The sequence below is a fragment of the Phreatobacter aquiterrae genome, from assembly GCF_053471285.1.
Window position 1 is genome coordinate 1 of sequence record NZ_JBJPHW010000016.1, and the last position, 54,597, is coordinate 54,597.

The window sequence follows — 54,597 nt, forward strand, 5'->3', positions numbered from 1 at the left end:
CAGTCGTGCGACCCGGTTCGGACAGCAGTTCTCGCCCATGTCCACGAGGTCGTCGTGGAGCTTCCGGTAGCCGTAGACTTTGCTGCTGTCGCGCCAGGCCGTGCGGATCAGTTCGATCTGGCGGCGGGCGTCCGACACGTCCATCCCGCCGAACTTCGCCTTGAACTTGTAGAAGGTCGCAGCCGAGATGCCGTGCTTGCGACAGACCTCCGACGTCTTCGCACCGGCCTCCTGCTCCTTCAGCATCCCGATGATCTGCTCTTCCGCGAACCGCGAGGGTCGCATCGTCCATCTCCATGGTCGACGGATTCTACCCAAATCTGGAGGAGGTTCAGGGTCTCAGGCCATCGACGATCTCGGCTATCCCTATTGGGAAGAGACCGAAAGCCCCCGCCTACAGGGCCCTTCTTGCTGATCTTGGCTGAGCCCTCGCGCGCTCAGCGTACCACGGGCAGCCCGGCCCTCTGCCAGGCCGAAATCCCGCCCGCAATATGGCTCTCGATCGGCAGGCCGGCCTTAGCGCATTCGCCAAGCGCGCGGCCGGACCGTCCACCGGACAGGCAGTAGAGGATGACCTTCTTGTCGCGTGGCAGGCGGCCAACGCCCTGCGCGAACTGCGAGAGGGGCAGATGGATGGCGCCGGGGACGTGCCCCGACCGCCACTCGGAGTCCTCGCGCACGTCGACAAGCACGGCCTCGCCTTCGGCAACAAGGGCCTGCGCCTCGGCAGGTGTCAGGTCGCAGCCCGCCGGCCGCCGGTTCAACCAGCCAAACATGATCGTCTCCTTATGCGATGGGGGAACGCGACCGGCTCACGCGGCCGGCCGCCGGGCGCCGCCCCAGTCCAGGTAGGCCAGCGCCACATAGGCGAGGATCGCCGAGCCGATGGCCCCGACGGTCCAGATGACGGCCACCAGCACCCAGTCGATCGGTCCACCGACGTCATAGAGGTTGGAATCGGTGACGAACCACATGATGAACAGGGCGAGGACACCGCCAAAAACGCCGAGAACTTCAGCACCGATCAGCCGGCGGCTGAACAGCCCGCGATCCCTCACGAGCAGGAACAGGAAGGCAAGGATGCCCAAGATTGCGATGGCGACCAGGAGCCAGAGGGCGGGTCCCAGCATCTCCTGGAAGACCGCGATGAAAACCGAAATGTCGAGATCCTTCATCGTCCCCTCCTCAGGCCAGGCCGCGCAGCATGGCGGTATAGGTCGGCTTCAGCGCCATCTCTTTCATGATCCAGGTGATCCACAGTTCCTCCAGCGGCGCGATGATGCCGGGGAAGGAGGGCACGAGGTTGTCGTTGTAGTCGAACTCCACCAGCATGGCCCGGCCGATGCGGGTGATCAGCGGGCAGGAGGTGTAGCCGTTGTAGGCCGCCTCGCTCTTGCCGCCCTGGATGGCGGCGACGAGATGGTCGACAGCCACGGGCACCTGCCATTTGACGCTGGCCGCGGTCTTGCCCTTCGGCACGCCGGCGACGTCGCCGACGGCGAAGACGTTGGGAAAGCGCTTGTGGCGCAGGTTCGCCCGATCGACCTCGATCCAGCCGTCGGCGGCCCAGGGACCGGACTGCCAGGGCAGGGGTGAGTTGCGGACCGCCGTCGGTGCGCGCATCGGCGGCACCACGTTGATGAAATCAAACTTGATTTCCGTCGATCCGCTCGGCGTGCGGAAGGTGGCGGTCTTCTTCCCCGGATCGATGGCGGTCATGACGTGGTCATAGACCGTCTTCACGCCGCGCTCGCCGAAAAGCATGCGTACCTTCTCGGAGACGATTGGCACGCCGAAGTGGGTCTTGTTCTGCGCGGCGTAGATGAGCTCGGCCTTGCCGCGGTTACCGCGGCGGCGAAGGATGTCGTCGGTGATGAAGGTGTACTTGAGCGGCGCGCCGGCGCATTTCATCTCGGTGGCCGGGCGGCCGAAGAGGCCGACGCCGCCCTTGTCGGCGAAGCGCGACATCTCGCGATAGGTCGCTGCCGCGCCCTCGGGGCTGATATAGACGCTGCCGATGCCGTCGCGGCCGATCAGCGCCGTGTCCATGCCCTCGATGGCCGAATAGGCGAGCTCAAGGCCGGTCGCCACGATCAGATAGTCATAGGGCACGGCCCGCCCGGACTCGGTGACGACCTTGTTGCCGACGGGGTCGAACTCGCGGACCGGCTCCTCGATCATGTTCACGCCCTGCGGCACGTAGTCCCTCGTGGCGGAGATCGAATAACCGGGCGGCTTCAGGCCGGCCGCCACGAGGGTGAAGCCGGGCTGGTAGTAATGTTCCTTTCGCTTGTCGATCAGCGTGATCGTGGCGCCCTCGAGACGGGCGGCGAGGCGCGAGGCTGTGGCAAGGCCTGCTGCACCCGCTCCGGCGATGACGATCCGTGCGGCCGTGCGCACCTTCGGTTCCGCCGATGCGGCAAACGCCGGAAATGCCGGAAGCGCCCCGGCAGCCCCGAGCATCAGCAGCTTGCGGCGATCGATCTGCATTCCCCGAGACGCGGCGGTCCCCCCTGGGTCGCTCATGGCAAACCTCCCTGATGTGTCAGGCGACCAGATGTGGAGCCCTGGCCTTCGGCTTCTTGCAAGTCCCCCCGCTCCCCGCCGCCGCTGAAACAGCTGCTGCGGAATAGGGAAAACACCTCTTGATATTCCGATGTTTGAATATATTATCTGGCCCAGATAGCTGGCGGCACCAGGCTCGTCAAGTTCCTAGTTCACCGCCCAGGCCATCCGCAGTGATCCATCTCAAACGGGAGACACCCAAATGACGTTAGACAATGCCGTTCTCAGCTTCGCCGGCGTGATGATCCTGGTCTCGCTCGCCCTCGCCTATGCCGTCTCGCCGTGGTTCCATGCCTTCACGGCCTTCATCGGTCTCAATCTGCTTCAGGCCGGTTTCACCGGCTTCTGCCCGGCGGCCATGATCTTCAAGGCCATGGGTATCAAGGCCGGCTGCGCCTTCAAGTGAGGTTTGCCACCATGCGTGCAGCACGGACGACATCGCGCGCGGCGCTCGCCGCGCTGGCCCTTGCGGCAAGCGCCGCCACGGGGATCGCGGCGGAAGAGGTCATCCGCCCCGTCGCGGTGGTCGACAGCAAGGCGGTTTTTGGACGGATCGAGAGCCGCTTCGTGGTACCGGCGCGCTCGCGCATCGGCGGCACGCTGGTGGAACTCTCCGTCACCGAAGGCTCGGTCGTCGAGGCGGGGCGCCCCATTGCCCGCGTCGTCGACGAGAAGCTCGCCCTGCAGCTCAACGCCGCGGATGCCCGCATCCGCGCCGTCACGTCCCAGCTCGAGAATGCCAGGGTCGAATTCGATCGCACGTCGGCCCTTCTCGCCCGCGGTGCCGCCACCCAGCAGCGCGTCGACCAGATGCGCACGCAGGTCGAGGTTCTCACCAACCAGGTGAACCAGGGCGAGGCCGAGCGTTCGGTCGTCCTCCAGCAGGCGACGGAAGGCTCCGTCGTCGCGCCGGCCGCCGGGCGCATCCTGACCGTACCGATCCGCCGCGGTTCAGTGGTGCTGCCCGGCGAGCAGGTGGCGACCATCGCCGCCGGCGGGCTGTTCCTGCGCCTCGCCATTCCCGAGCGCCACGCCCCTCTCCTGACCGTCGGGTCCGAGGTCGCCATCGGCGAGCGCGGCTCCGCCGAGATTGGTGGAGCAACACGCGGGCGGATCGAGAAGGTCTATCCGCAGATCGAGAACGGGCGCGTCACCGCGGATGTCGCTGTGGAAGGTCTCTCCGACACCTTCGTCGGCGAGCGGGTCCTCGTGCGCGTGCCCGTGGCGACACGTCAGGCCATCGCCGTTCCCGAGGCTACCGTCACGACGCGCTCGGGCATCGATCTCGTGCGCATCACGACCGGAGAAGGTCCGCGCGACATCGCCGTCGTCATCGGCGCGATGGTCGACACGCCGGCCGGCCCGCGCCGCGAAATTCTCACCGGGCTGCGTCCCGGCGACCGGGTGATCCTGCCGTGACCGAGAAGACCTCCCTGGGGATCGCGGGCAACCTGACGCGCGCCTTCATCACCTCGCCGCTGACGCCGCTGTTCCTGCTGGCCTCTCTGGTGCTCGGCATCGTCGCCCTGATGACGCTGCCCCGCGAGGAGGAGCCGCAGATCTCCGTGCCGATGGTCGATATCCATGTGCGCGCCGACGGCCTGAAGGCCGAGGACGCGGTCAAGCTCGTCACCGAGCCGCTGGAGACGCTGGTCAAGTCGATCAACGGAGTCGAACACGTCTATTCACAGACCCGCGACGACGGCACTCTCATCACCGCCCGCTTCCTTGTCGGCACCTCGGCCGATGCGGCCATCCTGCGCGTCCACGAAAAGGTGCGCGCCAATCTCGACCGCCTGCCGACCGGCATTCCCGAACCGCTCATCGTCGGCCGCGGCATCGACGACGTCGCCATCATGGTGCTGACGCTGGCGCCGAAGCCGGGCACCGCCGACCGCTGGAGCGCCAACGACCTCACCCGCGTCGCGCGCGAGGTGCAGGTCGCCGTCTCGCAGCTCGACAATATCGGCCTGACCTATCTCGTGGGACAGCAGCCGGAGGAGATCCGCGTCGAGCCCGATCCCGAGTTGCTCGCCCGCGCCGGGCTGACGCTGCAGGCGCTGGCCGGCAAGGTGGAATCGGCAAACCGTGCCTTCGCGGCCGCCACCGTGCGCGACCAGAACCGCCAGATCGGCCTCGTCGCCGGCCAGACCCTGACCGGCCTCTCCGAGATCGGCAACCTGCTGGTCACGACCCGCGACGGACGGCCGGTCTATGTCCGCGACGTCGCCCGCGTGGTCCTGGCAACGGAGACCGCCGAGGCGCGTGTCTCCCACCTGTCGCGCAATGGCCAGGGCGGCTTCGACCGCGCGCCGGCCGTCTCGCTCGCCATCGCCAAGCGCGCCGGCGCCAATGCGGTCACCGTCGCCCACGATGTCTTCGCCGCCGTGAAGCGCCTCGAGGGCACGGTGGTGCCGGCCGAGGTGGCCGTCCACGTGACCCGCGACTATGGCGAGACCGCCAACGAGAAGGCCAACGAGCTCCTCTTCCACCTGGCGCTGGCGACGATCTCCATCGTGCTGCTGGTCTGGCTGGCGATTGGCTGGCGCGAGGCGCTGGTGGTGGCCATCGTCATTCCGGTGACGATCCTGCTGACGCTCTTTGCCGCGCGGATCATGGGCTACACGCTGAACCGCGTCAGCCTCTTCGCCCTCATCTTCTCCATCGGCATCCTCGTCGACGACGCCATCGTGGTCATCGAGAACATCGCCCGCCACTGGGCGATGAAGGATGGCCGCTCGCGGACGCAGGCCGCCATCGATGCGGTCGGCGAGGTCGGCAATCCGACCATCGTCGCGACGCTGACCGTGGTCGCCGCCCTCCTGCCCATGCTCTTCGTGTCGGGCATGATGGGGCCCTATATGAGCCCGATCCCGGCCAACGCCTCGGCGGCCATGATCTTCTCCTTCTTCGTCGCGGTCATGGTCACGCCCTGGCTGATGCTGAAGTTCGGCAAGGCCCACGAAGGTGGCCACGACGCGGCTCATGGCGGCGGCCATGGCGAGGGCGACGGCGGCATCCTCGGCCGCGGCTATCGGTGGGCGGCCGCCCCGATCCTCGCCTCGAAGGGCCGTGCCTGGATGTTCCTCATCCTCGTCGGCATCGCAACGCTCGGTTCGATGGCGCTGTTCTATACCCAGCACGTCACGGTGAAGCTGCTGCCCTTCGACAACAAGTCGGAGCTCGGCGTGGTCCTCGACCTGCCGCGCGGCGCCTCGGTCGAGGAGACCGACCGGCTGCTGCAGGAGATGGCGGGGCGCCTTGCCGGCATCGCCGAGATCGAGTCCATCCAGAGCCACGCGGGAACTGCTGCACCCTTCAACTTCAACGGCCTGGTACGGCACGCCTACCTGCGCAGCGAGCCGCAGATGGGCGACCTGCAGCTCAATCTCGTCCCGAAGGACAAGCGCAAGCGCGCCAGCCACGACATCGCCCTCGAGGTCCGCGAGCGGCTGCGGGCGGTGCCGATTCCCGCACGCACGGCTGTGAAGGTGGTCGAGCCGCCGCCCGGTCCACCGGTCATGGCGACGTTGCTCGCCGAGATCTACGGACCCGACGCCGAGACCCGCCGGCAGGTGGCGACGAAGGTCCGTGAGGCCTTCGCCTCGGTCCCATTCATCGTCGACGTCGACGACAGTTTCGGCACGTCCGCCGAGCGCCTGCGACTGACGGTGGCCGACGATTCACTCGAATTCCACCGCGTTGAGCAGAGTGACGTCTTCTCCACCATCCGCATGCTCTACGGCGGCACGACCGTCGGATATTCGCATCGCGGCGGCGGGCGCCAGCCGATTCCGATCCGCCTTGCGCCGTCGAAGAGCAGCCTCGTCGTCGACGAGCGGGCTCTGTCGACGCCCGTGCCGGCCAATATCCTTCCCGGAGACCGTTCGGTCGTCGAACTCGGCGACGTCGTGCGGCTGACCCGCGAGACCACGTCGCTACCGGTCTTCCGCCGCAACGGCCGCGCCGCCGAAATGGTGACGGCGGAACTCGCCGGGGCCTTCGAGGCGCCGCTCTACGGCATGATCGCTGTGCAGCGCGCCATGGATGCCGCCGACTGGGGCGCTGTGCCGAAACCTGTCATCGCGCTCAACGGCCAGCCCGTCGATACGACCAAGCCGGTTCTCCTCTGGGACGGCGAATGGGAGGTGACCTGGGTGACGTTCCGCGACATGGGTGCTGCCTTCATGGTGGCCCTGCTCGGCATCTACATCCTGGTCGTCATGCAGTTCGGCTCGTTCAAGCTGCCGCTGGTGATCCTGACGCCGATCCCGCTGACCTTCATCGGCATCCTCATCGGGCACTGGCTGTTCGGCGCGCCCTTCTCGGCGACGTCGATGATCGGCTTCATCGCCCTCGCCGGCATCATCGTGCGCAACTCGATCCTGCTGGTCGATTTCATCCGACACGCCCGCGCACCGGGCCGATCGCTGAACGACGTGCTGCTGGAGGCGGGGGCGATCCGATTCAAGCCGATCCTGCTGACGGCGCTTGCCGCCATGATCGGCGCTGTGACGATCCTCACCGACCCGATCTTCCAGGGTCTCGCCATCTCGCTGCTGTTCGGGCTCGCCTCATCGACCCTGCTGACCGTGCTGGTCATCCCGGCGATCTATGTGGTGCTGCGCGGAGAGAAGCCGGTCGGGGCGGAGGTCGACATGGCCACCGGGTGAGGTTCGCCCGAGCGATCGTCGCCTTTCAGATGCTCTGCCCAATAGACGGCACGACGATCATCGATGAGAGGTTTTCAGGCTCTGGTCGGACGGCTCTCACCCGTCGATCCGCCCGTCCCTGAGCGACACCAGCCTGTCGAAGCGCGAGAAGATCTTCTCGTCGTGGGTCACGGTGATGATGGACGCCTCGTTCTCGACGGCGACGCGGCGCAGGAGGTCCATGACGATGCGGGCGCGGTCGGAATCGAGAGCCGCGGTCGGCTCGTCGGCGAGGATGATGCGCGGACGGTTGGCGAGGGCCCGGGCGATGGCGACGCGCTGGGCCTCGCCGCCGGAGAGCTGCGCCGGCATGGCGTTGCGGCGGTGGGACACCTCGAGATAGGCGAGGAGCTCATCGGCCCGGGCCACCGCCGCCTGCTCGCCCTGGCCGGCGAGCCGCAGCACCAGGGCGACGTTCTCCACCACCGACAGGAAAGGCAGGAGATTGTGCGACTGGAAAATGAAGCCGATGCGCTCAAGCCGCATGCGGCGGAGGTCGCGCATCAGCCATCTGCCGTCGAAGACGGTCTCGCCGTTCAGGATCAACTGTCCTGCGGAAGGCTCCAGGATGCAGCCGATGACGTTGAGAAGCGTCGTCTTGCCCGAACCGCTCGGCCCCTTGAGGCCGATGACCTCGCCCGCCATGACATCGAGGGAGACGTCGGTCAGCGCGTCCACCCGGGCCTCGCCCTCGCCGAAATGCTTGGAGACGTTGCGGACGCTCACCAGGGGCGTTGCCATGTCAGCCTCCCAGCGCCTTGGCCGGGTCGACCTTGAGCGCGAGGCGCACGCCGAGGCCGCTGGCCAGAATGCAGACCGCGAGGATGACGAGAGCGAGAATGCCGACGTCGGAGGGCTCGATCACCACCCGGCGTGGAAAGCGGTCCTTGATGGTGAGGATCAGCGCCAGCCCGAAACCGAAACCGATCACGCCCATGGCCACCGCCTGCTGCACGATGAGGCCGACGATCACGCTGTCCGGCGCACCGATGAGTTTCAGCGTGGCGATCTCGCGCAGCTTGTCGATGGTCAGCGTGTAGATGATCAGGGCGATGATGACGGCCGAGACGGTCAGAAGCAGGGAGGTGAAGAGCCCGATCTGGCGGCGTGCCATCTCCACGACGGAACGGGTGAGAATCGTCTCCTGTTCATCCTGGCTGAGGGCGTTGAGATGTTTCCAGCGCCGGATCGTGTCGGCGACGAGCCCGGTCGAGGCGTTGGGAATGAGGGTCGTCACCACGGCATTGACGATGTCCGAGGACCCGCCGGACGCGCCGCGCGCCTGCTCCCGCCGCTGCGCGGACGGGGTGAGGTCGAACTGCAGCCGCTGCGAGTCCTTCAGCGTCACATAGACGACGGGATCGCCGCCGGAGGCGACCTGACCCGTCGTGGTCCCGACCACATGAAACTGGCTGCGCCCCATCGTCACCACGTCGCCGATGGTCAGGCCGCCGCGTGCATCCGCGATCATCTCGAAACGCGTCCGGGTGATCGGGCGGCCTTCCGTCAGCACGCGCGGCCCGCCCGGCCGACCAGGCTCGAAACCGATGACATAGAGGCGCAGGGGGCGGCCGCGGAAGCCCGCCTCCACCGACTGGTAGGTGACGGAACCGGCATCCTGGACCCCGGCGATGCGGGCGATCGCCTCGCGCGTGTCGCCCGGGATGCGGGAGGCCTCGGCGAAGGGACCGCGGCTCTTGGCCTCCACCACCCAGATCTGGGCTGCCGGCGCGCGGGCGATGCCGAGCGCATCGGCCACCAGTCCCCGATAGATGCCGATCATCGACATGACGACGCCGAGGAGAAGGCTGAGTCCGAGGCAGGTCAGCAGGAAGCGCCCGAGATTGTGCCGGATGTCGCGCAGCGCGAGGTTCATGGCGCGGCTCGCGCCGTGGCGGTCCGGCCCTCATAAGCTCGCGCATGGCGCTGGATCACGATGGTTTCGCCGGCGGCGATGCCCGTCGCTTCGTGCCGTCCGTCCAGCGTCCGCTGGCCGAAGGTCAGGATGCGGCGGGCGAGGCGCCCGTCCCGGATCACCCACACGCTCCCCTGGCCGTGGCTGAGGCCGTCGATCACCGCTTCGGGAACCAGCACGGCCCGCGGCAGGTCGCCGGTCCGGATGGTCACCTCGGCCTGCTCGCCGAGCACGTAACCGCCGGCCGGACAGTCCTCGCAGGCGACATAGACCCGGCGTTCCTCGTTCACCCGATCGGCCTCGAGTCCCATCCTGACGACACGGCCAGTATAGGCCTGGCCAGGACGCGACCTGAGCCTGATCGTCGCTCGCTGTCCGAGCGCGATGGCGCCAGTCCGGGCCTCGTCAAGATAGGCGAGCACCCAGTAGGTCGCTGGGTCGACCAGCGTGAAGATGGCCTCTCCTGCACCGGCGACGGCCCCGAGTTCCTTGGTCCTGGCGATGACCACGCCGGAAAACGGCGCCCGCAGCTCGTGCTGGGCGAGGATGGCGCCCTCGAAGGCATATTGCGCCTTCGCGTCTCCGAGCCTCGCCTTTGCCGCTACCACCTCGGCCTGGGCGACGGTCATGTCGGCCCTCGCGGTGGTCTCGGCGAGTTGCGCCTCTTCCGCCTGCTCGATGGAGATCGTGCCGCGCGCCAGAAGCGCCTGCCGCCGCTGGTTGGTCTGCTGGCGCTGCGCATAGACGACGGTGCTGCGGTTCGCGACCGCCTCCGTGACCATCACCGCCGCTTCCGCATTGGCGACCCCGGAACGCGCCTTGGCAGCGCGCGCATTCTGCTCCTGGCTGTCGATGTGCGCCAGAAGGCGCCCGGTCGCGACCACGTCGCCATGGTCGGCCGCCAGTTCCACCAACGTTCCGGACTGCTTGAAGCCGACCCGTGCGACGACCTGCGCCTCCACCGTGCCAAGCCCGAAGACCTCGACCGGGATCTTCTCCTCGGCCCGCACGACCGCCAGCGAGAGCGGCTGGTAGCGCATCGTCCAGACGACGGCGCCGGTGAAACAGCCGAGCAGGAGGACCAGGGCAAGCCATTTGCCTCTGCGGAGCATGAGGACAATTCCCTTCAAAATGCATTCTGCATTTAGAATGTGATCCTTTCCACGATGGGAAGGTCAAGGCTCTTGAATGCCCCCGTCGGGGCCGACGAGGCCGAGCCGGGCTTATGACGTTCTCCCACCTGACCGCGACGGAACGCCGCCACAGCCTGCCCTTCGGGAACCGGGCGGTCCCGCGGATGTTGTATTGGGGTCGCATTCGCCGCGCGCTGAGCCTTTTGCGTCCGGCCGGAACTGCCTTCATTCCTTAAGGGCACTCTCGATCCGAAGGGATAGCCATGGCGTCGCCCGCCTCCGCCGACTCCAGCCCATGGCGCCTTGCGCTTGCCGCGACCGTCCTTGCTTCCGTGGTGCTCGGATCCATCGCCGTGCTGAGGCCAGCCTGGATCGGCCTCGGGTCCGAGGACGCGGCACGCGCTGGTCGACCCGCCACCGCGCAGGCAGGCACCCCGGTTGAGGTGGTGAAGGCCGCGACCGAGCGGGTCGCCGATCAGGTCGAGGCTCTCGGGACACTGGCGGCGAACGAGCAGGTGCCGATCGCCTCGGAGGTCGCGGGCCGCATCGTCGCCTTCCACTTCCGCGAGGGACGGGAGGTCGAGGCCGGAGCGAAGCTGGTCGATCTCGATCCGGTCATCGCCCGCGCCGAACTGCAGCAGGCGCAGGCCAACCTGTCGCTTGCGCAGGACGTCTATGACCGCAGCCAGACGCTGGTGCAGCGCGGCGCGGGAACGCAGGTCGCACTGGAGCAAGCCACGGCCCAGCTCGCGGTCGCACGCGCCAACGTCGCCGCCGCCGAAACCAAACTCGGCCAGCTCACCCTCTCAGCCCCGTTCAAGGGGATCGTCGGTCTGCGCAGCACGAGCGTCGGCACGATCATCCCGGCTGGCCAGGCCATCACGACGCTGACCGGGCTCGACCCCATCAAGGTCGACTTCTCGATTCCGGAACTGTTCCTGTCATCGGTCCAAACCGGACAGGCGGTCGATGTCCGGGTCGATGCCTTTCCCGAGCGCCGCTTCGTCGGCGAGGTCTACGCGATCGATCCCGTCGTGGACGCCGCTGGCCGGGCAGTGCGGCTTCGGGCAACCATCGGCAACAGCGACAGGACGCTCCGCCCGGGCCTCTTCGCCCGCGTGGCGCTGACGACCGCGGTGCGCGACGACGCCATCGTCGTGCCGGAGGCGGCTCTCGTCGCCTCGGCGACCGGGCAGGAATCCGCGATCTATGTCGTTTCAGAGGGCCGTGCTGCCATGAAGGTGGTTGCCACCGGCCGCCGCTTCGACGGCAAGGTGGAGATCACTGAAGGGGTGAAGGCGGGCGACCAGGTCGTGGTTGCGGGTCAGGTCCGCCTGCGCGACGGGGCGCGCGTCACCGTGACCGAACCTCCACCCCGGCCCGCGCCGACGCCTCCGGCGGGACAAGCTGCGGCCGGACCCGCGCAGACTCCGGCCAGGACCTCGCCATGAACCCGTTCGAGGTCTTCGTCCGCCGCCCGGTCCTCTCGACCGTGCTGAGCATTCTCGTCGTCCTGATCGGTGCCGTGTCCTACACGCGGCTGGCGGTCCGCCAGTATCCGAACATCGACGAGCCCGTGGTCTCCGTGCGGACCACCTACCAGGGCGCCAGCGCCGAGATCATGGAGACGCAGGTCACGCAGGTGCTGGAGGATTCGATCGCCGGGATCGAGGGCATCGAGATCCTCACGTCGCAGAGCCGCCAGCAGACCAGCAACATTTCCGTCCGCTTCCGGCCCGAGATCAATCCGGATGTCGCGGCCTCGGACGTGCGCGACCGCGTCTCGCGCGTGCGCGGGCGCCTGCCCGACGAGATCGCCGAGCCGATCATCGCAAAGGTGGAGGCCGACGCGCAGCCGGTCATGTACCTGTCGCTGACGGGCGAGGGCCTCAGCTCCCTCGAGCTCACCGACTTCGCCAGCCGCTTCATCGTCGACCGGATCCAGACGGTCACCGGCGTCTCCGAGGTGCGCATCCAGGGGCAGCGCACCTACGCGATGCGCATCTGGATCGATCGTGCGCGGCTCGCCGCCTATCAGCTGACCGTGCAGGAGGTGGAAGCGGCGCTGCGGTCGCAGAACGTCGACATCCCCGCCGGCCTGGTGGAGAGCCAGAGCCGCGAGTTCACCGTTCTGTCGCAGACCGGCCTCACCACGCCCCAGCAGTTCCGCCAGATCGTGCTGCGCGATTCCAACGGTTTCGTCGTCCGTCTCGGCGATGTCGCCAGGGTCGAGATCGGTCCGCGCGACCGCCGCAGCTCCGCCTGGTTCGGCGGCGTACCCTCGGTGACGCTGGGGGTCGTCAAGCAGGCGACAGCCAATCCGCTCGACGTGTCGTCCGGCGTCACCCGCGCGCTGCCCGCCATCACCGAGGATCTGCCCACCGGCATGCGCCTCGCGGTGTCATATGACAGCTCGATCTTCATCCAGCGCTCGATCTCCGCCGTCTATGTGACGATCGCGGAGGCGATCGGTCTGGTGGTGCTGATCATCATCCTGTTCCTCCGCTCGTTCCGCGCCACCCTCATCCCGCTAGTGACCATCCCGATCTCGCTGATCGGCGCCTTCGCGCTCATGCTGATGTTCGGCTTCACGGTGAACACGCTGACGCTTCTGTCGCTGGTTCTGGCGATCGGTCTCGTTGTCGACGACGCCATCGTCGTGCTGGAGAACATCTATCGCCACATCGAGGACGGCATGGAGCCGCTGGCCGCCGCCATCCGCGGCATCCGCGAAATCGCCTTCGCCGTCATCGCCATGACCCTGACCCTCGTCGCGGTCTATGCGCCCATGGCCTTCGCCACCGGGCGCATCGGCAAGCTGTTCATCGAGTTCGCCCTGACCCTGGCCGGAGCGGTCGTCGTCTCCGGCTTCGTGGCGCTGACGCTGACGCCGGTGATGTGCGCCAAGCTGCTGCGCCGCCAGGAAAGCCACGGCCGCATCTACAACTTTCTGGAACGTGGCTTCGATGCCATCACCAGCGGTTACCGGCGCTCGCTGGGCACGGCGCTCGCCGCACGCTGGGTGGTGGTGGTCATCGCGCTCGCCACCGCGGCCGCCGGCGGCCTTGCCTTCTCGACCCTGCGCTCGGAACTGGCGCCTGTCGAGGACCAGGGCACGGTGCGGGCCGGCGGCACGGCGCCGGAGGGTGCGACGCTCGCTTTCACCGCCGAGTACGCCCGCCGGATCGAGCCCGTCCTCGCGGCCAACCCGGACGTGCAGGCCTATTTCACCATCGTGGGCTTTCCGGATGTGACCCGCGCCATTGTGATCGCGCGGCTGAAGCCGTGGGAGGAGCGCAGCCGAACGCAGCAGCAGATCGTCGCCGAGCTCAACCGCGAACTGCAGAAGATTGCGGGCATCCGCATCTTCGCCGCCAATCCGCCTTCGTTGGGTGGTGGCGGCCGCGGCAATACACCGGTCGAGTTCGTCATCCGCACGTCCGAGCCCTATGCGACGCTGAAGACCTACTCGGACCGGGTGCTGGAGGCCGCCGCGGCGTTTCCGGCGCTCGCCAATCTCGACAGCGATCTCGTGCTCAACAAGCCGCAGATCCGGGTGAGTATCGATCGGCAGCGCGTCGCGGACCTCGGCCTGTCCGTCGACGTCATTGGCCGCACGCTCGAATCCCTTCTCGGGGGACGGCAGGTGACGCGCTTCACCATGAACGGCCAACAATACGACGTGGTGGTTCAGGTGGCGGATGCCGAGCGTGCGACGCCTGACGTGCTGAGCACCATCTACGTCCGCTCCTCGCGGGGCGAGATCGTCCAGCTTTCCAGCGTTGTGACGACGATCGAGACCATAGCGCCACGTGAACTCAACCGCTTCAACCAGTTGCGCGCGGCCACGATCACCGCGACGCCGGCGCCCGGCTATTCGCTCGGCGACGCCCTGACGGCGCTCGAGACGGCCGCGCGCGAGGTGCTGCCGCCCACCGTGCAGATCGACTATGGCGGCCAGAGCCGCGAGTTCCGCCAATCCGGGGCCAGCATATTCCTGGTCTTCCTCCTGGCCCTCGGCTTCATCTATCTGGTCCTTGCGGCGCAGTTCGAGAGCTTCGTCGATCCCTTCGTCATCATGGTGTCGGTGCCGCTGTCCATCACCGGAGCGCTGATGGCCCTGGCGCTCACCGGGGGCACGCTCAACGTCTATAGCCAGATCGGCCTGGTGACCCTCATCGGGCTCATCACCAAGCACGGCATCCTGATCGTCGAGTTCGCCAACCAGCTTCGCGAGGAGGGTCGCGAACAGGCGGAGGCGCTGGTCGAAGCGGCCGTCCTTCGCCTGCGGCCCATCCTGATGACCGCTGGCACCATGGTGCTCGGCGCCCTGCCGTTGGCCTTCGCCACGGGGGCCGGTGCGGAAAGCCGCTCGCAGATCGGTTGGGTCATCGTCGGAGGCATGAGCTTCGGGACATTGCTGACCCTCTATGTCGTGCCTGTCGCCTACAGCATCCTGTCCCGGCATGCCGCAGCAGCGGTCGAACCAGGACACATCGTCGGTTCGGACGATCGGGCCTTGGGACCCGGAACAAACTGAACCCTGCCGCTCCGGCCTCCACTGGCTGATCGTCGGCACGCGGCAGTCGATCGCGACCCCGGCGCGCTCCTGACGCTGCGATCGCCTGCCGCGAGGATGTCACGTCTTGCGGCAACGGAACATTGACCGGAGCGTCCCGTTTCCTTTGGGGGGCGGGGCCATGGAGGACACGACATGAACAATCGCTTCGACAATAGCCCGCTCAACAAGGACATGCCCGGCCCGGCCCCGAAGCAACAGGAGCAGGCTGCCGGCGACGGCAAGCGGCAGGGTGGCTTGCCGCACGAGGTCGGCGGCCGGGGTCAGGCAGAGCAGCAACAGTCGCGTGACGACGACGCATACATCGAGAGTCAGCCCGGCGGGCAGCGCGACGATCTGATGGACAAGGCGAACCAGCGGAACCCGCGCTCAACCGACATCTGAGGCGTCTGTCAGGCCACCGGTTCGACGACCATCGCGCGGCCTGCGGTTGCAGACCGACGGCCATCTGCCAAATGACCACCCTCAGAGGCGGTCGGCCGCCAATCGTCACACCGTCGGCTACAGAGCCAGCCGGTCGACGGGAAGCCGGATTGCCACCCTGACGCCGTCTGGCAGCCATTCATGGACGACCGTTGCCTTCATCTGCGAGGTAAAGATCCGGTCCAGCATCTCGAAGCCGAAGCCGGACTTGAGCGGCTTGCCGGTCAGGGCCGGACCGCCCGTTTCGCTCCACAGCACGTCGACATGCCCCTCAAGACGGGCCACCACGACCGACAGGTGTCCTCTCTCCCGGCTCAGCGCGCCGTACTTCACGGCATTGGTCGCCAGTTCATGAAGGCCAAGGGCGAGCGCCGTCGAGGCCCGCGGTCCCACCGGCACGTCGGCGCCGTCGATCGCGATGAGGTTTTCCGCTCCGGCATAGGGAGCAAGGAGCGTGCGGACGAGATCCAGAATCGTATGGCTGACGGTGTGATCGTGGCGTGAGGGCTGGACCAGTTCCTTGGCGCGGAAGAGCGCATCGATCCGGCCGATCACCTTCTCGGCGAACGGTGCTGCCTCGGGATGACTGCGTGCCGACATCGCCACCAGCGAGCGGACAACGGACCCAAGATTCTTCACCCTGTGCGCGAACTCGCGGGCGATGGTCTCCGTTTGCTGCTCAAGCTGCCTGCGTTCGGTGATGTCGAGATGGGCGCCGACGAAGCGGATGGGCTCGCCGGCCGGGTCCCGCTCGATCACGCCCTTCGCGAAGATCCATCGGACTTCCCTGTCTGACGGACGGATGATCCGGTACTCGGCGCTGTAGTCCGTTTCCCTCCCGCTCACCTCGGTGAGGAAGTGGTTCTCCATACGGCTCCGGTCATCCGGATGGATGCGCGCGAGCCATTGCGCGTGGGTCTCATTGGCCGCATCGGGCGGCAGGCCGTGGATCACCAGGTATTCGGGGGAACGGAAGTTGCGAAACGCGCGTCGCCGGAGATCGACCTCGACGCTGCCGATCAACCCGATGCTCTGGACCCGCTGAAGTGTCTCGCGAAGGTCGGCATTCTCGGCTTCGAGCGCTGAAATGCGGCCTGCCGGATCGTTCCTATCCGTCATGCCACACCGTCAGGTGCGCGTTCGCAGGAAGATCAAGGGGCTGAGCCGCCGTTCGTCCACGCACAGTTTCTGCCCCTCGAAAAACGGGAAATCGGGAAACAACGTATCAGGGGGCATCGGGTTCCCAACAAACGTGACGGCCTCGTCTGGGCTATGATATCGCGCGCCCGGCTCAACTTGGGCGCGCTCTGATCGGGGGTTGCGCCGGGGAAGCGCCCGGTCGCTCCCCGAGCATTCAGGCCGCCTTCCTGGGCCTGGATTTGCTGTCCCCTTTCGCGGCGACACCGGTTAGACCCGCGCTTTCGCGCAGCGCCGCCATCAGGTCGACGACCTTGGAAGCACGCTTCTCCTTCCGCCGCTTCGGGGTCTTGCCCGCCAGCTTGTCCTTGACCAGGGTGGCGACAGCCTCCTCGTAGCGATCGTCGAAGGTGGCCGGATCGAAGGTGCCGGCCTTGGTCGAGACGATGTGCCGGGCGAGTTCGAGCATGTCCTTCTTGATCTTCAGGTCGGGCAGATCGGAAAAGGCCTCGGCGGCCGAGCGGACCTCGTAGTCATAGTTCAGGGTGTGTGCGACGAGTCCCTGCTCGTCGGCCCGTATCATCAGGCTGCGGACCCGCCGGAAGAGCACCGCCTGTGCGAGCGCCGCCACGGAGGCGCTTCTCATGGCCTCACGAATGACGGCGAAGGCCTCCTGACCCGCTTTGCTCGAGGGCGCGATGAAGTACGGGCGATCGAAATAGAGCGTGTCGATATCATCGCAGGCGACAAAGGCCTCCACCGACAAGGTCTTGTCGCTGTCCGGCACAGCCTTGGCGATCTCGTCAGGCTCGATCATGACGATACGGTCATTGTCGAGCACATAGCCCTTGACCTGATCGTCACGCGCAACAGGCTCGCCGGTCGCACCGTCGATGAACTCGCGGCGAACGCGATTGCCGGTCTTTCGATTGATTGTATGGAATGCAATGCGGGAGGTGGTGGAGGCCGCGGTATAGAGCGCAACAGGGCAGGACAGTTCGCCGATCTTGAGGAAGCCCTTCCAGTTGGCCCTGACGCTCGCCATGCCCGTTCTCCTTGCCTGCACCAGAGAACGTCAGGGAACCATCGGAGTTCCGGAACCGGCAGCAGCCCCCGGGCATTGATGTGCGTGGGGGGACGACATGGCCGATCGCGCGTTCTGGAAGGGCTATCTGAAGTTGTCGCTCGTGACCTGTCCGGTCGCCATGGCGCCGGCAACGACCGAGAGCGAGAAGGTTCGCTTCCATACCCTCAGCCGCAAGACGGGCAACAGGGTCGAGAGCCGTTATGTCGATTCCGAAACCGGAACTCCGGTGGAGAACGACGATCAGTCGCGAGGCTATGCCTCGGGCGAGGACGAGTTCGTCATTCTCGAGGACGAGGACCTCGAGGCGATCACCCTGGAAACCACGCGCACGATCGACATCGAGCAGTTTGTTCCCCGTCACACCATTCCCTGGATCTATCTCGACAAGCCGCACTTTCTCATGCCCAACGACCCGGTCGGCGAGGAAGCCTTCACCGTCATTCGCGAGGCGATGGCCACGTCCCGCGTGGTGGGGATCGCGCGGCTTGTCCTCTATCGCCGGGAACGTGCGGTGATGCTGGAGCCGCGAGGCAAGGGGATCATTGTCTGGACGCTCCGTTACGGCGACGAGGTCCGCGACAAGGACGCATATTTTGAAGCGGCGGCAGACGATGCTCCTCCATCGAAGGCGATGGTTCTCGCCCGAAGCCTCATCAAGGAGCGCACCCGGAAATGGAGTCCGACGATGGTCGAGGACCCGGTGCAGGACGCGCTGCTGAGCCTGATCAAGTCAAAGAAGGCCTTGCGGCCCCCTCGCAAGGGCGCGGCCAAGGCGCAGGATGGCGACAACGTCGTGGACCTCTTTGCAGCCTTGCGGAAGAGCCTCGGCGCCTCGGGGAAAAAGCCGCCAGCCTCCCGCGGAAAGCGCAGCTAATCCGTCTTCAGGCGCTCGGCCGCCTTGCGGAAATCCCGCCACGGATCCGCCGGGGGCAAGGCCGCGCCGACCCGCACGGCATTCGGCTCCAGCCCACCTTCGACTTCGCTCCAGGTCACCGGTACTGCCACGGGCGCCCCCGCGCGTGCCCGGGTCGAATAGGGCGCCACTGCCGTTGCCCCGCGACCGTTGCGCAGAAAATCGATGAAGATCTTGCCGTGCCTCGCCTTCTTGGCCAGCGTCGCGGTGTAGCGATCGGGCGCGGCCTTTGTCATGGCCTCGGCGAAGCCGCGGGCGAAGGCCTTCGTCTCCTTCCAGTCCGCCTTGGGGATGAGGGGGACGGTGACGTGAAAGCCCTTGCCCCCCGACAGCTTCACGAAGCTGTCGAGCCCGATGCTCTTCAACCGGTCGCGCACTTCCAGCGCGCCCTCGCGCACCGCGTCGAGATCTACTCCGGGTCCCGGATCGAGATCGAAGATGACCTGGTCCGGCCGCTCGAGATCATCGACTGTCGAGCCCCACAGATGAATCTCCACGACGCCCAGTTGCACGAGCGATGCGATGCCGTCGAAATCCTCCACATAGAGCAGCGCGTCCCCCCCCGAGCCGGGCTTGAGGCTTCGGACAGCCGTCCCCATTCCGGGAGAGGCATGCTTCTGGAAGAAGGTCTGCTGCCCGATGCCGTCGGGCGCGCGCACAAGGCTGAGAGGTCGCCGCACGACCAGCGGCTCCATTCGATGCCAGACGGCCTGATAGTGCTCCATCAGTCCCGCCTTCGTCAGTGCGGCATCGGGCCAGAGAACCTTGTCGGGGCTGGACAGGACGACCGTGGTCGACACGGTCGGAGCCGCTGCGCGAACACCAGATTTTCGCCTTCCGCCGCGCTCCTCGGGCACCGGCGCGTCCTCTGCCCCCTCGCGCACGATCTCGCCCACCGGCTTGTCCTCGCGCAGTCCCTTGAACGCAGCCTGCCGCAGCAATCCGTCTCCGGTCCAGCCGCGAAACTCGACTTCGGCCGCGAGCTCGGGCTCGACCCAGACAACGCCCCTCGACTGCGCCGCCCTGGCCTCGACGGGAGCGCGATCGCGGCGCAGGGGGTCAAGGCGCCGTTTCAGATCGATGGCGACGGCCCCGCGGTAGCCGGTGCCGACCCTGCCGGCGAGACGCAGCGTGCCCTGGTCATGATAGCCGACGACCAGGGAGCCGATCCGGTTGCGACCGGCGTTCGACGGCACATAGCCGACGATGACGAATTCCTGCGCATGGGTGCACTTGGATTTGATCCAGTCGCCTCGGCGGCCACTGTGATAGGGCGCGTCGAGTCGCTTGGAGACGACACCCTCGAGACCCATGCGGCAGGCATGGTCGAGCATGACCTCGCCGGCATCCCCGAAATGCTCGCTGAGGCGCAGGGGGCCTGTTTTGGTGCCTTGGAGCAGATGCGCCAGCTGATCCTTCCGGGCGAGGAAAGGCTCATCCTTGATGTCGCGACCGTCGAGATGCAGCAGGTCGAAGGCATAATAAGCCATGCCCTCGCGGCGACCTTCTGAGAGGGCCGCCTGCAGTTCCTTGAAGGCCGACACTCCCGAGTCGTTGAGCACCACGATCTCGCCGTCGACGACGGCGCTGTCGCAGGGAAGGCTGTCGAATGCCCGGGCGAAATCGCGCCCGAACCTTGCCGTCCAGTCGAGCCCGGTGCGGGTCAGCAGCCGGACTCGGCCGCCGGACAGGACCGCTTGAACGCGGTAGCCATCGAACTTGACCTCATGCACCCAGCCCTCGCCTGTTGGCGGCCGGTCCTTGAGGCTCGCGAGGCAGGGAGGCACGAAGGCCGGTACAGTGGCGGCGCGGGATTGCGCGCGCGGAACGACGCCCGATTTCTGCGTCTCCGACGTTCGAGAGGTCTTGCGGGGCGCCTTGCCGGCTGCGACGTCCTCGACGGTGAGGCCCGAGACCAGCGAAGTCGGCTCGCCGATCAGGATGTCGCGCCTGGAGGCGGCATCGTCCTGCGCCTTCATCAGGAGCCAGTTGTCGCGGGTCTCGCCCTTGCGCGGCTTCAGGCGGACGAGGTGCCATCCCCCCGCCAGGCGCTCACCCTCGAGCGTGAAAGAAAGATGTCCCTTGGCCATCCCGGCTTCCGGATCGCCCTCAGGTATCCAGCGCCCGCGATCCCAGACGATGACCGCTCCGGCGCCATACTGGCCTTTCGGGATCGTGCCCTCGAACGTGCCGTAGTCCAGAGGGTGATCCTCGACATGGACCGCGAGGCGCTTGTCGTCCGGATCGAGGCTTGGTCCGCGCGTGACCGCCCAGCTCCACAGGACGCCGTCATGCTCGAGCCGCAGATCGTAATGGAGCCGACGCGCCGCGTGCTTGTGCACGACGAAGCTCCCGCCCACCGATTTAGTCGGGCGCGGGGGAATCCTGCCCGAGGGCTCAGCCGTGGTTCGGAAGTCGCGCTTGGAGCGATAGGTCCCCAGCTTGGTGGCCGCGCGAGCCCTGCCCATCAGGCGGCCCTGAAGCGGGACTGCATGCTGGCGGCGGCGGCATCTGCCGCCATGAGATCCAGTTGCGTGATGGCCGGGACGGGATCTTCCAGCATGGCCACCATGACCTCCCGGCCCAGGCCGCCCCGCACCGCCTCGGCGAAAGCCTGCCGCGTATCCCTTTCGGCTCGCAGTTGCGCCGCAAGCGCCAGTATCAGCCTGTCGCGGATGTCCATGGCGGTCCTCATTGTCGCGTGCTGATGGAAAACGCCGCCGCCCCCGCCGTGTTCCGGCGCGACACCGCGGGCCCAGGTTGCGGCCCTGGCCGGATCCTGAATGGGCAGTCCGACGCAATCCCGAAACGCTCGGAGACCGTGGTCCAAAGATGAATTCACGGCGCGGGGATTGGTCGGGCCCATGCTGGGCGGAATGGCCTTGCTTCCCGCAAGTCCCGGTGTGTGGCGGCCAATGGTCCCCTCCGATACCGCGGCATTCTGTCACTCCGCCGGAAACGCGCAGTCGCGCGTTGACCTATGCGGTAATCGGCGAAAAGCGCGGGGGCGGACGTGGCGAATGACCAGACTCTTGCGCGCGGAGTGAGTTTTTGACCGGGGATGTGCGTATGCCCTATTGCGGGGTCGCGCCGGTGCCAGCCGATCTCTGGGGACGGTGGAACTTTGATCCGGTCCTTCTGGTGGCGCTGCTTGTCCTGCTCGGGCTGTGGCTGCGGTTCGGCCGCAACGATCGCAATCCCCTTTTCTTCGGCGCCGCCTATCTCGGTCTCATCCTCGCGTTCGTCTCTCCGCTCTGCGCCCTGACGTCGGCGCTGTTTGCCGCGCGCTCCCTTCATCACGTCCTGCTGGTTGCGCTCGTGGCGCCACTGATGGCCCTGGCGATGCCGCGCAGGTTCGGGTCCGGCGGTATCGGTGCCGCGCTCGCGGTCTCGTCGGTCGTCCTCTGGGTCTGGCATGTTCCAGCGGCTTACGAGGCGGCCCTGTCGAGCAGTCTGCTCTACTGGGCCCTGCAACTCGCGCTGCTCGGGTCTTTCGTCTGGTTCTGGCATGCCGTCCTGCGAGGCGAGGGGCACCCGGTGGGCGCGCTGCTGGCGGTTGGCGCCAGCGCAGGACAGATGGGCCTGCTCGCGGCCGTCCTCACCCTCGCACCCGAGCCGCTCTATGCGGCCCATTTCGTCGCGCCCTTCGCCTGGGGCCTCAATGCGTTGTCGGACCAGCAACTCGGTGGGCTGATCATGTGGGTCCCCGCCTTTTTCCTCTACGGCCTGTTCTCCATGACAGCAGCGCGCCGCGCCGTGCGGGGGGTAGAGGCTTGATCGCGCTCATGAAATTTATCCACATCGCCGCGCTCGCCATCTGGTGCGCGGGTCTTCTGGTCCTGCCGTTGCTGCTCACGGAATCGCAGGCCCACGCGACGGAGGGAAAGGCGGCGCGGATGCGCATCTTCGCCCACAACGCCTATATCTTCTGCGTCAGTCCCGCCGCAGTCGTCGCCACCATCGCCGGCGGCTTCCTGATTTTCGCGCGCGACCTCTTCACCCCCTGGCTGTTCGTCAAGCTCGGCCTCGTCGGGGCGCTCGTGGTGATCCACACCTATCTCGGCCATTGCGTCGCGGTTCTCGGGGAGGAGGGGCGGATCAGGCGTCTCGTCCATCCTGCGGTCGTGTTGGCGGCCGCCTGCCTCGTGATGACGTCGATCCTCGTCCTCGTCCTCGCCAAGCCCGTCCTGGCGCCCGAATTGGCGCCGGACTGGCTGCGCTCCCCGCTGAATCGTCAGTTGCCCTTGCCCACCGTTCCCAATTGATAGTCGAAAACGAGTTTGCCCCCATGCCAGCCCGTCAGCCCTGTAAAGGCCACGCACAGGAACGACAGCAGGATGCCGTAGGGCAGGACGGCCTGTTCGTAGCCGGACAGGCGCATGCCGAAATTGGCGCCCAGCATCGACAGCAGCGCGACCGCGATGGTGAAATGGGTCCAGCTTGCCGCACGCGCGCGGATGCCCGGTACCAGCAGGAGTTCGACCGTGCCGGAAATTCCGGCGAGCAGCCCCATGAAGAAGCCGATCCCGATGGCCCAGAGGCCAGTCCGCGCCCAGAAGGCGTCTCCCGACCACCAATAGAACACGTCGGCGCCGAAGGTGCAGACCGTCAGCGCGATAGGGAAGGCGACGAGCATGGCGTGGATCGGATGGCCTGCAATGGCGATCCGCGTCTCGGTGTCGTCGAGCGTCTGGCGCGTGTGGAGCGGATCGAGATCGGTCGCCCCGATATTCCGGTTGCGGCTGTCCGTCACGTTGTCCTCGGGGTTGGCGTTGCAGGTATCGGCGGCTGTGCCGGGCCGCTGTCCGCTCTCGATCCGGCGAGCCCTGCAGCGGGCGGCATCCTGCAGATCTTCGTGGTGCTGATGATCATCGCCGTTCCGACCTTCGTGTTCATCATGGGGCTTTTCGCCCTCTCCTTCAAAGGCGCCCGGAGCCGTCAGGTTCCCGTCCGCCTGTTTCTGATCGGCGGTGGCCTTGTTTTTCCCATCGTCGCGCTGACCGTCGTCATCGTCTACGGGGTGGTGCTCGGCGAGAAGATCACGGCCGCCGGCACCACACCCACCGTGCGGATCGAGGCGCGCGCCGAGCAATGGCGGTGGCAGTTCACCCGCGAGGCTCCCGCCGGTTTGGTCAGCCGCATCGACGTCCTCGACATTCCCGCGGGCGAGCCCGTTGAACTGACACTCGTCAGTGGCGATGTCATCCACAGTTTCTGGGTGCCACGTCTGGGCGGCAAGATGGATGCGATTCCCGGCACGCGGAACCGGCTGATCCTGCGTGCCGACGCGGCTGGCATCTATCGCGGCGTGTGCGCCGAGTTCTGCGGCACCGGCCACACCGCCATGACCTTCGTCGTCGAGGCGCACGATCCTGCGGCCTGGACCGCCCTGAATGCGGGACGGACACAATGACCGCGCTGCAACGCCATCAGGCGCTCGACGCAATCTGGCGCACCCCTGCCGGGATCCGCGGCGTCCTGATCAACGTCAACCACAGCGACCTCGGCAAGCGATTCATGTTCGCGGCCTTCATCTACTTCGCCATCGGCGGCGTGCTGGCCATGATGATCCGGGCGCAACTCGCCTCGCCGCGCTCCGCCTTCGTCGGGCCCGACATCTTCAACCAGCTGTTCACGATGCACGGCAGCCTGATGATGTTCATGTTTGCCATCCCCTTCTTCGAGGGGCTGGCGCTCTACCTGCTGCCGAAAATGCTCGGAGCACGGGACCTCGCGTTTCCGCGCCTGTCGTCCTTCGGCTGGTGGTGCTACCTCTTTGGCGGCTTCATCCTGCTGACGGCCATGGCTCTGGGGCTGGCGCCGGACGGCGGCTGGTTCATGTACACGCCGCTCGCCTCGCGCACCTACACGCCGGGGATCAATGCCGATGTCTGGCTGCTCGGCATCACCTTCGTCGAGATCTCGGCGGTCTGCGCCTCGGTGGAACTGACGGTCAGCATTCTCAAGCTGCGGGCCGCCGGCATGAGCTTGTCGCGGATGCCGATCTTCGCCTGGTACATCCTCGTCACCGCCCTGATGATGATCGTCGGCTTTCCGCCCCTCATCCTCGCCTCGACGTTGCTGGAACTCGAGCGCGCCTTCGGCTGGCCGTTCTTCGACCCCGGCAAGGGCGGCCATCCGCTGCTCTGGCAGCATCTGTTCTGGCTGTTCGGACACCCGGAGGTCTACATCATCTTCCTGCCGGCGGCCGGTGTGATCTCCACCGTGCTGCCCACCATGGTCCGCCACCCGCTGATCGGCTACGGCTGGGTCGTCGGGTCGATCGTTGTCCTGGGCTTCTTCAGCTTCGGGCTGTGGGTGCACCACATGTTCGCCACGGGCATTCCCCATCTGGCGCTCGCCTTCTTTTCCGCCGCTTCCGCCCTCGTCGCGGTGCCGACCGTCGTGCAGATCTTCGCCTGGCTCGCCACCATGTGGGCCGGGCGACCGATGCTGCGGCTGCCGATGCTCTACATCGCCGGCTTCTTCGCCGTCTTCCTGATCGGCGGGCTCACCGGTGTCATGCTCGCCATCGTGCCCTTCAACTGGCAGGTCCACGACACGGCCTTCGTGACTGCCCACCTGCATTACGTGCTTATCGGCGGCTTCGTGTTTCCGATGATGGCCGGCATTTACTACTGGCTGCCCCGCATCACCGGACGCATGTCGCATGCGCCGCTGGGAGCACTGGCGTTCTGGCTGGTGTTCGTCGGCTTCAACGTCACCTTCCTGGTCATGCATCTGACCGGCCTTCTCGGCATGCCGCGGCGGGTCTTCACCTATGACGCCGGGCTCGGCTGGGACGTCCCCAACTTCGTCTCCTCCATCGGCTCTTTCGTCATGACCTTCGGCTTCGCGGTCGCTCTGGTCGATATCGGCCTCGCCGTCATGTTCGGGCGTCGCGCGCCCCGCAACCCCTGGTCGGCCGATACGCTGGAATGGGCCATGCCCAGTCCCGTCCCTTCCTACAACTTCGCCGGCCTGCCCACGATCACTGGCCGCCATCCCCTGACCGAGGCGCCGGATCTGGCCACTCGCCTCGCCGCCGGCGAGGGACATTTGTCGACACCGCGCGACGGGCTCCGCGAAACGCTGGGCGTCGACATTCAGTCCGGGCGGGTCACCGAGATCGTCGTCCTGCCCGGCAATTCCCTGCTTCCGGTCCTCACCGCCCTGGCGACGGGCAGCTTCTTCCTGGCCATGCTCTTCGGCCTCTACTGGCTGACGCCACTCTCGCTGGTCGCCGTCACGGTGCTGGTCTGGCTCTGGGCCTGGCACATCGGCGCCCGCCGCGATGTCGGCCCGGTGGACACGGGCGGGGGTGTGACCGTTCCGCCCCACCACGAGGCGGCCGAGGCGCCCGGCTGGTGGGGCAGCATTTTCACGCTGGTCGCCGACGCGAGCTTCTTCATGGCCCTGATCTTCGGCTATGCCTTCCTTGCGACGGTCGCACCCGGCTGGCCGCCGCCCAGGCTCTTCTCAGCGACGCTCATTCCCATCCTCGTCACCTTCGGCGCAATGGCACTGGCGCTCGTCGCCGCGCGCCATGCCCGCCATGCCAACGTTTCAGGCCGGACGGTGGCGGCAGCACGAAGCTCCTTTTTCTCCGCCGGGTTGATGGCGCTGGCGCTGGCCGGTCTCCTTCTCACGGCCTGGCGTGGAGCCGGGTCGCCGGCCGCCCATGCCTATGACGCCGTCATCTGGGTCCTGGTGGCCTATGCCGGCGTGCATCTCGTCGTCGCCGGCACCATGCTGGCCTTCGCCGGACAGCGCCTCGCGCGTGGTTTCGTCTCGGCAGCCCGCTCGCTCGAGATCAGGGTGGCCTGCCTCTGGAGCGGCTATGCTGTCTTTGCCGGTGCGGCTGTGATCTGCGCCATTGCGATCCCGGGGATGTCGTCATGGCGCTGGTGACGAAGGTTCTGGCCGGTCTCCTGATCTGGACGATCGGCTTTTCGGTTCTCTATGCGCTGCACGGGTTCGGTTGTGCCGCCGGTTGGGGCGCCATCCCGGTTGGGCCGCTGACCGCACTGTCCGCGACCCTCATCGCGACCTGGCTCCTGTTCGTCGGCCTGGGTCTCGCTTGGGCCATCATCCTGTACCGGAGCGACGGAATGATGGACTCCGGCTTCCTCCGGACGATCGGGCTGGTCTCCGCGCTCGCTGGGCTGGGCGGCCTCGTCTTCACCGGCGCGCCGGTTCTGCTTCCGGCCCATTGCCTGTAGTCCGTATCCTCGCGCGGGTCGCCGAGCCCTCACACGTGTTGCGCGCACGCGACATTGGCGACGGGACCGGCCCACCCTCTCGTATCGGCTCGCCCCACGGCGACCCGCCATCCTTTCGGGGCGGGGCGGTCCCCGCAGCAACGCTGCTCCGGCGCTGCGATCAGTGCGCCGCAGATTGCCGGAGGGTCTGGCGCAGGCTTCGCACGGTATCCTCCGTCACGGGCGGTGCCGCGTTGCCCCAGTTGGAGCGCACGTAACTGATCACCGCCGCAATCTGGGCGTCAGTCAGTTTCCAATTGAAGGCGGGCATGCTGAGCGGAGTCGGCCGCGCCTGGGTGGGCACCGAGCGGGCCCCCTCCAGCACGATGCGGATCAGCGTCGTCGGGTTCGGGTCTTTCACCTTGTTGGATCCGGCGAGAGGCCCGAAGAGACGAGGGACGCCCGACCCGTCGGAACGATGGCAGGCGCTGCAATTGTCGGCATAGATCGCCCGGCCGGCGGCCATCACCCCGGGGGCCGGAGGGGCTGCTGGGCTGCGTGCCGGACTGTCGAGACTGCGCAGATAGACGGCCATCGCCGACAGATCGGCCTCCGTCATCAACTGCGTCGAATAGGCGATGACCTCGGCCATCGACGAGAACGCAGCCGTATGGGCGTTGCGTCCGGTCTTCAGGTATTCGACGATCTCGGCGTCCGACCAGTGGGAAATGCCGCCGTGGCGCCCGGCGCGGATATCGGGGGCTGCCCAGTTGTCGATTTCGCCGCCTTGCAGGTGACCCGGCAGATTCCACCGCCTGGCTCGGTGGACGCGCCGGCCTCGATCGATCAGTGGTTCAGGCAAGCGCGGGTTTGAGCCCGTGCTTGCCTGGTCGCTCCACAGCATGGCCGGACAGCATCCGCGCCACGGAGACCTGTTCGTCGGGAACAGCCTCCGCTCACCGGGTCATTGAGCCACCATTCCGGCCTTCGCCGCCACGTCCTTCCAGAGCGCGATCTGGGCCGCGACTTTCCGCGTCATTTCCTCCGGCGTGCTGGCGCTGGGGTAACCGCCGAGCCCGGCAAGGCGCGCGCGCACCTCGGGCGATTCGACGGCCTGGCGGATGGCCGCGTTGAGACGGTCGACGACTGGTCGCGGGGTGTTCTGCGGCGCGGCAAAGCCGATCCAGGCCATCATTTCGAGGCCGGGCGAAACGCTCTCGGAGAGCGTGGGAACGGCAGGCGTGGCGTCCCACCGGCGCGGCCCGGTGACCGCGAGTGCGCGCAGCTTGCCGGCTTCGATGGTCGAGAGGACGCCGGCGCCGGGAGCGATGATGAAGTCCACACTGTTGCCGAGAACTCCGGTGATGGATCCTGAGTCGCCCCGATAGGGCACGTGGACGAACTTCACCCCGAGGGCGCTCGACATCAGTTCGAGCCCCATGTGATGGCCGGTTCCAACGCCTGCGGTGCCCGCCGTCAGGACGCCGGGCTTGGCGCGCGCCTCGGCGACCAGGTCCTGGATCGTGCGGAAGCGCGAAGCTTCGTTGACGACGAGGAAGAACGGAAAGTCCGTAACCATCGACAGGAACTGGAAATCGGCCACCGGATCGAAATTCAGGGTCTTGATCAGCGCCGGAGAGATGGCGTGGGCCGTCGTCAGGAGGACGATGGTGTAGCCGTCGGCATCCGACCGCGCCGCCGCCTGCGAGGCAATGTTGCCGCCGGCGCCGGGGCGCGCCTCGACGATGAGGCTCTGGCCGAGCGTCTTGCGCATCTCTTCGGCCATGATGCGGGCGACGATGTCGGCATTTCCGCCGGCCGCGAACCCATGAAGGATTCGGATCGGGCGGTTCGGAAAGTCGTTGGCGACCGCAGGCGAGGCCATTGCGACAAGGCCCATGAGCAGGGCCACCAGGGTTCTCTTCATCGTTTCCTCCAGTGTGCGTTCTTCTTGATTTCGAACTCCGCGCCGGTCCTCGATGGACCCCGGACGCGACGGGAGAACCGGCCCGATCAGGCCAGTTCCGCAGGCACTGCAACGCCAAGTTTGCCGGCCAGGGCCGCAAGCCTTGCCGCCGTTCCCTTCACGATCGGAATTCCCGAGACGAGGCGGCGGTCACGCTCGCCATTGCCACGCTCGCCGGGAAGGAGAACCACCGGCGTTCCGGCAGCCGGCGGCAGGGCCTTCACAGCCGCCGCAAGCGCGCTGACGCCCTCGACGAACTGTCCGGCAGCGCCGAAAGCCTCGGGGTCCAGTGCCACCACAACGCCGTTTCCGCCCGGCTCCTTGCTCCCGTTGAGCGCTTGCGCGATCAGGGGGTTGCCGACCAGCACGCTGGCGAGCACCTCGATCATCAGCGACAGGCCGGTGCCCTTCGGCCCGGCCATGGGAAGAACCGCCTTCACCTGTGCCGGATCAGTCGTCTCGCGCCCCTCCGCATCCACCGCCCAGCCGAGCGGAATCGCACGGCCGGCATCTTTCGCGGCGGTGATCTTGCCGGCTGCGACGGAAGCGGTCGACATGTCGAAGACGACCGGACGGTCCGGATCAGCGGTCGGCGCCGCGATTGCGAGCGGGTTGGTCGAGACCCCCTCGGCGCGCGCACCGTGATAGATCATCAGCGGCTTCGACGCCGTCATGACCATGGCCACAAGTCCGGCCTTCGCCACCTTTTCGGCATAGAAGCCGATGGCGCCGGCATGGGTGATCTTCCTGACCACGCACCAGCCGACACCATGGTCGCGCGCCTGCCCGATGGCCGTTGCTGTCGCGACGTTCATCGCGACGGAGCCCGGCGCCTGGTCGGCGTCTATGACGCAGACGGCGCCGCGACCCGCGACCCGGCGGATGTCGGCCCCGGGATTGATCAGCCCCAGTTCCACCATCTCGACATAGCGCGGGATCCTGAGAACCCCGTGGGAGTCGATGCCGCGCAGGTTGGCCCAGACGAGCATCGCGGCCGTTTCCCGCGCGTGATCCGGCGCAAACCCACCCGCCGCCAGGAGATCGGCCGAGAACCGTTCCAGCACGTCGGCCGCAATGCGGCCGGGTTCCAGCGCCGCCGCCATCGTCAGGCTCCCAGCGGCGAGGGCAGGTACTTGTCCAGCCAACCCTTGAGAATGGCCTTGGTGCGCGGCGCATCCTGCGGCGCGAGCGGGAAATGCGACGTTCCGGTCACCAGGAAGAGCTCGGCCGGCTGGTTGGCCTTCTCGAACATCCGGATCGACTGCTCGGTCGGGGTGATCGAGTCGTTGGCGGTGTGGAAGAACAGGATGGGGCGGGGCGAGATGTCGCCGACGACGTCGTCGGCCCGGAAATTGTACATGCTCCACGCCGTCTCGACCGGGATCTCCATGATCGCCTTCGGGGAGAGGTTCTTGCGCAGCGGCTCGGGGATCGGCACCGCGTCGAAGCGCGAGATCCACAGGCTCTCGCCGGTCTCCTGCTTGTGGCGGCGGCCCTTCTCGAGCAGGTCCGTGAACTTGGCCCAGGCCTCCGGCGTCGGATGCTGGCCGCGGAACTTGCGCTCGCCGTCGCCCCAGCCACAGGACGAGATCACGCAGGCGAAGCGGCTGTCGATGCCGGCCGCATAGACCGCGACTGCCGCGCCGAAGCTGTGGCCGAGCACGCCGATCCGGGCCGGATCGACCTCCTCGCGCGCCTGCAGGAAGGTCAGCGCATTCTTGGCGTCGGCCACCTGGTCGAAGCAGCGCACCTGGGCGCGCTCGCCCTCGCTCTCGCCGCAGCAGCGGAAATCGAAGCGCAGGGCTACGTAGCCCATCTCCTCCAGCATGCGCGCCTGGATCTCCGCATGGGATTCGTCCTTCGAGCCGACGAAGCCGTGCAGCACGATGAAGGCGGGCAGCCGCTGGCCAGGCTTGCGGCCCTCCGGCACGTGCAGCACGGCGGAGAGCTTCAGGCCGTCGGATTGGAACGAGAGCTTTTCTTCCATGGGTCGCTTCCTCGGATCATGGGGGTGGCGCCATGGGGCGCGACAGACAGGGGCGGGGGTTCGTCTCAGCCCAGCACGGCGAAGGGAAAGTGGAACTCGCGCCATTCGAGCGGGGCGGGCGTGCCCCACACGTTCATGGCGCGCACGTTGCCCGGGCGCTCGAGATTGGTGATGACGTTGGGGGTGAAGCTGGCATCGTCAGCGACCAGCGCCATGCCGCTGGAGCACTCGATCATCGCTCCCGAGGGGTCGACGAAATAGGAATAGAGATTGTCTCCGGGACGATGCCGGCCGGGGCCCCACAGGAGCTGCTTGTCGAAGCGGTCGAGCGTGTCGCCGAGGCGGACGAACTGGCTGACGTCGAGAAACTCGAACGAGACATGGTGCAGGCCGACCTTGCCCTTCACCAGGCCGAGGATGTGGTGCTGGCGGTTGCCGCCATACATCCAGCTCAGGGAGTCGTTGACGAGGCGTTCGGATAGCCGCAGCCCGCCGATCGCTTCCAGCTGCCTGCGCGTCGCGCCGGGATCGGGCGAGATGAGGTTGATGTGGTCCATCCTGTTGGCGCCGACCCCGGTGGTGGGATAGCGGCGGCCGTAGATCTCGTCGCGGATGGGGGTGTGAATCTCGAAGCGCAGACCCTCGGGCGTGGCAAAGGTAACCCCGGCCGCCATGCAGGGGAGGCTCGGCTGGCGGGAGAGGATGGTGCAACCGGCGCCCTCGATGCGAGCCTCTGCGGCCCGGACGGCATCGACGGTCAGCGCTTCCAGCCCGATCGTGTGGGCGCTGTTGTCGCCGGCATGGACGAGCACGAGTTCGGCGGAGCGCCCGTTCGAGCTCAGCCAGGTCTGGTGATCGTCTCGATGCGTGACCCGGAGGCCGAGGATCTCGGTCGCTTCCCGCACCACAGCGTCGGCGACAGCCGTGTTGATCTTCATGTGACCGATGGCGTGCACGAGGTGCGTCATCGCTTCCCTCCCGAAGGCTATTTTTCGATTCCCTAGCGCAGCATCGCGGCCCGATCAACTCATTTTCGACGATGCGGCATAATTTCGAAATTATGGGATGCGGACTTCGCGCGTCACGGTATTTCTCAGCGTCCCGACATTCGCGATCTCGACTTCCACCACATCGCCGGGTTGCAGGAACTCCGGAGGTGTGCGTGTCGCGCCGAATCCGCCCGGCGTTCCGGAAACGATGACATCGCCGGGAACGAGTTCGGTGAAGGTGGAGACATAGGCAATCAGGCGCGGGATCGAGAAGATCATCCGCGCCGTGTTGGAGTTCTGCTGGACGACGCCGTTGACCCGCGTCTCGATCGCCAGAGTTTCGACATCGCCGATCTCGTCCGCCGTAACGATCCACGGACCGAAGGCGCCGGTGGACTGGAAGTTCTTGCCGGCGGTGAACTGGCTGGAGTGCTTCTGCCAGTCGCGGACGCTTCCGTCGTTGTAGCAGGAGTAGCCTGCAACATGCCGGAATGCCTGACTTGTCGGGATGCGTCGTCCGCCTTCGCCGATGACGACCGCGAGTTCGCCTTCATAGTCCAGCCTGTCGCTCTCCAGCGGGATGACCAGCGGGCCGCCGTGCCCGACCTGCGACGCGGCCAGCCTGAGAAACAGCAGCGGATGGTCGGGACCGGCGCTGTCGCCGTCGGCCCCGGCGAAGTAGTTGACTGCGACGCAGATGATCTTGTCGGGATTGGGCAGGGGCGGCCGGAATACCACCGCGTCGAGGGCATAGTCCGCATCGGCGTCGTCAGGAACGTGAGGCCAGGTGGCCCGGCCGGATGCGATCAAGGCCTTCAGGTCGCGCCAGGCGCCGGGACAGCGCCGTTCGAAATCCACGATCCCCGAACGGGTCACGCAGCCGAAGGACTGACGCCCTTGGTGGAGGAAGGAGACAAGCTTCATGGGCATTTTCGAAAATGAACTGGAATTGCGTTATACCGATGAAAATGTGATAGAGGCAAGCCGTACGGCACCGTCGTGGGCCGGGACAGGCGTCGCGCCGGCGGGCTCGCGCCAGCCGGCTCGCGCTCCTGGACTGGAAGCGATGAGTCCCCGCATCCTCGACACCGCTGGGCCAATGGAGTCTCTCGATGGCCGCCAGGAGTGAACCGAAAGCCGCCGAGGAGACGCGGGCAGCCGATGTGCTGCACCGCATGCGGGTCGACATTATCGGCTGCGCCTTGAAACCGGGCACGCGGTTGCGCTTCGAAACCCTCAAGGAACTCTACGCTGTCAGCTTCTCGACACTGCGCGAGGCGCTGTCCCGGCTCGTGGCCGAAGGGCTGGTGGTGAGCGAGGGTCAACGCGGGTTCATGGTGGCGCCGCTCTACCTGTCGGACCTGCAGGATCTCACCGACGTGCGCGTGTTGATCGATCAGGAGTGCATCGGCAGGTCCATCCTGCACGGCGACGACGATTGGGAAGCCGACATCATCGCGGCCTTCCACCGCATGGATCGGCTGAAGGCGCGGCTTGGCGACCTCTACTTCCTCTCCGACGAGTGGTCGCAGCTCCATGGCGACTTCCATCGCTCGCTGGTCAGCGCCTGCCGGTCGCCCACCCTGCTCGATTTTCGCGACAAGCTGTTCCAGCGGGCGCATCGCTATCGGCGAATGTCATGCCAGTTCCGCACCAAGTGGCGGCCCAAGGATGTCGAGCATCGCACCTTGATGGAAACGGTCATCGCCAGGGACGCGCCGGCAGCGAAGAACCTGATCGACCGCCATATCCGCGAGACGACCGAGAACGTCATCCAGAACGCCGGTCAGTTCATGAGCCCTGAACCGGTCGTCCTGTCGAAACGCCCGTCAAGGTTCGCGGCGGAATAGCTGTGCACTGACGGAGCAGGGGGCGTCGGTGGAAGAGCCGATCACCTCTGGTCGTGTGCCCGGATCGCGTCCCGGGATGCCACATCGTCCGCTTCAGGCCTGAGTCTCTCTGGGCAGCCCCAGCGCGCACCCGATGCAACCATTGCTCCTCCCGGACGTTCTCGGGGCGGGGTCATTCCGGCCCGCAGCCCACGGGAGACACACCATGGCCGAAGCCAAGACGTTGCACGACCTGTTCACGGACAGCCTGAAGGATATTCTCTTTGCCGAGCGCCAGATCCTGAAGGCGCTGCCGAAGATGGCGCGCGCCGCCAGTTCCACCGACCTCAGGACGGCGATCCAGACCCACCGCGATCAGACCGAGGGACAGATTGACCGCCTGGAGCAGATCTTCGCCAGCATGGACATGGCCGCGCGCGGCAAGCACTGCCCGGCCATCGTCGGCATTCTCGAGGAAGGCCAGGAGATTCTCGACGAATATGCCGGCAGCGTGGCGCTGGATGCCGGCATCATCGCCTCCGCTCAGGCCGTCGAGCACTACGAGATCGTGCGCTACGGGACGCTGGCGACCTGGGCGGAACTGCTCGGCCTTCCCGACGCCGCGAAGTTGCTCGCCGCCACCCTCGCGGAGGAGGAGAAGACGGATGCCGACCTGAGCAAGCTCGCCAAGGCCAAGATCAACACGAAGGCCATGGCAAAGGCAGCCTGACGGCTGGTGAGCCGTGGATGTAGTTCACTTCCAACGATCAACGCCCTGGGACGCGGCGGTCCAGCCCGCCGCGTCTGCTGCCATCGCATCCGTCCTCCTGCCGGTCCGACCGGAGAGTTCATCCTCGGGGATCACAGTTCGTCGAGCGACTGGAACCGACCCTCCTCCTGCACGTTTAGCAGGGGGCCGTGACCTCTTGCGGCCGGTGCCGGTCCGGGGAGATGGTTGCGATCGTCGGCCGCCGCATCAAACGCTCTATGGGCGATATCGCCGGCAGCCGCAGACTGATCGGATCGTTGATGTCGGACTTCTCTCGCGCCGCGCTTCCCCCGGATGCCATCATTGCGCCGCCGGCGGAGGCCTGGCTCGCCTCGATCGTCGAATCGTCCTTCGACGCGATCATCAGCAAGGATCTCAACAGCACGATCACCACGTGGAACCGCGCCGCAGAGCGGCTCTTCGGCTATGCGCCCGCCGAGGCGGTCGGTCGCAGCATTCTGATGTTGATCCCCGATCACCTCCAGGGGGAGGAGGCTGAGATCATCGGGCGGATCAAGCGCGGCGAGGTGGTCGAGACCTACGAGACGACGCGTCGGCGCAAGGATGGCTCCCTTGTGGAAGTGTCGCTTACCGTCTCGCCTATCCGCGACGCCTTGGGTGCCATCGTCGGCGCTTCCAAGATCGCCCGCGACATCAGCGTGACCCGCGAGAACGAGCGCCGCATCCGGCTGCTGATGGCCGAGGTCAATCATCGCGTGAAGAACCAGTTCGCCGTCATCCTGTCGATGATCCGGGAAACCGGCCGGCAGTCTCCGGAGCCGGCCGTGTTCCAGCAGCGGGTCAAGGATCGCATCATGGCGCTGTCCCGCTCTCATGATCTCCTGGTCGAAACCGAATGGACAGGGACGGACCTCAGTGCCCTCGTCACCGCGCAGCTCGAATCGTTCGAGCATCGCGAGCAGGTTTCGGTCTCCGGGCCTTTGCTCTCGCTGAAGCCCATGGCCTTGCAGTACCTCGGCATCGCCTTTCACGAACTGGCGACCAATTCGGCCAAGTACGGGGCGCTGAGCGAGACGGGCGGCACCATCAGCGTTTCCTGGGAGATCACGCCCCACGCCGGCGGCGACCGCCAATTCTCGCTGTGGTGGCGCGAAAGCTTCGCGCCGCGGAGCTTGCCGCCCGGCCCGTCGCGCGAAGGCTTCGGCACCACCGTTCTGAAGCGCATCACCCCGAGCGCACTCCATGGCCGGAGCCATTTCGAATCGACGGCCGACAGCGTGCTGTGGTCGGTCACCGCACCTCTGGACGCCCTCAAGGCCACCTGACCGCGGCTCGGTCCGGAAGGCGACTTGGAAGCCCTGTCTGCTCGCCCACCTACATCGTGTCGGGCGTCTGGATCGGGTCTTCCGGCTGCGGCGGGAGAGGCGCCGGATCGGGCTGATCCGGCTGCGGCGGCAGGGGCGCGGGTATCGGCTGCGGGAAGGGGTCCGGAACCGGCGGCTGCGGATTGCCGAACCGGATCGGTGCGCTTTGCATCATCATGGCGATCTCCATTCTCTGCGAGACAACCCCGACCCGCCGGGATCGTTCCGAATGCCGGGTCGCAGCCCCTCGCGCGATGCCGGGCGACGTGGAAGAAATCCCTTTCCGGAAGGTTTCAAACGGTTCAGACTTCATCCCAAGGCAAGGCCCGCCCCCCGCGGGACCCAATGAATGCCGGGAGGAAACCGATGAAGAAGCTGATGCTGGCGCTGCTTGGCGCCTTGTCCCTGATAGCCGTCCGGGCGGAGGCCCAGACCGCCGCGCCCGCCTGGCCGCAACGCCAGGTGACCGTCATCGTGCCGTTCACGGCCGGCGGCACCACCGACCTCTTCGCCCGCATTTTCTCGCAGGCCATGCAGCAGAAATACGGGACCGCCTTCGTCGTCGAAAACCGCGCCGGCGCCGGCGGAACGGTGGGCGCCACTGCCGCGTCCCGCGCGGCCAAGGACGGCTACACGCTGTTCGTCGGCACGGCGAGCACCCATGCCATCGCGCCCTTCGTGTACAAGACGCTGAACTATGACGCCGACCGCGACTTCCAGCCGATCAGCCTGTTCGCGACACTGCCCAACATGCTGGTGATCTCGAACACGATTCCGGCCCGGACCATGGGCGAGTTCGTCGCCTATGCGAAGGCCAATCCCGGCAAGCTGAACTATGGTTCGTCGGGCATCGGAGCGTCGAACCACATTCCGGCCGAGATTTTCTCCAATCTCGTCGGCACGCCGATGACGCACATTCCCTTCCGCTCCTCCAACGAGATTATGAACGCCCTGGTCGGCGGCCACATCCATCTCGCTTTCGACAACATCACCTTTGCGCTGCCCCAGTCGCAGGGCGGCACGGTGCGCGCGATCGCCGTCACCTCGAAGGATCGCAGCCCCACCGCTCCGGAGATCCCAGCCATCGCCGAGACCTTTCCCGGTTTCGACATCGGCACCTGGCACGGGCTCTTCGCACCCGCCGGTGCGCCGCGCGCCATCGTCGATCAGGTGGCGGCCGACGTGAAGGAGATCTTCTCACGGCCCGACGTGGTGGCGAAGCTGAAGGAAATCGGCGCGGTGGCGTCGCCCAACACGCCGGACGTCTTCACCGCCTTCGCCCGATCCGAGCGCGAGCGCTACCAGCGCATCGTCCGCGAGGCGCGTATCGAGCCGCAGTGAAATCCTGACCTGAACCGGATGCCGGTTCGCGCGTTGTCCTGCCGGAGAGGCCGGAGCCTGAACGGCTCCGGCACGCGGGGAGGGGCCCATGTGGACCGGATTTCTGGTTGTTCTGCTGATCGCGGTGCTGGTCTTCGGCGGCTATCTCGGCGGCGCCCGCGGCGCCGGCGGGTCGGTGATCACGCTGATGATCATCCTCACGGCGCTCTACATGTTCAACTGGCTGCCGAGCCCCTGGTGGTGACGAGCATCCGAAAGCGCCTCGTCGGGTGAGGGCCTCATCCCGGTCGTCTTCATGGCCGGTCGGGGCCGCCCTGACCTATCGCCCCGCTTTCTCCCGCCAGGCCGCGAAATCCACCTTGGTCTGCGGATCGGTCGGCGGATAGAGCCCGAGGATGGAACGGCCCTGCAGCACCATGGCGGTGACGAAATCCTCGAACACGGTCATCTCGACCGCCTCGTCGGCGATCTCGTCGGTGATGCCGGCGGGGATGATCACCACGCCCTCGCCATCGCCCACCACCACGTCGCCCGGCCAGACGGCGACGTCGCCGCAGCCGATAGGCACGTTGATGTCGAGCGCCTGATGCAGCGTGAGATTGGTCGGGGCCGAGGGGCGATGGTGATAGGCCGGGATAGCCAACTGGGCGATCTCCGGGCTGTCGCGGAAGCCACCATCGGTGACGACGCCGGCAACGCCCCGCACCATCAGCCGCGACACGAGGATGCCGCCGGCCGAGGCCGCACGCGCATCCTTGCGGCTGTCGATCACCATCACCGCACCCGGCGGGCATTCCTCCACCGCCTTGCGCTGGGGGTGCGCACGGTCCTGGAACACGGTGATCGGGTTCAGGTCCTCGCGCGCCGGGATGTAGCGAAGGGTGAAGGCCTCGCCCACCATGGTCGGCAACGTCGGGTTCAGCGGGTGCACGTCCTGGATGAACTGGTTGCGCAGGCCGCGCTTGAACAGCGCGGTGCACAGCGTCGGCGTCGAGACGCTCTTCAGCTTGTCGCGGGTCTCGGGGGTCAGGTTCATGGAATGCTCCCGTTCGCTCAGAAGATCGCCGGCTCGGCCACCGGCCCGCCGAAGCTCTCCTCGAGGAAGTCGAAGTCGCAGCCCTCGTGGGCCTGCTTGATGTGCTTGGTGAAGATCCAGCCATAGCCGCGCTCGTAATGCGCCTTCGGCGGCTGCCAGGCGGCCCTTCGCCGGGCGAGTTCCTCCTCGCTCACCTTCATGTTGAGCGTGCGTGCATCGACGTCGAGCTCGATGAGGTCGCCGGTCTTCAGGAGCGCCAGCGGCCCGCCGATATGGGCCTCGGGCGAGACGTGCAGGATACAGGCGCCGTAGCTGGTGCCGGACATGCGCGCATCGGAGATCCGCACCATGTCGCGGATGCCCTGTTTGACCAGCTTCTTCGGGATCGGCAGCATGCCCCATTCAGGCATGCCGGGCCCGCCATGGGGTCCGGCATTGCGCAGCACCAGCACCGTGTCGGCGGTGACGTCGAGATCGTCGCGGTCGATCGCCGCCTTCATGCTGGGATAGTCGTCGAAAACGAGGGCAGGGCCGGTGTGCCTGAGAAAACGCGGCTCGCAGGCGCTGGGCTTGATGACGCAGCCGTCGGGCGAGAGGTTGCCCTTCAGGACGGCCAGTGCGCCTTCCGCGTAGATCGGATTGTCGACGGAGCGGATGACGTCGTCGTTGTGGACCACGGCGCCATCCAGGCTCTCCGCGATCGGCCGCCCCGTGACGGTGATCGCGTCGAGGTGCAGGTGGTCGGTGAGGCGCGTCATCAGCGCCGGCAGGCCGCCGGCGTAGAAGAAGTCCTCCATCAGGTATGTGTCGCCGCTCGGCCGCACATTGGCGATGACCGGCACCTTGCGGCTGGCCTTGTCGAAATCGGCCAGCGAGATGTCGACGCCGGCCCGGCGCGCCATGGCGATGACGTGGATGATGGCATTGGTCGAGCAGCCCATGGCCATGGCCACTGTGATGCCGTTCTCGAAGGCGGCGCGGGTGAGGATGTCGGTCGGCTTCAGGTCCTCCCAGACCATATCGACGATGCGCCGGCCGGCCGCAGCGCACATGCGCTTGTGGTTGGCGTCGGGCGCGGGAATGGCGGAAGCGCCGGGCAGGGTGATGCCGATGGCCTCGGCGATGGCCGTCATCGTCGACGCCGTGCCCATGGTCATGCAGACGCCGTAGGAGCGGGCGATGCCGGCCTCCACGTCCGACCAGTCGCGGTCGGAAATGTTGCCCGCGCGGCGCTCGTCCCAGTACTTCCAGACGTCCGAGCCCGAGCCGAGCACCTGACCCTTCCAGTTGCCGCGCAGCATGGGACCGGCCGGCACGTAGATCATCGGCAGGCCGGCGGAGGTCGCGCCCATCAGCAGGGCAGGGGTGGTCTTGTCGCAGCCGCCCATCAGCACGGCCCCGTCGACTGAATGCGAGCGGATCAGTTCCTCCGCCTCCATGGCGAGAAGGTTGCGGTAGAGCATGGTCGTCGGTTTGACGTTGCTCTCCGACAGCGAGAGGGCGGGCAGTTCGATCGGGAAGCCGCCGGCCTGGAGGATGCCGCGCTTCACGTCCTCGACGCGGTCCTTGAAATGGGCATGGCAGGGCTGGGCGTCCGACCAGGTGTTGAGGATGGCGATCATGGGCTTGCCGACCCAGTCCTCGGCTGCGTAGCCCATCTGCATCCAGCGCGAGCGGTGTCCCATCGACCGCATGTCGTCGGGTGCAAACCAGCGGGCGCTGCGGAGATCCGAGGGGGACTTGCGGCGGGTCATGGGCATCTCGTCTCGGGCGTTTCGAGGGATTGCGCCGGCTCTTGGCGGCCGGGACGACTCATCCAAGGCCGCGATGCGCCGGTTGGCAAGCCTAAGTCTCGGCGGAAGCGTCCTTTTTCAGAGGAATGCAGGCGCGGTGCGCAGATAATTCGATGCTGCGATGCAGCGATTTCAATCGTTTCGTATCGGAATGGATCGGGCGGCGATGGCGTTGCGCACCGGAGGGCCGTGGCGCCGCCATCGGAACGAAAAGGCAAGGTCGTCGATCGTGGCGCTTGCCAAAGCATGCCCCTGCGTTAGGCTCCCGCCACCCGCGACCGGACGGAACAGGTTCTCTGGCGCCGGGGAGGATCTGTTCATGCGCCGTCTCGCCCTCGCTGCCGCTTTCGCCCTGTCCGCTTTCGCGGCAACGGAGGCCCACGCCATCCGCATCCTCGGCCATGGCACGGACCAGTGCTCCGTCTGGCTGCGCGTTCGCACCACGCCGCAGGCGGCCGAATACCGCGAGTGGATGCTCGGCTACCTGTCGGCCTCGGCCTTCCACAAGAACCGCGATATCCTGCGCAACATGACCTACGATCAGGTCCTGACGCGGGTCACCGGCGAATGCCAGCGCACGCCCAACAAGCGCATCGACGACGTGCTGGACGGCTTCCTGCGCTGATCGGACCCCCTGCGGGAAACTCTCCCGCGCGGCGAACCGACCCGCGCCGGAATCCGCCTCGACAGCATAAATTCGGCCGTGCTGCGGCGAGAGTCGGAAACGATTCGATACAGAACAGGAACCGCGCTTTAGCGATTGCGAAAGACGGCTCTGGGATGATCAGCGCCCGTTTTCTTTTGCTGATCTGAATCGCCTCAATGGACTTTTGCGAGAAAATCTTCGGGAACGCCGCGCGGTTCCGGCGCAATGAAGGCGGCGGTGTCGCCCTCATCTTCGCCATTTGCCTCATTCCCCTCATCGGCATCATGGGGATGGCGGTTGACTATGCGCAGGCCTCGCGCCTGCAGGCCAGGCTCCAGTCGGCTCTCGACGCGGCGGCCGTCGCGGCTTCGTCGCGCGCCTCGGGCAAGACCGGCGAGCAGATCAGGGCGGACGCTCTCGCCTTCTTCGCCGCCCAGTTCAACGAGCCGCGGGTCGGCACGCCCCCCGTGACCGCCATTGTCACCAACTCCACGCTGGAACTGTCGTCGCGGTTCGAGATGCCGGCCTCGTTCCTGCCGGTGATCGGGATTCCGTCGGTTTCGGTCAGCGCCAATGCCAAGACGGCCTGGGGCATCACCCGGCTCCGCGTCGCTCTGGCGCTCGACAATACCGGGTCCATGTCCAGCGCGGGCAAGATGGCGGCCCTCAAGACCGCCACGCTGAACCTCATCGAGCAATTGCGCGGCAACGCCCGCAACGACGGCGACATCTATGTCTCGATCGTGCCCTTCGCCAAGGTCGTCAATGTCGGCACTGCCTATCGCGACGCGAACTGGATCGACTGGAGCGGCGCGACTGTCTGCGACTGGCGCGGCGTCTGTTCGGTCTCGTGGGACGGCGCTATCCAGGACCGCAACCAGAATTTCGATATCTCCAACGCCGCGCCGTCAGGCGCCTCCAGCCGGTTTCCAGCTCTCGCCTCAGGGTCGACCGGAGGAACGCCGACTGCTATCCAGCCGCTCACCTACAACTGGGGACAGCTCAGGTCGACGATCGCCCAGATGTCTCCTGCCGGAAACACCAACCAGGGCATCGGCCTCGCCTGGGCCTGGCAGACCCTGACAGAGGGGCTTCCGATGAACGCTCCGGCGCAGGATCCCACCTACACCTACAAGAAGGTCATCATCCTGCTGTCGGACGGCATCAACACCCAAAGCCGTTTCTACACCCGCGCGACCCAGATCGACGCGCGCCAGCGCCTGATGTGCGATGCGATCAAGGCGGCCGGTATCACGATCTACACGATCCAGGTGAATACCGGCGGCGACCCGACCTCCGCGGTGCTCCAGTATTGTGCCAGCACCAGCGACAAGTTCACGCTGATGACCAATCCGGCCCAGCTCGATTCCACCATGAAGGATATCGGCGGCCAGCTCACCCGCCTGCGCCTGACGAACTGACTCCCTTGCGGCATGCGAAAGGCCCCGGACATGTCCGGGGCCTTCGTCGTTCAGCCTGCTGCGGTCGCTCTAGCGGCGGGCGAAGCGGCCTTGGTGGCCCCGTCCCCCCATCGCAAAGCCCGGCCGGGGACCCGGACGTCCGATGAACGGACCGGGGCGGTGACCCGGGCGGCCGATGAAGGGACCGGGGCGCGGGCCCGGGCGACCGATGAAGGGACCCGGACGAAGGGGACGCACCTGCCGGCAGGCCGGATGGGCCGGGTTGCGGCCGCAGAGGCTGCCGAGCGGGCCGGGCGTTGCGCCTGGGGGCAGTCGGACACCGCCGACGACCGGGCCGGGACGGCGGCAGCCGGGAGCGAAGGGGTTCGTCGCGCAGATCGGACGGCACCAGGACGGGCGGATGCCGGTGGAGCAGGAGGGCGGCAGGCCGACATGGCCGGGTCGGCAGCCGAAGGCCCAGGGATGCCGGCGACAGCGGTCGATGACGATGATGCCGCCACCCGGAACGAACACCGGACCGCCGGGGATGAAGGCAGGCCCGCCATGGGCGACCATCGGACCCGCCGGCGCCATCCGCTGCGGGGCGTAGCCGGCGACGGGAGGCGGCGGCGCGGAGGACCGGCAGCCGCTGTTGAACGAGGCCTGGTCCTGCGTCTGCCAGCCATCGCGCGGCGGCTGGTGGCCGTGCTGCTCGGGCAGCATCGGGGCCCAACTCACCTGATGGGGCTCGGCACGCCAGACCACCCAGCCGGGGCCGAAGTTCGAGTCGGCGGCCCAGATCCAGCCATGCTGGGGATCATTGGCCCAGCGGCCGTGGCGGTGGACAATGGCGCCCCACGGGGTCGGATCGTTGAAGACCCAGGTGCGCTGCTCGCGGTCGAACTGCCAATGGCAGCGCGGGTAGGGCGACCAGCCGGGCATCGCGATCTGTTCGGAGGGTTTCCAGACCTCGCCATAGAGCGGGTGTGTGTGGAAGCCGCCGAACTGCTGGAGCGTTGCACGGAACGCGTCCATGGGGCTCGGTGCCATCTGCTGGATGGCTGCGCCGGCGCCCGTCTCGCCCGGAGGCGGGGGAGGCGCGCCAGCGCCGTCGGTGGCGGCAAAGGCCTGGCCGATCGACAGGCTCACGGCGAGCGCCAGCGACGATACGACGGATGCAATGCGGGAACACGGTCTCGTGGACATGGGGGCTCTCCTCGCAGGCGCCGATCGCGCTCATCCATCGGTCGTCGGGACGGCGGAAAAAGTTCATCCATTCCAGTGAGAAAGGCCGCGGTCGCGCGCCCAGATCGGCCTTTGAACAGCCGTTGTCTTCGGCTACACACGCTGGATGTGGCTGAACCAGCGAACCGTCGACGCAATTCGCCTGATGGCCGAGGTTTCGGCGCGCTGGCCCAATGCGGTCAAGGCGGCTGAACTGGCTGCTATCACCGGCATCACCTTCCTCAATGTCCAGAAGACCGCGCACGCCCTGTCGCGCGCAGGCCTGCTGGAGACCGAACGCGGGCGCTATGGCGGCTTGAGGCTGGTGCGGGCCGCCGATGAGATGAAGGTGGCGGAGATCGTCCGTGCCTTCGAGCCGGCCGACTGCCCTGTGAATTTCCTCATGGCCGACCAGTCGCGCGATCCGGTGTCCAACCTCATCTTCCGGGCGCACCGGGGCTTCTTCCAGCCACTGGAGGATACGACCCTCGCCGACATCGAGCCGCGGGCGCTGTCGCGCAAGGGCGGTCAGGCCGCTCCGCGTTCGGCACGGGTTCCCGTGTAGTTCTGCGGTAGGACGACCGGCAGGCCGCCGGGAACCGGCGCTTCGCGGCACAGATCGACCCCGAAGACGTCGCGCACCATCGTCCGCGTGATCACTGTCCCGGCCGCGCCCAGCGCCTGCAGGCGACCGCGATTCATCACCGCCACATGGTCGGCGAAGGTTGCTGCGAGGTTGAGGTCGTGCAGCACGGCGATGACGCCGACTCCCTCGTGCGCGAGCCGCGCGGCGCTCTCCATCAGGGCGATCTGGTGCGACAGGTCGAGATTGGCTACCGGCTCATCGAGGAAGAGGACCTGGCGCTCCGTCGCCCGCCGGCCCGCCTTGAGCTGCGCGAAGGTGCGGGCGAACTGGACCCGCTGCTGCTCGCCCCCCGACAGGGTCTGGTAGCTGCGGCCTGCCAGATGGCCGATATCGGCGGCGGCGAGCGCCTCGGCGATGATCCGCTCGCGCTCGCCGCGCGTCAGGGCGCGCCCGACGCTGTCGATGCCGATCCTGACGACTTCGGCGACGGAGAAGGGGAAGGCGAGGCGGCTCGCCTGCGCCATCACCGCGCGCTGCGAGGCCAGTTTCCAGGCGGGAATCGCGTTAAGCGGTTCGCCGTCGAGCCGGATCGCTCCTTCGGCGGGGGTAAGCTCGCCAGTCAGCAGCTTCATCAGTGTCGTCTTGCCCGCGCCGTTCGGGCCCACGATGACCATCGTCTCGCCCGCACGCAGCGCGAGCGAGACCTGGTCGACCGGCTTGTGGCGGCCATAGGCGATGCCAACGCCCTCGGCCTCAAGGAGCAGGGTCATGCGTCGAGGCTCCGGTCGCGGCGCAGCAGCAGCCACAGGAAGAACGGCGCTCCGATCGCCGCCGTCAGGATGCCGATCGGCAGCTCGGCCGGCGCCACCATGGTGCGGGCGAGAAGATCGGCTCCGGTCAGCAGGATGGCGCCCAGCACGGCAGAGAAGGGCAACAGGGTGCGATGGTCCGGGCCGAACATCAGCCGGAGGAGATGCGGCACCACGATGCCGACGAAGCCGATGACGCCCGCGGCCGCCACACCCGCGCCGACGGCCACTGCCACCATGACGATGGCGGTCCGCTTCAGCGCCTGGACAGGAATGCCGAGATGGAAGGCCTCCGCCTCGCCGAGGAGCAGCGCATTGAGTCCGCGGGCGAGGAAGGGCACCGCCAGAAGCACCGGCAGGATCAGCGGCGTCACGGTCGCGACCTTCGTCCAACTCGCTCCGGACAGGGAGCCGAGCGACCAGAAGGTCAGGTCGCGCAGCTGGCGGTCGTCGCTGATGAAGGCGAGCAGGCCGGTGAGGGCGCCGGCAAAGGCTCCGAGCGCCACGCCGGCCAGCAGCATGACCGCCACCGACGTCCGTCCGTGACGGGTGGCGATGGCGTAGAGGATCAGGGTCGAAACGAGGCCCCCGAAGAAGGCGCCGAAGGGCAGCAGGACAAAAGGCAACTGCGCCGACACGGTGCCGAAGAGGCGATCGCCGAGGACGATGGTGAAGCCGGCCGCCAGCGCCGCGCCGGAGGAGACGCCGACCAGCCCCGGATCGGCCAGGGGATTGCGGAACAGGCCCTGCATCAGCGCGCCCGATACGGCGAGCGCGGCGCCGATCAGCGCTGCCAGGATGAGGCGCGGCACACGAATGGACAGGATGATCAGCGCGTCCCGGCCGGTCAGGACCTCGGCGTCGCCGGTCAACCAGCCTGCCATGACCTGGATGACCTGGCCTGGTGGAATCTTCACCGCTCCGCTGCCGAGCGAGGCGACCGCCAGGACCACCAGCGCCGCGGCACAGAGGCCCGCGCCGATCGCCAGCCGGCGCCGCCGCGAGGCGAAGAGGCCGGCGACCGTTGAAACATCGGCCGCAAGGGTCACGGCCGGGCGCTCTGGATGGGAGCAACCGGCCCGTAGACCGCCGCCATCAGTTCGCGCGCCGCATCCGGTGTCCGCGGACCGAACCCGAGGAGATACAGGGCGTCCATGGCGATCAGCGCACGGCGCCGCGCAGCCGGCGTAGCCGACAGGGCGGGTTGGGCAAAAACCTGGTCCGGCGAAGCGGCATGGCTGTTATGATTCATCATCAGCACCACGTCCGGCGCCGCGGCGATCAGGCCCTCGTCGGTCAGCGGCTTGTAACCCTCGACGGCGCTCACGGCGTTCACTGCGCCGGCGAGCTGGATGATGGAATCGGCGCTGCTCTTCGCCCCACCCACCATGACGCGGCCGTTCTGCAGCGAGAGGACGAAAAGCACCCGCTTGCGCCGGGCGATCGTCTCGCGTTGGCGCCCGAGCGTGGCAAAGTCGGCTTCCAGCCTGGCCGCCAGCGACTCGGCCCTTGCCGTCGCGCCGGCGAACCCGCCGATGGCGCGGATGCGGGTGACCACCCCCGTTTCCGACGTGTCTTCCGACACGCGCTGAACCCTCACGCCGGCCTCGGCGATGAGCTTGATCGTGTCCGGCGGTCCGGCGCCCTCGACCGCCAGCAGGTCTGTCGGCTTCAGGGAGAGCACGCCCTCCGCGGAAAGGGCGCGCACATAGCCGACATTGGCCTTCTCCTGCATGGCCGCAGGCGGATGGAGGCTGGTGGTGTCGACGCCGACCAGCAGATCCTGCTGGCCGAGCGCATAGAGAATCTCGGTGATGACGCCGCCGGCGGCGACGATGCGACGGCCCGGGACCTGGGCCCGCGCGCGCGACATCAGCGGCCATGCCGCACCCGTTGCCAGAAGGGCGCGGCGCGAAAGGGGAAGGCCGGTTCCCCGGACTGCGAATGGGCGGGTCATTTGGTCAGGATCAGCTTGTCGTTGGCGGTGACGCGTAGGCGATACCGCTCACCCTTGTGGAGGATGACGGCCTCCCGGCCGCTGCCGATGATCGCGCCGACCTCGACCGTCGGGATTGCATCGGGTTCGCCGAGGGGTGGAACACTGTGTTCGCGCCCGTCTCCGGACGGGCGTAGGGTGGGGGAGGACATCATGTTGGCGCCTATTTTAGAATGACAACAATCAAGCATATCTCATTGGAAGCATTGAAAACTGCATCCTCATCTATGATTGTTGACATTGATAGTCAGCTTAAGTAGGCATCGTCAACAGCACCGCGACCGGGAAACCTGGCCGGTGAAGATGCCAGCCAGCCGGACGCGGGATGCGTCGAGCCAGCCAGCCAGCCACAACGAAATTCATTCAGGCTCGCGGTCTCGATCATGTTCCTTCATCACGGACGTCAGGCGCTCATGGCGTCAGTTTCGCTTCTGGTCCTGGCGACCGGCCCGGCCCTCGCGCAGAGCGAGGGCAGTCCGTCCGACGGCCGCACGCCGACAGCGCAGGACGAGATCACCGTCTCGGCCGAGCGCACGCCCTCCACAGTCTTCAACGCGCCCGGCACGGTGACCGTGATCAACGCGCGTCAGATCGAGCAGAACCTCGTCCAGGGGCCGCGCGACATCGTCCGCAACGAGCCGGGTCTGGCGGTCAGCAACGCGCCGACGCGCGTCGGCGCCGGCAGCTTCTTCATCCGCGGAATCGGCGACAACCGCGTGCGCCTCGAGGTCGACGGGTTCCGCGTTCCCGACTATCCCGGTTCGAACGTGGGTCCTGGCCTCTACACCCGCGACGTCATCGACTACGACAGCCTCAAGGCCGTCGAGATCATCCGCGGGCCGGCCTCGGCGCTCTACGGATCGGATGCCATCGGCGGCGTCGTCACCTTCGTCACCAAGGATCCCGGTGACTATCTGCGCGAGGTCGGGCGCGACTGGTATGCCGGCACGAAGTTCTCCTTCGACAGCGTCAACCGCTCCTTTGCCCACACCTACACGGGTGCTGCCCGCAAGGGTCCGTTCGAATTCCTGTTCCAGTACACCCGGCGCGACGGCACCGAGACGCAGATCAATTCGGCCACCCGCCGGGCCAATCCGCAGACCTTCCAGTCCAACAACATTCTCGCCAAGCTCATCTACGAGACGCCCGACTCCGGCCGCTGGCGCCTGACCGGCGAGGCCATGTGGCGCGGCGTTGCCACCGACATCGTGTCGGCGCGCACAACGACGATCACCCAGCAGATCGCCCACGACACCAACAAGCGCTTCCGCCTCAGCCTCGACTGGACGCAGCAGCTCTCCTGGGCGATCGCCGACGAGATCAAGCTGGCGGCCTATGCCACCGACTTCGACCGGCAGGAGCACCTCGACGAGTATCGTCGCTCGGGTGTCGTCGCTCCGGCCCCCGCCAACCGCCTGCGCGTCTCCGATTTCGATTTCCGCCAGCAGATCTTCGGCGCCAATGCGCAGTTCACGGCACAGCGCCAGTGGGGCGCCTGGGACCACCGGATCATCTACGGCGCGACATTCGACTTCACCATGACCTCCCGACCGCGCTCGCGCTACGAGGTGACCTGGCCCGGCGGCACTCCGGTGGCCCTGCCCGTCGGGGAGACCTTCCCAAACAAGAACTTCCCGGACACGCACACCACCCAGGCGGCGTTCTACATCCAGGACACCATGCAGTGGGGCGCGCTGCGCATCACTCCGGCCATCCGCTTCGACTACTATCACCTGACGCCCAAGCCCGACGCCGCCTTCTACAATTCCAATCCGGGCTTCACGATCGGCAATGTCTCGGCCTTCGCCGTGTCACCGAAGCTCGGCGCGACCTATGATCTGACCGAAAACTTCCGCGTCTTCGGCCAGTACGCCCGCGGCTTCCGCGCGCCGCCCTACGACAATGCGAATTTCGCCTTCTCGAACGCCACCCAGGGCTACGAGATCCTGCCGAACTTCGGGCTCAGGCCGGAAACCGTGAACAGCTTCGAGGCAGGCCTGCGCGGCCGTTTCGCCGATGGGTCGTCGTTCCAGGTGTCGGGGTTCTATAATCTTTACAAAGACTTCATCAACACGGTCACGGTCTGCTCGCCTCCGACATGCCCCCTGATCCAGTTCCAGTATCAGAACGTCTCGTCGGTCCGCATCTGGGGCTTCGAGGCCCGCGGCGAGTACCGGATGACCCCCGAATGGTCGCTGCACGGCGCTGTCGCCTACGCCAACGGCACGGACCAGACGACCGGCGCGGCCATCGACAGCGTCGATCCGCTCACCGGCGTCGCCGGCATCCGCTACACCAGCCCGCACAACTGGCAGGTGGAGGCCCGCATGAAGGCGGCCCTTGCCAAGACCCGCGTCAGCGCCGCCAACATCTACCAGCCCGGCGCCTATGCGACCTTCGACCTGCTCGGCTCCTACGAGATCAACAAGCACCTGACGCTGCGTGCCGGCATCTTCAACATCTTCAACGCCAGCTACTTCAACGCCATCGATGTTGCCGGTCTCACCTCGACCAACGCCAACCTCGAACTCTTCCGTGCGCCTGGCCGCTCCGTGTCGGCCAGCCTGACGGCGAAGTTCTGAGGCTGCGATGGCCGGCCGCTCGACAGCGCGCAGGACGGATACGGGCCGGAGCCATCCGGCCCGGCCGGCGGGGCGCGGAAGGTCCGAGCCCGCATTTCCGGGCGCGCGCTCAGGATCTCCCGACCCGAGCCTGCCGATCGCTGTCCTGACCCTCGCGCTCCCCTCCGGACGGGGGGAGCCGGCCATCTCGGCGGCGCCCGCCGTCGTGGTCACGCCGCAACCGGTGACCGCCCTTGCGGCGCCCGACGTCGTGGCCGTTCCCGTCCCGGCGCCGGAAGGCGAAGCGACCGTCCCGCTGCCGGTCGTCGAGACAGACCTTTCGGCGCGGGGATGCCCTCATCCCGTCGCCGCGCGGCTGTCCCTGTCCGTCGTCGCCTCGATGCTGCTTCACGCCGGCGCGGCGGCGGCCTTTGTCTGGCTGAGCCTGCCGCAGCCGCTGCCGATCTCCGCCGGCGGGGAGGGCATTCCGGTCGAGCTGGTGGTGGCGGCCGATACCGGTTCGGCCTCTCAGCAGGAGACCGCCAGCGGTCGACACGAGACCGAGACGCCCTCGTCCGACAGCGAGGCCTTTCGCAAGGTCGAGATTCCACCTGCCGGGACTCCATTGGAGCCTTCAGTCGCCGAGCCCGTCGAGAGGCTGTCCGAGGAGCCGTCGGTGGCCCAGCCCGATCCGCTGACGACGGCTGAGCGCATTCTCGATCAGTTGCCTGCGCCGCCTATGCCGGAGCATCTGCCGGTCATTGACAGGCCGGCGGAGCCTGTTCTCGCGGAAGCGCGCTCCGAGCCTGTGCGCGAGGAGCCTGCTCCTCCGCCTCGGCCCGCCCTCGAACATCCTCCAGTGGCGGAGTCGATCCAGCCACCTCCCGTGGTGCAGGCCGACGCGCCGCAGCCAGCGGCGCTGCCCGATGAGGCGAAGACAATCGATACGCGGGAGACGACCGAGGTTCAGGCTGCCGTCGTGCCGCTGCCCGTTGAGCCTGCGCCGGCTCCCCTTGTCCGGACACCGCGGCAGGCAACGCCCCCCGTGCGCCGCGAGGCGACGCGTCCGCCGCCGATCCGCCGTGAGGCGCCAGCCACCCGCGAGCATCGACGCCCGACCCGTCAGGTCGCCGCGGCCCCGCAGCCGGAGCGCCCGACGCGCGCCGCGCGGCAGGCTGAGGCGCGCGCCGCCGTTGCCGAGCGCGGCGAGGGCATCGGCCAGCGCAACCGCCAGCAGTCGAACGCGACCGGCACAACGGGAGCCTCGAACGTCGCCGCCGTCGCGGCCTGGCGCCAGCGCGTCCTCGCCCATCTCGCCCGCTACAAGGTCTATCCGGAGCAGGCTCGCGACCGTGGCATACGCGGGCGCACCGGCATCTCGTTCTCTCTCAGCGCCAGCGGTGCGGTCACTTCTGTGTCCATCGCCGCGTCCTCTGGTGCCGCCATTCTCGATCAGGCGACGCTCGCCATGGTGCGTCGCGCCCAGCCCTTCCCGCCGAACCCGGCCGGAGGCCCTGCCACCTTTACGGCAGGGATCAACTACAGCCTTTATTGATCCAAGCCAGTCCGCGGGACGAGCCAGAAGGAGACTGCCATGTACATCGCCATGAACCGCTTCAAGGTCATCAAGGGCGCCGAGGCCGATTTCGAGACGATCTGGCGCACCCGCCAGTCCTATCTCAACGAACTCAAGGGCTTCGTCGCGTTCGCCCTGCTCAAGGGACCCGAGCGCGAGGACCACACGCTCTACGCCTCGCACACCGTGTGGGAGAACAAGGCCGACTTCGAGGCCTGGACCAAGTCCGAGCAGTTCCGCAGGTCGCATGCCCGCGCGGGGGTGGCGCAGGCCAAACCGACATCGATGGGCCATCCGGAGTTCGAGGGGTTCGAGGCGGTGCTGGTCGAGCACAACCGGTCGCAACCCCCCGTCGCCGCCGAGTGACGACGATGACGGCTCAGGTGATGGCCCTTGACGACCGTCTGGCGGCGGCACGCGCGGCGCTGGCTGCCAAGCCCGACGGCGTCACCGAGAATGTCGCCCGCGAACACGGCGTGTCGCCGCGCGAGGTTCTCGCGATGCTGCCGCCCGGTGAGAGCATCGCTGCTCCCGCCGATGCCTTCGAGGCGATCTGGACCGACGTGACGGGTTGGGGCGAGATCCTCTTCATCGTCAACACGCCCGACATCGTGCTCGAATGCCATGGCAGGCTGGTGCCGGGCTCGTCCGGCCACGGCTGGTTCAACGTCCATGGCGACAGCCCCATCGGCGGCCACATCAAGGCGTCGAACTGCAGCGAAATCTGCTTCGTCGACCGCATGTTCCACGGCCGTCGCTCGCTGTCGATCCAGTTCTACAATGCGGCCGGCGAGGCCATGTTCAAGATCTTCGTCCGCCGCGACGCCCGGCGTGAGTTGCTGCCGGACCAGATCGCGAAGTTCGAAGCGCTGCGGGCGAAATACGCCTGAGCGGCTGTACCGTGAGAGATGAGAAAGGGCGCGGCCATGGCTGCGCCCTTTGCTTTGGATCTGCGGGATACGTCAGGTCAGAAATTGACCTTGTCGCCGCCCTTGAGGCCGAGGATCTCGCGGGCGTCGTCCGGGGTCGCGATCTCAAGGCCCATGCCCTCGATGATCTGGCGCACCTTGGTGACCTGCTCGGCATTGTTCCTTGCCAGTTTGCCCGGGCCGATCCATAGCGAATCCTCCAGGCCGACACGCACGTTGCCGCCCATGGCGAGCGACATGGCGGCGATGGGCATCTGGTTGCGGCCGGCGCCGAGCACGGACCACTGGTATTCGTCGCCGAACAGCCGGTCAGCCGTGCGCTTCATCATCACCACGTCCTCGTAGTGACCGCCGATACCGCCGAGGATGCCGAACACCGACTGGATGAAGAAGGGCGGCTTGATAATGCCGCGGTCGGCGAAGTGGCGCAGAGTGTAGAGGTGGCCGATATCGTAGCACTCCACCTCGAAGCGGGTGCCGTTGTTGGCGCAGGTGGTGAGGATATATTCGATGTCGGCGAGCGTGTTCTTGAACATGCCGGCGCGCGAGCCCTCGAGATAGGGCTTTTCCCAGTCGTACTTGAACTCCTTGTAGCGGTCGAGCATCGGGTAGAGGCCGAAGTTCATCGTGCCCATGTTGAGGCTCGCGACTTCCGGCGCGTAGTGCGCCGCCGGCTTCACCCGCTCATCGACGGTCATGGTCTGCGAGCCGCCTGTGGTGATGTTGATGGCGACGTCGGAGCGCTGCTTGATCACCTGGAGGAAGGGGGCATAGGCCTCGATCGACTGGTCGGGGCGGCCGTCCTTGGGGTCGCGGGCGTGCAGGTGGACGATGGCGGCACCGGCCTCCGCCGCCGCAATGGCATTGTCGGCGATCTCCTGGGCCGTGATCGGCAGATGCTCCGACATGGTCGGCGTATGGATCGAGCCGGTGATGGCGCAGGTGATGATGACTTTCTTCGACTTCGCCATGGTGGGCTCCTTCGTCGCGCTGCGGGAGAGGTGAGGATCAGGCCGGCTTCTTCTTCGCGCCGCGCTTGTGCGCCTTCAAGGCCGCCAAACGGCCGTCGCGCCATTTCGACAGGCGGGCTATGCGTTCGGGCGACTGCTCGCCCGGCCACTCCGCCATGATCGCGGTCTCGTTGGCCTTGGTGAAGACCTTGCGGCCCGTGAGGTTCGTCAGGCTCGGGCCGTAGCGCCGGTTGTAGTCCGGAATGCCCTCCGGTGCGTTGAGTTCGATCGTCTCGAAGGGGCCCATGAAGGACCAGCGCAGGCCGAGCCCGTCCTTGATCGTCTTGTCGAGGTCTTCCGGCGAGACGACGCCGGAGCCAACGAGGTCGAAGGCTTCCGCCATCAGCACCGCCTGCAGACGGTTGAGGACGAACCCGTCGATTTCCTTCCTGACGGTGATCGGCACCTGGCCGACCTTCTCGTAGATGACGCGGGCCTTTTCCACCACCTTCGGGTCGGTCCATGGCGCCGGGCAGAGTTCGACGATGGGGACGAGGTGAGGCGGGTTCACCGGGTGGGCGACGAGCACGCGCGAGCGGTGCTTCAAGTCCTTGGCCCACAGGGACGAGAACATGAAGGAGGTGGAGGACACGACGATGGCGGACGGCGGCGCGAGCGCGTCGATCTCCTTGTGGATCGCGATCTTGGCCTCGACCTTCTCCGGCCCGTTCTCCTGCACCAAAGCGCAGCCCTTCAGGGCTTCGGCCAGGCTGGCGCAGGCGACGAGGTTCTTCGCCGAGCCCTTGGCGTCCTTGACCAGGTCGAGGTCTGCGAGCTCCTTCAGGTTCTTCGCGATATGCGCCTTGGCCGCCTCGGCGACGCCCGGCACCGGGTCGTAGAGCGTCGTGGTCCAGCCGTGGCTGCAGAAGACCGTGGCCCAGGCCCGGCCGATCAGGCCCGATCCGACGATGGCAATTCTGGGCATGGGGTGCTTCCTTCCGAATTCGTGGGGTCAGGGCGCGGTCGCGAAGACCTTCGGGACATCCTGGTCGCCTCGGCCCCTCACAGCCAGAGCACCTTGCGGCGGAGGTCCTGATCCTCACGCAGGTCCTTCGACGCGCCGTGCCAGATGACCGCGCCGCGCTCCAGCGCCACGGTGCGATCGGACAGGGCGAGGGCGAGATCGAGGTGGTGGTCGACGATGATGATCGACACCTCGTGGCGCAACTTGTCGAAGGCCTCGAACAGCTCTTCGGTGATGGCCGGCGACAGACCCTCAAAGGGTTCATCCAAGAGCAGAAGCCGGGTGTCGCCGACGAGGGCGCGGGCGACCGCCACCATCTGCTGTTCGCCGCCGGAGAGGAAGTCGGCCGGCGTCGTCCAGCGTTCCTTCAGCCGCGGGAAGAAGGCGAGCACGCGGTCCTCGTCCCAGTGCCGCCCGGCGCCGGTGCGGCGTCTCAGCCGCCCGAGCATCAGGTTGTCCTTCACCGACATGCCGGCGAAGAGGCCGCGGCCCTGCGGGACGTATCCGACGCCGAGCCGGGCGACCTTGTCGGCAGGAAGGCCCGAGAGCGTCGCGCCCGCCAGCGTCACCGATCCGGAGGCGGGCGGCGCGATGCCGGTGATGGTCTTCAAGACGGTCGACTTGCCGGCGCCGTTGCGGCCGAGCAGCGCGATGATCTCGCCCGCCTTCACGTCGAAACTGACGTCGTTGAGGATGTGGCTCTTGCCGTAGAAGGTGTTCACCCGGTCGAGCGTCAGCAGGGTTTCGGTGGTGGCTGCCGAGGGACGCTCCTTCGCTGCCACGGCATGGGCGCCCGACCCGAGATAGACCGCCTGCACGCGCTCCGATGAGCGCGCTTCCTCCACCGTGCCGTCCACCAGCACCTCGCCGTCGTTCATGACGGTGACGTGGTCGGCGAGTTGGAACACCCGGTCGATGTCGTGCTCGACCAGCAGCACCGGGATATCGCCCGAGATGGTCTTGATGATGTCGCCGACGCGTTTGCGCTCGGCTGCGGCAAGGCCGGCCAGAGGCTCGTCGAGCAGCAGGATGCGCGGCTGCGTCGCGAGCGCCAGGGCCATGTCGACGAGCCGCTGCCCGCCATAGGAGAGAGAGCCCGCCTCTGCCTGCTCGATGCCGGCGAGACCGAGATAGCGGATGAGGGTGGCGGTGTCGTCCTTGAGGCCGGGGAGGGCGGAGGCCTCGGCCCACACGCC

Annotated in this window: 54 protein-coding genes (1 of these 54 only partly in view); 25 read left to right on the forward strand and 29 right to left on the reverse strand. The window is 67.1% G+C overall.

Annotated features, from left to right (window positions below):
• From ACJ4V0_RS19515 to ACJ4V0_RS19530, 4 genes are all read right to left on the reverse strand, one after another.
• The coding region (locus ACJ4V0_RS19515; protein WP_448301279.1) for a transposase at nt 1–285 on the reverse strand (285 nt) is incomplete at its 3' end.
• Between the two features lie 152 nt (nt 286–437).
• Entirely contained in the window at nt 438–776 is a 339-nt protein-coding gene (locus tag ACJ4V0_RS19520) for a rhodanese-like domain-containing protein (RefSeq protein ID WP_448301280.1), read from the reverse strand.
• A 36-nt stretch (nt 777–812) separates the two neighbouring features.
• Nucleotides 813–1,175, reverse strand: coding sequence for a DUF5368 domain-containing protein (locus ACJ4V0_RS19525; RefSeq protein WP_448301281.1), 363 nt, complete (start codon nt 1,173–1,175; stop codon nt 813–815).
• A 10-nt stretch (nt 1,176–1,185) separates the two neighbouring features.
• Nucleotides 1,186–2,526, reverse strand: coding sequence for an NAD(P)/FAD-dependent oxidoreductase (locus tag ACJ4V0_RS19530; protein WP_448301282.1), 1,341 nt, complete (start codon nt 2,524–2,526; stop codon nt 1,186–1,188).
• A gap of 241 nt (nt 2,527–2,767) precedes the next feature.
• Here ACJ4V0_RS19530 and ACJ4V0_RS19535 point away from each other — a divergent pair, with 241 nt between their 5' ends.
• From ACJ4V0_RS19535 to ACJ4V0_RS19545, 3 genes are read left to right on the forward strand one after another with little or no spacing between them, the layout of a single operon-like run.
• A complete protein-coding gene (locus tag ACJ4V0_RS19535; protein WP_448301283.1) occupies nt 2,768–2,971 on the forward strand; it encodes a YgaP family membrane protein in 204 nt (67 codons plus the stop codon).
• Between the two features lie 11 nt (nt 2,972–2,982).
• Nucleotides 2,983–3,984, forward strand: coding sequence for an efflux RND transporter periplasmic adaptor subunit (locus ACJ4V0_RS19540; RefSeq protein ID WP_448301284.1), 1,002 nt, complete (start codon nt 2,983–2,985; stop codon nt 3,982–3,984).
• Nucleotides 3,981–7,238, forward strand: coding sequence for an efflux RND transporter permease subunit (locus ACJ4V0_RS19545; RefSeq protein WP_448301285.1), 3,258 nt, complete (start codon nt 3,981–3,983; stop codon nt 7,236–7,238). Before ACJ4V0_RS19540 ends, ACJ4V0_RS19545 begins: the two co-directional genes overlap by 4 nt.
• Before the next feature lie 96 nt (nt 7,239–7,334).
• On the opposite strand, the gene ACJ4V0_RS19550 is transcribed toward ACJ4V0_RS19545, so the two are convergent.
• The 3 genes from ACJ4V0_RS19550 to ACJ4V0_RS19560 are packed head-to-tail and all read right to left on the reverse strand — an operon-like array spanning nt 7,335 to nt 10,304.
• The gene (locus tag ACJ4V0_RS19550) at nt 7,335–8,018 is read right to left on the reverse strand and encodes an ABC transporter ATP-binding protein (RefSeq protein ID WP_448301286.1); all 684 of its coding nucleotides are present in this window, start codon (nt 8,016–8,018) and stop codon (nt 7,335–7,337) included.
• Between the two features lies 1 nt (nt 8,019).
• A complete protein-coding gene (locus ACJ4V0_RS19555; protein ID WP_448301287.1) occupies nt 8,020–9,153 on the reverse strand; it encodes an ABC transporter permease in 1,134 nt (377 codons plus the stop codon).
• On the reverse strand, nt 9,150–10,304 hold the full coding sequence (locus ACJ4V0_RS19560; RefSeq protein ID WP_448301288.1) for an efflux RND transporter periplasmic adaptor subunit: 1,155 nt from the start codon (nt 10,302–10,304) through the stop codon (nt 9,150–9,152). The genes ACJ4V0_RS19555 and ACJ4V0_RS19560 overlap by 4 nt, the downstream gene beginning before the upstream one ends.
• 284 nt (nt 10,305–10,588) lie before the next feature.
• On the opposite strand from ACJ4V0_RS19560, the gene ACJ4V0_RS19565 reads away from it, so the two are divergent.
• From ACJ4V0_RS19565 to ACJ4V0_RS19575, 3 genes are all read left to right on the forward strand, one after another.
• Complete coding sequence (locus tag ACJ4V0_RS19565) at nt 10,589–11,776, forward strand: efflux RND transporter periplasmic adaptor subunit (protein WP_448301289.1); 1,188 nt, start codon at nt 10,589–10,591, stop codon at nt 11,774–11,776.
• Nucleotides 11,773–14,865: an efflux RND transporter permease subunit gene (locus tag ACJ4V0_RS19570; protein WP_448301290.1), complete on the forward strand. Its 3,093-nt coding sequence runs from the start codon at nt 11,773–11,775 to the stop codon at nt 14,863–14,865. The genes ACJ4V0_RS19565 and ACJ4V0_RS19570 overlap by 4 nt, the downstream gene beginning before the upstream one ends.
• Nucleotides 14,866–15,039: 174 nt before the next feature.
• Complete coding sequence (locus ACJ4V0_RS19575; protein WP_448301291.1) at nt 15,040–15,288, forward strand: hypothetical protein; 249 nt, start codon at nt 15,040–15,042, stop codon at nt 15,286–15,288.
• Nucleotides 15,289–15,405: 117 nt separating this feature from the next.
• Here ACJ4V0_RS19575 and ACJ4V0_RS19580 read toward each other — a convergent pair whose 3' ends face one another.
• Nucleotides 15,406–16,446, reverse strand: a complete 1,041-nt coding sequence (locus ACJ4V0_RS19580; RefSeq protein WP_448301292.1) for a PAS domain-containing protein — start codon at nt 16,444–16,446, stop codon at nt 15,406–15,408.
• 235 nt (nt 16,447–16,681) lie between these two features.
• Nucleotides 16,682–17,509 carry a non-homologous end joining protein Ku gene (gene ku / locus ACJ4V0_RS19585; protein ID WP_448301293.1) on the reverse strand — a complete coding sequence of 276 codons (828 nt, stop codon included), beginning with the start codon at nt 17,507–17,509 and terminating at the stop codon, nt 16,682–16,684.
• A 97-nt stretch (nt 17,510–17,606) separates the two neighbouring features.
• On the opposite strand from ku (ACJ4V0_RS19585), the gene ku (ACJ4V0_RS19590) reads away from it, so the two are divergent.
• Entirely contained in the window at nt 17,607–18,425 is an 819-nt protein-coding gene (ku, locus tag ACJ4V0_RS19590) for a non-homologous end joining protein Ku (protein WP_448301294.1), read from the forward strand.
• Here ku (ACJ4V0_RS19590) and ligD read toward each other — a convergent pair.
• Complete coding sequence (ligD, locus tag ACJ4V0_RS19595) at nt 18,422–20,932, reverse strand: DNA ligase D (RefSeq protein ID WP_448301295.1); 2,511 nt, start codon at nt 20,930–20,932, stop codon at nt 18,422–18,424. The genes ku (ACJ4V0_RS19590) and ligD overlap by 4 nt on opposite strands.
• A complete protein-coding gene (locus ACJ4V0_RS19600) occupies nt 20,932–21,147 on the reverse strand; it encodes a hypothetical protein (RefSeq protein WP_448301296.1) in 216 nt (71 codons plus the stop codon). The genes ligD and ACJ4V0_RS19600 overlap by 1 nt, the downstream gene beginning before the upstream one ends.
• A 368-nt stretch (nt 21,148–21,515) precedes the next feature.
• Here ACJ4V0_RS19600 and ACJ4V0_RS19605 point away from each other — a divergent pair, with 368 nt between their 5' ends.
• Together ACJ4V0_RS19605 and ACJ4V0_RS19610 are read left to right on the forward strand one after the other, a co-directional pair.
• Nucleotides 21,516–22,241, forward strand: coding sequence for a cytochrome c oxidase assembly protein (locus ACJ4V0_RS19605; protein ID WP_448301297.1), 726 nt, complete (start codon nt 21,516–21,518; stop codon nt 22,239–22,241).
• A gap of 8 nt (nt 22,242–22,249) precedes the next feature.
• Nucleotides 22,250–22,729, forward strand: coding sequence for a CopD family protein (locus ACJ4V0_RS19610; RefSeq protein WP_448301298.1), 480 nt, complete (start codon nt 22,250–22,252; stop codon nt 22,727–22,729).
• Here the strand turns inward: ACJ4V0_RS19610 and ACJ4V0_RS19615 are convergent.
• Nucleotides 22,699–23,193 carry a DUF2231 domain-containing protein gene (locus ACJ4V0_RS19615; protein WP_448301353.1) on the reverse strand — a complete coding sequence of 165 codons (495 nt, stop codon included), beginning with the start codon at nt 23,191–23,193 and terminating at the stop codon, nt 22,699–22,701. The two genes, ACJ4V0_RS19610 and ACJ4V0_RS19615, sit on opposite strands and share 31 nt — an antisense overlap.
• A gap of 135 nt (nt 23,194–23,328) precedes the next feature.
• On the opposite strand from ACJ4V0_RS19615, the gene ACJ4V0_RS19620 reads away from it, so the two are divergent.
• The 3 genes from ACJ4V0_RS19620 to ACJ4V0_RS19630 are packed head-to-tail and all read left to right on the forward strand — an operon-like array spanning nt 23,329 to nt 26,686.
• Nucleotides 23,329–23,877, forward strand: coding sequence for a cytochrome c oxidase subunit II (locus ACJ4V0_RS19620; protein WP_448301354.1), 549 nt, complete (start codon nt 23,329–23,331; stop codon nt 23,875–23,877).
• Nucleotides 23,874–26,375 carry a cytochrome c oxidase subunit I gene (ctaD, locus tag ACJ4V0_RS19625; RefSeq protein WP_448301299.1) on the forward strand — a complete coding sequence of 834 codons (2,502 nt, stop codon included), beginning with the start codon at nt 23,874–23,876 and terminating at the stop codon, nt 26,373–26,375. Before ACJ4V0_RS19620 ends, ctaD begins: the two co-directional genes overlap by 4 nt.
• The gene (locus ACJ4V0_RS19630) at nt 26,363–26,686 is read left to right on the forward strand and encodes a hypothetical protein (protein WP_448301300.1); all 324 of its coding nucleotides are present in this window, start codon (nt 26,363–26,365) and stop codon (nt 26,684–26,686) included. The genes ctaD and ACJ4V0_RS19630 overlap by 13 nt, the downstream gene beginning before the upstream one ends.
• 160 nt (nt 26,687–26,846) lie before the next feature.
• Here ACJ4V0_RS19630 and ACJ4V0_RS19635 read toward each other — a convergent pair whose 3' ends face one another.
• The 6 genes from ACJ4V0_RS19635 to ACJ4V0_RS19660 form a co-directional block, all read right to left on the reverse strand.
• Nucleotides 26,847–27,569, reverse strand: a complete 723-nt coding sequence (locus ACJ4V0_RS19635; RefSeq protein ID WP_448301301.1) for a c-type cytochrome — start codon at nt 27,567–27,569, stop codon at nt 26,847–26,849.
• Nucleotides 27,570–27,629: 60 nt separating this feature from the next.
• Nucleotides 27,630–28,592: a Bug family tripartite tricarboxylate transporter substrate binding protein gene (locus tag ACJ4V0_RS19640; RefSeq protein ID WP_448301302.1), complete on the reverse strand. Its 963-nt coding sequence runs from the start codon at nt 28,590–28,592 to the stop codon at nt 27,630–27,632.
• Between the two features lie 86 nt (nt 28,593–28,678).
• Nucleotides 28,679–29,734, reverse strand: coding sequence for an Ldh family oxidoreductase (locus ACJ4V0_RS19645; RefSeq protein WP_448301303.1), 1,056 nt, complete (start codon nt 29,732–29,734; stop codon nt 28,679–28,681).
• A 2-nt stretch (nt 29,735–29,736) separates the two neighbouring features.
• Nucleotides 29,737–30,618, reverse strand: a complete 882-nt coding sequence (locus ACJ4V0_RS19650; RefSeq protein ID WP_448301304.1) for an alpha/beta hydrolase — start codon at nt 30,616–30,618, stop codon at nt 29,737–29,739.
• Nucleotides 30,619–30,683: 65 nt separating this feature from the next.
• On the reverse strand, nt 30,684–31,586 hold the full coding sequence (locus ACJ4V0_RS19655) for a VOC family protein (RefSeq protein WP_448301305.1): 903 nt from the start codon (nt 31,584–31,586) through the stop codon (nt 30,684–30,686).
• A gap of 90 nt (nt 31,587–31,676) precedes the next feature.
• Nucleotides 31,677–32,531 carry a fumarylacetoacetate hydrolase family protein gene (locus ACJ4V0_RS19660; protein WP_448301306.1) on the reverse strand — a complete coding sequence of 285 codons (855 nt, stop codon included), beginning with the start codon at nt 32,529–32,531 and terminating at the stop codon, nt 31,677–31,679.
• On the opposite strand from ACJ4V0_RS19660, the gene ACJ4V0_RS19665 reads away from it, so the two are divergent.
• From ACJ4V0_RS19665 to ACJ4V0_RS19680, 4 genes are all read left to right on the forward strand, one after another.
• Nucleotides 32,530–32,736 carry a hypothetical protein gene (locus ACJ4V0_RS19665; protein ID WP_448301307.1) on the forward strand — a complete coding sequence of 69 codons (207 nt, stop codon included), beginning with the start codon at nt 32,530–32,532 and terminating at the stop codon, nt 32,734–32,736. The genes ACJ4V0_RS19660 and ACJ4V0_RS19665 overlap by 2 nt on opposite strands.
• On the forward strand, nt 32,720–33,457 hold the full coding sequence (locus ACJ4V0_RS19670; protein WP_448301308.1) for a GntR family transcriptional regulator: 738 nt from the start codon (nt 32,720–32,722) through the stop codon (nt 33,455–33,457). The genes ACJ4V0_RS19665 and ACJ4V0_RS19670 overlap by 17 nt, the downstream gene beginning before the upstream one ends.
• 205 nt (nt 33,458–33,662) lie before the next feature.
• Nucleotides 33,663–34,166 carry a YciE/YciF ferroxidase family protein gene (locus ACJ4V0_RS19675; RefSeq protein ID WP_448301309.1) on the forward strand — a complete coding sequence of 168 codons (504 nt, stop codon included), beginning with the start codon at nt 33,663–33,665 and terminating at the stop codon, nt 34,164–34,166.
• 221 nt (nt 34,167–34,387) lie between these two features.
• Nucleotides 34,388–35,491, forward strand: a complete 1,104-nt coding sequence (locus tag ACJ4V0_RS19680; protein WP_448301310.1) for a PAS domain S-box protein — start codon at nt 34,388–34,390, stop codon at nt 35,489–35,491.
• Between the two features lie 49 nt (nt 35,492–35,540).
• Here the strand turns inward: ACJ4V0_RS19680 and ACJ4V0_RS19685 are convergent, their stop codons facing one another.
• Nucleotides 35,541–35,708, reverse strand: a complete 168-nt coding sequence (locus ACJ4V0_RS19685; protein ID WP_448301311.1) for a hypothetical protein — start codon at nt 35,706–35,708, stop codon at nt 35,541–35,543.
• A gap of 188 nt (nt 35,709–35,896) precedes the next feature.
• Here ACJ4V0_RS19685 and ACJ4V0_RS19690 point away from each other — a divergent pair, with 188 nt between their 5' ends.
• Both ACJ4V0_RS19690 and ACJ4V0_RS19695 read left to right on the forward strand, forming a co-directional pair.
• Entirely contained in the window at nt 35,897–36,871 is a 975-nt protein-coding gene (locus ACJ4V0_RS19690; protein WP_448301312.1) for a Bug family tripartite tricarboxylate transporter substrate binding protein, read from the forward strand.
• Between the two features lie 88 nt (nt 36,872–36,959).
• Nucleotides 36,960–37,115 (forward strand): hypothetical protein, encoded by a 156-nt coding sequence (locus tag ACJ4V0_RS19695; protein WP_448301313.1) that lies wholly within the window; start codon nt 36,960–36,962, stop codon nt 37,113–37,115.
• Nucleotides 37,116–37,190: 75 nt separating this feature from the next.
• Here the strand turns inward: ACJ4V0_RS19695 and ACJ4V0_RS19700 are convergent, their stop codons facing one another.
• Nucleotides 37,191–37,907 (reverse strand): ribonuclease activity regulator RraA, encoded by a 717-nt coding sequence (locus ACJ4V0_RS19700; RefSeq protein WP_448301314.1) that lies wholly within the window; start codon nt 37,905–37,907, stop codon nt 37,191–37,193.
• A 17-nt stretch (nt 37,908–37,924) separates the two neighbouring features.
• Nucleotides 37,925–39,661 (reverse strand): L-arabinonate dehydratase, encoded by a 1,737-nt coding sequence (gene araD / locus ACJ4V0_RS19705; RefSeq protein ID WP_448301315.1) that lies wholly within the window; start codon nt 39,659–39,661, stop codon nt 37,925–37,927.
• 358 nt (nt 39,662–40,019) lie between these two features.
• Between araD and ACJ4V0_RS19710 the strand changes: the two genes are divergently transcribed.
• A complete protein-coding gene (locus ACJ4V0_RS19710) occupies nt 40,020–40,325 on the forward strand; it encodes a hypothetical protein (protein WP_448301316.1) in 306 nt (101 codons plus the stop codon).
• Between the two features lie 197 nt (nt 40,326–40,522).
• A complete protein-coding gene (locus ACJ4V0_RS19715) occupies nt 40,523–41,767 on the forward strand; it encodes a vWA domain-containing protein (protein ID WP_448301317.1) in 1,245 nt (414 codons plus the stop codon).
• Between the two features lie 69 nt (nt 41,768–41,836).
• Here the strand turns inward: ACJ4V0_RS19715 and ACJ4V0_RS19720 are convergent, their stop codons facing one another.
• Nucleotides 41,837–42,952: a DUF6600 domain-containing protein gene (locus ACJ4V0_RS19720; protein ID WP_448301318.1), complete on the reverse strand. Its 1,116-nt coding sequence runs from the start codon at nt 42,950–42,952 to the stop codon at nt 41,837–41,839.
• A gap of 145 nt (nt 42,953–43,097) precedes the next feature.
• Here ACJ4V0_RS19720 and ACJ4V0_RS19725 point away from each other — a divergent pair, with 145 nt between their 5' ends.
• Entirely contained in the window at nt 43,098–43,535 is a 438-nt protein-coding gene (locus ACJ4V0_RS19725) for an RrF2 family transcriptional regulator (protein WP_448301319.1), read from the forward strand.
• Here the strand turns inward: ACJ4V0_RS19725 and ACJ4V0_RS19730 are convergent.
• The 4 genes from ACJ4V0_RS19730 to hemP all read right to left on the reverse strand — a co-directional run bounded on the left by ACJ4V0_RS19730 (nt 43,499) and on the right by hemP (nt 46,516).
• A complete protein-coding gene (locus tag ACJ4V0_RS19730) occupies nt 43,499–44,326 on the reverse strand; it encodes a heme ABC transporter ATP-binding protein (protein WP_448301320.1) in 828 nt (275 codons plus the stop codon). The two genes, ACJ4V0_RS19725 and ACJ4V0_RS19730, sit on opposite strands and share 37 nt — an antisense overlap.
• Nucleotides 44,323–45,354 (reverse strand): FecCD family ABC transporter permease, encoded by a 1,032-nt coding sequence (locus tag ACJ4V0_RS19735; protein ID WP_448301355.1) that lies wholly within the window; start codon nt 45,352–45,354, stop codon nt 44,323–44,325. The genes ACJ4V0_RS19730 and ACJ4V0_RS19735 overlap by 4 nt, the downstream gene beginning before the upstream one ends.
• Nucleotides 45,355–45,410: 56 nt before the next feature.
• Nucleotides 45,411–46,238: a heme/hemin ABC transporter substrate-binding protein gene (locus ACJ4V0_RS19740; protein ID WP_448301321.1), complete on the reverse strand. Its 828-nt coding sequence runs from the start codon at nt 46,236–46,238 to the stop codon at nt 45,411–45,413.
• 80 nt (nt 46,239–46,318) lie between these two features.
• Complete coding sequence (gene hemP, locus ACJ4V0_RS19745; RefSeq protein ID WP_448301322.1) at nt 46,319–46,516, reverse strand: hemin uptake protein HemP; 198 nt, start codon at nt 46,514–46,516, stop codon at nt 46,319–46,321.
• Nucleotides 46,517–46,774: 258 nt separating this feature from the next.
• Between hemP and ACJ4V0_RS19750 the strand changes: the two genes are divergently transcribed.
• From ACJ4V0_RS19750 to hutX, 4 genes are all read left to right on the forward strand, one after another.
• Nucleotides 46,775–48,943, forward strand: coding sequence for a TonB-dependent hemoglobin/transferrin/lactoferrin family receptor (locus ACJ4V0_RS19750; protein ID WP_448301323.1), 2,169 nt, complete (start codon nt 46,775–46,777; stop codon nt 48,941–48,943).
• A gap of 205 nt (nt 48,944–49,148) precedes the next feature.
• Complete coding sequence (locus ACJ4V0_RS19755; RefSeq protein WP_448301324.1) at nt 49,149–50,477, forward strand: energy transducer TonB; 1,329 nt, start codon at nt 49,149–49,151, stop codon at nt 50,475–50,477.
• Nucleotides 50,478–50,516: 39 nt separating this feature from the next.
• A complete protein-coding gene (hmuQ, locus tag ACJ4V0_RS19760) occupies nt 50,517–50,864 on the forward strand; it encodes a heme-degrading protein HmuQ (protein ID WP_448301325.1) in 348 nt (115 codons plus the stop codon).
• Between the two features lie 5 nt (nt 50,865–50,869).
• A complete protein-coding gene (gene hutX, locus ACJ4V0_RS19765; RefSeq protein ID WP_448301326.1) occupies nt 50,870–51,388 on the forward strand; it encodes a heme utilization cystosolic carrier protein HutX in 519 nt (172 codons plus the stop codon).
• Between the two features lie 77 nt (nt 51,389–51,465).
• Here the strand turns inward: hutX and kce are convergent, their stop codons facing one another.
• The 3 genes from kce to ACJ4V0_RS19780 form a co-directional block, all read right to left on the reverse strand.
• Nucleotides 51,466–52,398, reverse strand: coding sequence for a 3,5-dioxohexanoate:acetyl-CoA acetone transferase (gene kce, locus ACJ4V0_RS19770; protein WP_448301327.1), 933 nt, complete (start codon nt 52,396–52,398; stop codon nt 51,466–51,468).
• A gap of 37 nt (nt 52,399–52,435) precedes the next feature.
• Complete coding sequence (locus tag ACJ4V0_RS19775) at nt 52,436–53,362, reverse strand: 3-hydroxyacyl-CoA dehydrogenase (protein WP_448301328.1); 927 nt, start codon at nt 53,360–53,362, stop codon at nt 52,436–52,438.
• Nucleotides 53,363–53,439: 77 nt separating this feature from the next.
• On the reverse strand, nt 53,440–54,597 hold the 3' end of the coding sequence (locus ACJ4V0_RS19780; RefSeq protein ID WP_448301329.1) for a branched-chain amino acid ABC transporter ATP-binding protein/permease. 1,377 nt of this gene lie beyond the right edge of the window; only the last 1,158 of its 2,535 coding nucleotides appear in the window; its start codon lies off the right edge, out of view; the stop codon is at nt 53,440–53,442.

What these genes read in the sequence shown, in the direction of transcription:
- ACJ4V0_RS19520 (WP_448301280.1), bottom strand. Translation starts at nt 776, where the DNA reads ATGTTTGGCTGGTTGAACCGGCGGCCGGCGGGCTGCGACCTGACACCT.
- ACJ4V0_RS19525 (WP_448301281.1), bottom strand. Translation starts at nt 1,175, where the DNA reads ATGAAGGATCTCGACATTTCGGTTTTCATCGCGGTCTTCCAGGAGATG.
- ACJ4V0_RS19530 (WP_448301282.1), bottom strand. Translation starts at nt 2,526, where the DNA reads ATGAGCGACCCAGGGGGGACCGCCGCGTCTCGGGGAATGCAGATCGAT.
- ACJ4V0_RS19535 (WP_448301283.1), top strand. Translation starts at nt 2,768, where the DNA reads ATGACGTTAGACAATGCCGTTCTCAGCTTCGCCGGCGTGATGATCCTG.
- ACJ4V0_RS19540 (WP_448301284.1), top strand. Translation starts at nt 2,983, where the DNA reads ATGCGTGCAGCACGGACGACATCGCGCGCGGCGCTCGCCGCGCTGGCC.
- ACJ4V0_RS19550 (WP_448301286.1), bottom strand. Translation starts at nt 8,018, where the DNA reads ATGGCAACGCCCCTGGTGAGCGTCCGCAACGTCTCCAAGCATTTCGGC.
- ACJ4V0_RS19555 (WP_448301287.1), bottom strand. Translation starts at nt 9,153, where the DNA reads ATGAACCTCGCGCTGCGCGACATCCGGCACAATCTCGGGCGCTTCCTG.
- ACJ4V0_RS19560 (WP_448301288.1), bottom strand. Translation starts at nt 10,304, where the DNA reads ATGCTCCGCAGAGGCAAATGGCTTGCCCTGGTCCTCCTGCTCGGCTGT.
- ACJ4V0_RS19565 (WP_448301289.1), top strand. Translation starts at nt 10,589, where the DNA reads ATGGCGTCGCCCGCCTCCGCCGACTCCAGCCCATGGCGCCTTGCGCTT.
- ACJ4V0_RS19570 (WP_448301290.1), top strand. Translation starts at nt 11,773, where the DNA reads ATGAACCCGTTCGAGGTCTTCGTCCGCCGCCCGGTCCTCTCGACCGTG.
- ACJ4V0_RS19575 (WP_448301291.1), top strand. Translation starts at nt 15,040, where the DNA reads ATGAACAATCGCTTCGACAATAGCCCGCTCAACAAGGACATGCCCGGC.
- ACJ4V0_RS19580 (WP_448301292.1), bottom strand. Translation starts at nt 16,446, where the DNA reads ATGACGGATAGGAACGATCCGGCAGGCCGCATTTCAGCGCTCGAAGCC.
- ku (WP_448301293.1), bottom strand. Translation starts at nt 17,509, where the DNA reads ATGGCGAGCGTCAGGGCCAACTGGAAGGGCTTCCTCAAGATCGGCGAA.
- ku (WP_448301294.1), top strand. Translation starts at nt 17,607, where the DNA reads ATGGCCGATCGCGCGTTCTGGAAGGGCTATCTGAAGTTGTCGCTCGTG.
- ligD (WP_448301295.1), bottom strand. Translation starts at nt 20,932, where the DNA reads ATGGGCAGGGCTCGCGCGGCCACCAAGCTGGGGACCTATCGCTCCAAG.
- ACJ4V0_RS19600 (WP_448301296.1), bottom strand. Translation starts at nt 21,147, where the DNA reads ATGGACATCCGCGACAGGCTGATACTGGCGCTTGCGGCGCAACTGCGA.
- ACJ4V0_RS19610 (WP_448301298.1), top strand. Translation starts at nt 22,250, where the DNA reads ATGAAATTTATCCACATCGCCGCGCTCGCCATCTGGTGCGCGGGTCTT.
- ACJ4V0_RS19620 (WP_448301354.1), top strand. Translation starts at nt 23,329, where the DNA reads ATGATCATCGCCGTTCCGACCTTCGTGTTCATCATGGGGCTTTTCGCC.
- ctaD (WP_448301299.1), top strand. Translation starts at nt 23,874, where the DNA reads ATGACCGCGCTGCAACGCCATCAGGCGCTCGACGCAATCTGGCGCACC.
- ACJ4V0_RS19630 (WP_448301300.1), top strand. Translation starts at nt 26,363, where the DNA reads ATGGCGCTGGTGACGAAGGTTCTGGCCGGTCTCCTGATCTGGACGATC.
- ACJ4V0_RS19635 (WP_448301301.1), bottom strand. Translation starts at nt 27,569, where the DNA reads ATGCTGTGGAGCGACCAGGCAAGCACGGGCTCAAACCCGCGCTTGCCT.
- ACJ4V0_RS19640 (WP_448301302.1), bottom strand. Translation starts at nt 28,592, where the DNA reads ATGAAGAGAACCCTGGTGGCCCTGCTCATGGGCCTTGTCGCAATGGCC.
- ACJ4V0_RS19645 (WP_448301303.1), bottom strand. Translation starts at nt 29,734, where the DNA reads ATGGCGGCGGCGCTGGAACCCGGCCGCATTGCGGCCGACGTGCTGGAA.
- ACJ4V0_RS19650 (WP_448301304.1), bottom strand. Translation starts at nt 30,618, where the DNA reads ATGGAAGAAAAGCTCTCGTTCCAATCCGACGGCCTGAAGCTCTCCGCC.
- ACJ4V0_RS19655 (WP_448301305.1), bottom strand. Translation starts at nt 31,586, where the DNA reads ATGACGCACCTCGTGCACGCCATCGGTCACATGAAGATCAACACGGCT.
- ACJ4V0_RS19665 (WP_448301307.1), top strand. Translation starts at nt 32,530, where the DNA reads ATGGGCATTTTCGAAAATGAACTGGAATTGCGTTATACCGATGAAAAT.
- ACJ4V0_RS19660 (WP_448301306.1), bottom strand. Translation starts at nt 32,531, where the DNA reads ATGAAGCTTGTCTCCTTCCTCCACCAAGGGCGTCAGTCCTTCGGCTGC.
- ACJ4V0_RS19670 (WP_448301308.1), top strand. Translation starts at nt 32,720, where the DNA reads ATGGCCGCCAGGAGTGAACCGAAAGCCGCCGAGGAGACGCGGGCAGCC.
- ACJ4V0_RS19675 (WP_448301309.1), top strand. Translation starts at nt 33,663, where the DNA reads ATGGCCGAAGCCAAGACGTTGCACGACCTGTTCACGGACAGCCTGAAG.
- ACJ4V0_RS19680 (WP_448301310.1), top strand. Translation starts at nt 34,388, where the DNA reads ATGGTTGCGATCGTCGGCCGCCGCATCAAACGCTCTATGGGCGATATC.
- ACJ4V0_RS19685 (WP_448301311.1), bottom strand. Translation starts at nt 35,708, where the DNA reads ATGATGATGCAAAGCGCACCGATCCGGTTCGGCAATCCGCAGCCGCCG.
- ACJ4V0_RS19690 (WP_448301312.1), top strand. Translation starts at nt 35,897, where the DNA reads ATGAAGAAGCTGATGCTGGCGCTGCTTGGCGCCTTGTCCCTGATAGCC.
- ACJ4V0_RS19695 (WP_448301313.1), top strand. Translation starts at nt 36,960, where the DNA reads ATGTGGACCGGATTTCTGGTTGTTCTGCTGATCGCGGTGCTGGTCTTC.
- ACJ4V0_RS19700 (WP_448301314.1), bottom strand. Translation starts at nt 37,907, where the DNA reads ATGAACCTGACCCCCGAGACCCGCGACAAGCTGAAGAGCGTCTCGACG.
- araD (WP_448301315.1), bottom strand. Translation starts at nt 39,661, where the DNA reads ATGACCCGCCGCAAGTCCCCCTCGGATCTCCGCAGCGCCCGCTGGTTT.
- ACJ4V0_RS19710 (WP_448301316.1), top strand. Translation starts at nt 40,020, where the DNA reads ATGCGCCGTCTCGCCCTCGCTGCCGCTTTCGCCCTGTCCGCTTTCGCG.
- ACJ4V0_RS19715 (WP_448301317.1), top strand. Translation starts at nt 40,523, where the DNA reads ATGGACTTTTGCGAGAAAATCTTCGGGAACGCCGCGCGGTTCCGGCGC.
- ACJ4V0_RS19720 (WP_448301318.1), bottom strand. Translation starts at nt 42,952, where the DNA reads ATGTCCACGAGACCGTGTTCCCGCATTGCATCCGTCGTATCGTCGCTG.
- ACJ4V0_RS19725 (WP_448301319.1), top strand. Translation starts at nt 43,098, where the DNA reads ATGTGGCTGAACCAGCGAACCGTCGACGCAATTCGCCTGATGGCCGAG.
- ACJ4V0_RS19730 (WP_448301320.1), bottom strand. Translation starts at nt 44,326, where the DNA reads ATGACCCTGCTCCTTGAGGCCGAGGGCGTTGGCATCGCCTATGGCCGC.
- ACJ4V0_RS19740 (WP_448301321.1), bottom strand. Translation starts at nt 46,238, where the DNA reads ATGTCGCGCGCGCGGGCCCAGGTCCCGGGCCGTCGCATCGTCGCCGCC.
- hemP (WP_448301322.1), bottom strand. Translation starts at nt 46,516, where the DNA reads ATGATGTCCTCCCCCACCCTACGCCCGTCCGGAGACGGGCGCGAACAC.
- ACJ4V0_RS19750 (WP_448301323.1), top strand. Translation starts at nt 46,775, where the DNA reads ATGGCGTCAGTTTCGCTTCTGGTCCTGGCGACCGGCCCGGCCCTCGCG.
- hmuQ (WP_448301325.1), top strand. Translation starts at nt 50,517, where the DNA reads ATGTACATCGCCATGAACCGCTTCAAGGTCATCAAGGGCGCCGAGGCC.
- hutX (WP_448301326.1), top strand. Translation starts at nt 50,870, where the DNA reads ATGACGGCTCAGGTGATGGCCCTTGACGACCGTCTGGCGGCGGCACGC.
- kce (WP_448301327.1), bottom strand. Translation starts at nt 52,398, where the DNA reads ATGGCGAAGTCGAAGAAAGTCATCATCACCTGCGCCATCACCGGCTCG.
- ACJ4V0_RS19775 (WP_448301328.1), bottom strand. Translation starts at nt 53,362, where the DNA reads ATGCCCAGAATTGCCATCGTCGGATCGGGCCTGATCGGCCGGGCCTGG.